Genomic DNA, 50,191 nt, shown 5'->3' with positions numbered 1-50,191 from the left:
ATACTTCCACCAGATATAAAATAAACACGAGTTGCAGTTTTTTCTCGCTTAGTGCTTGTAGGAACTGTTATAATTTTAGAATTACTTAAATCAAACTCACCATAGTAAGTTGTTTCATACATACTACCTTCTTCATAAACATAAGAGCAAGGGGAAAGAAAAACATCTCGTTCTGAATAATAACCTCTTCTTTTTTTAACAGTTCTATCACATATATACGTTGATGCTGGAGGCATTTAATCACCTTCCTTTCTACATTGGTATTAAATTATTATTTATCGTTGATATAATACTAGTTCTATTCCCTTTTACTTCTTGCATCACTTCTTTTAATGCTCCTTCAACATTATCACTTTCAAATAAGTTATCTGTATCTTTTATACTTGTTTTCTCTGCTGTTGTTTCTATACTATCTACACTAGTTTTTACCTCATTTAATGCACTAACTATATTTGTTTTCTCTGTTGTTTCAAGTAATGTTGTATCTCCTATTTTATTATTAATTTCTGTCTTAGCAGTTTCTAAGTTGTTTGTTAACTCTGTTTTAGTTGTATCTATTTTAGTGTCTAACTTATTGATATTTGTTAATATCTTTTCTTCATCTTTTTTAGTTAAAAATATTGCAGTTGGGTCAACAACTAAGGTTACTTTCTCTACATTAGATACCTCTATGATAAATTTTAAATACAAATCTTTCATAGCTTCATTGCCAACTTTTGGCTTATATGTTTCAGGACTTTTACAAATTGCAATCATATCTCCTTCATTATCTATGAGAGCCATTTCTCTAACTGTAAATCCACCTATTGAACCAGGTACACATGCTGTTGCAATAATCCAATTAGGATTATTTTCATCTTTGTCAAACGCATTTATATTACCTTCCCAAACTTTATTTTTTAATGCTGTTTGGTCTTCTGTTGGATTGTAATAGTTTCCTCCTCCATCACCTGCTTGAATCTTCTCTAGTACTACTGATTTACCTAGCATCCCTGCATTAGCAATCTTAGCTTTACCTATATTTGTAAGTATAGTGTAAAATTGTTCATCAGCCATTTATACCACCTCCTTTTGGATATACTGTCAATATTTCTGAACTCATGTTATGAGCTAATGCAAACTTAGCTTTAACATTAGCTTTTACTTCTTTACTTGAATAAGGATATACGGTTATTTCTTCACTCATAATTGTTGTTTGTGCAAAATAAGTTTTACTTTTTAATAAAGATACTAACTTATAACTTACAGATAAATGAGAAGGTTTTATAACATTTACTCTCTTATATAAATCTTCTAAATCTCGAGGAAAACCTTGAGTACTGGTTAATTCAACACCAAAAGTATATGGAGATATGTTTTCATTTATTTTTATATTTGCACCTGTATAAGATTGAAGTATCATAGACATTCTTTTAGGCGTCATAATATATTTGCTTTGGAGCTTAGCAATGACTTTTCTTCTTCTAGTTTCTATAGCTTCATCTAGATTAGTAGCTAAACCTACTCTATTTTCCCAAAAACTTAAACCCCATGTTGCACTTTGAGGAAATAATTGTAATTCTATTTCTTTATTTAATAACTCTAAATTATCAAATTCGCTTCCTATAGCTTCATATAAGCTTTGCATTATGATAGATTGTTCATATATTGGTGACAATGTAAGAAGCATTTCTCTACCTTTTTTAGAAGCTATCATCCAACCACCTCGTTAACTATTTCCCCTACTCCAACTACTTGGTCCTGCAATTTTATATTTTCTTTTACATCATTTATAGTAAGATTAGAAAAGTCCTGTATGCCTTCGTCTGTCAACATCATAGAGCCTACTATTGCTTGTATAGCATTGTATGAGACCGTTCCACCTAAATCAATCTTGTCTAAATATTTGTCTATCTTAGCTTTTAGATTGTTTAATACTGTTTCTTCACTAAAACTGTTACTAAATATAAAACTAGCTTTTACATTAATAAGTAGTGTTTCGGGTGTTACAACTGTAACCAAAGCCCCGATAGGAGCTTTCCCGTCTCTATTTTCTCCTTCTGATACATTTAATGGATATATATTCTTGAACTTTATCTATTAATTCTTGTGTTGCTGCTTTTCTATTTTTATCTAGTATTAATACTTTTACTGTCCCTGCTCCATTCCATTCGGAAACTACATAAGCATATCCAACTCCATCTACTTCTTTAGCCCATCTTATATAATCTGAACTAGCTCCACTAAGTTTGTCTTCTTGCTCTGCTACAAGAACTCTTTCTCTAAAATGTTCTTCGTCTTCTATATCTGTCCCACCTTTGAAATCTTCTTTATTAGTAACAGATTTAATCCTATTAATAGAACCTAATAAAACAGATATACTACCTTTAGATACATTTCCTATAGTTCCAGTTTCTCTGCATTCTGCTTTAATATCTACTGTTTCATTTTCTCCTATAGTTTTAGTTTCAAGAAGCTCAAACTCTATACTCTGCTTTTCATCAGTTGCAACAGTAGTTACTACAGTCCCTTTTGCAATGATAGTTCCTTGTACACCTGTAAATGTAACTATGCCAACCGATTTAGTTGGTTGATTTTTAAATACTCCTTTACATTCTCCCAACCATTCTAGGTATTCTCCATAGCTAGTTTGAGGAAATGCAATCTTTAGATTATTTTGTAGTCCTAATTGTTTTAACTGTGTGATTTCTTCTGCTATAGGTCTTGTTGCATCATAAATAAAGTCCCCTTCTAGTGTGCTCACATCTTGAAAGTTACTTAACATCCTTTCGTGTATTACTTCTTCATCTTCTGTCAAAAATACTGGTATAGGTAGTTCTCTTTCCATATAATCACCTACCTTTTTATGTTTCCATCTATAGTTATATTTTCATCATCTATTGTTAGTACATCAAATTCATAATTAACAAGCCTACTATTTTCAAGCCAATTGAATATAAAATTACTCACTTCTTTTGTATATGGATGAACTAAAATAGTTTCTTTTATTAACCTAGATATTTCAAGTTCTTTAGCACTTTGAGATAGATTACTAGCAATTAAGTCTTTTATTTCACTTCCATATACACTAGAATAAGCTGACCGTTTGTATCTAGGTGTTAATATAGCTTTTTGACACCATTGTTTATATGCCTCTACCTTGTTACATCTTTTTAATGTTCCATCTGCATTTTTGACAAATTCACCTTTTATAAAGTCAAATAAAAAAGACCCCTTTAGGTCCAGTTCATTTTCGTTATTATTTTTTAATTCTACAGTTTCAAAAGTTTCATTTTGTGGAAATAGGTTTGGCATTTACAATCCTCCCAATTACTACAAATTCAGACCCCATAACAGCTACTAACACATTGTCACCTATACTTATTGGCTTTAATTCTTTTGGAGTTTCTATTTTATGCTTATGTCTATATTCTCCACTTAAAACCTCATCTGAAAAAGTAAAATAATCTTCTTTTAATGTTAAATTCTCTAATACTAAATAGTCCTGTATTTCATCTTTATAACCATTCACCTTAAGACCATTTGTTGTTATTTCTGCAAGTGAACAACCCATTCCAAAGACTCCATCATTAACACTTTTATTCATTTTTTCTTTTAATATTCTAGCAACTCCATTGAATCTAGCATCAGTCATTGTTATAAAATTTCCTCCTTATATAATCCAAAGTTCCTATATTGAGCTTCATTTTTGGTGTAGAGTCTAATGTATGAGTGACATCTATAACATAGTATTCTCTTCCTTTTAGAGATACCTTGTCACCTGCTCTTATTCTGTTTATGTCTACTGCACAATCTACACTTATTGTTTCTTCGCCCGAATTAAACATTGCTTCTGCTGCTTTCTTTGCTTCTTTTGCATTAGTTATCTTTTCATCTTGTTTAATCTTTTGTAGTGTTCCATACTTATCTGAGTCCTTCTTATATGTGCCAATGATAGGTGCTTTTGTATTTTCATCTTTACTCTTACCTAGCACTTTTACACTCGTTACTGCATCATTAAAACTACTTGTAAAGTTTGCATCTTCTAATATACTATCTAATTTATATACATTTACGTTGGTACCAAGCTTAAATAATTTCAATTTATTATCCATTCTTACTCTAAATAAATCTCCACCTTTTGTTGCTGTTTCCTTTAAATCTTTTTTAATCATATCTAGTATGTTAGTCTTATGTATTACTTTAGCAAGTTTCTTTCCTGTGTTAGCTAGATTGTAGTAAGGTATATTCCATTGTTTACAGTAGTATTCAATTCTCTGTGTAGCTGTATTTTCTTTAAACTGATATTGTTCTTCTGATTCTTCCATATATATTGTTCTTTCTCTACAAGACAATGTTAGTTTCTTGCTCTTTTCACTTCTTCTAGTTTCCCATATGACTCCATTGAAGATTGTTTCTTCTTTTTTACTCTCATACGCAATGTCAATTAGAACTATTTTATCACCTTTTTTAATATTTATATCTTGCAAAGTTTTAGTTTCTATTAAGGATACATCCATTTTATATGCAACTCCATCTATAGCTTCACTTAATGTTATTCCTTCATTAAAATTTGCAATGTCATATTTTCCATTTAGTATTATTTTCATTTGCTAGGTATCACCAACTTTTGTCCTTTTTTTATTACATTTGGATTTTTACCAATAACTTTTTTATTTTCTGGTATATTGTAAATCTCTTTCCACCTTGAACCTTTGCCTAAAAATTTCTTTGCAATACTCCATAATGTGTCTGTAGATGTAACTGTATATATTTTAGATTTAGTTTGAGTATTAGGTCTATTATCTTTTAAATCTGTTTTAGTATTACTTTTAGTTTCTTTTTTTAATGTCTCTATCTTCAGTTCTCTGTAAGTTCTAAATGTTATCTCAATATCTCTATCTTCTTCTCTCCCTGCTGTTTGAGTATTGCTAAAACTAGATATTGTAACTAACCCATTGTAACCAAAACCAGTTACTATTAAGCGTAATGGTTCGGCTTGGTCTACCCATTTTTCAAGCATTGCAACTATTTCAATTGGATTTTTTAACTCGCTATATCTGCAATAAGAAGCATCATATAAATTTGGTAAGAATGTCTTGAATGATATTTCTCTTATCTTCTCTCCTTCTTTTTTAATGTCAAATTCACCTAGATTTAATATATCAACAGTTTCAAATCTTTTTTCTTTCTTTATAGATAAACTATCAAGTGGATTAACCGGAAAATGGAAATCTATTTTTTCTTTTTCATTTTTTAGGTATGTGTCTATTACCAAGTTATCACTTCCTTTCTAAAATGTTTTTAAATACTACACCGCAGTTTTCTTACCATAAATTCACTTCCTTTGATTTTTTGTATAAAAAAACACCTACATTTTAAGTAAGTGCTTACTGTATTTACAGTTTTACAATTAAATTTATTCATTAATTTAGATTCATTATTATTTTGTATAAAAAATTTCATCTTTTTATTGACTATAAAAAATATTATAGGTAATATTTTTTATAATTTGTGGTATAATAAAAGCAAGAAGAACTACAATCTATTTAGTCGTAGAGTGGAGTTCATTAAAACTCAATCATTTTTTGGATTTAAACATAAATTTAAATTCAACTATTAGGTCACTCTTTGCACGAGAGTGGCTTTTTGCTTTTTTGATTAATTTACCAATTACGTAAGCTATTAGAGTAGCTGTTAAGCTAGCTAATACGCCAATCAAAAAATTATCCATACATACACACCTCCCTTCTATACGTTGGGAGGATAATCTTTTGTATGAACTCCACTCTATAAATTGTAGATTACATCTTCTTGCTTACAACTATTATAGCACATAATTCTTACATATTTTTCCTATTTATTACTTTTTTCATTATCATCACATCCTTTCAATTAAAAAAACACCTACTATTTAAGTAAGTGTTCTTTGATATTTTTAATTTTAAGTCCACATAGTTAGTATAAATTATTTACTATTACTTTACTGTTTATCTCAAAAGAAGACTTTACATACCACTTAGTTAATATAAAATTAAGATAGAAATACCAATAATTTTAATGGTTACACTCTTTACATACCACTTAGTTAATATAAAACATACAGACCCACAAGGTATTCAAAGAGAATTAAAATTATTTACATACCACATAATTAATATAAAACTCATATTTTTATATTTTGATTTACTTTGTTTAAACTTCTTTACATACCACATAGTTAATATAAAACTAATGTCAAAGTTACTTCACTACCTGCACTACCAGCCTTTACATACCACATAGTTAATATAAAACATGATAATAGTTTATTGGGGGCAGGAGCAAATCATTACTTTACATACCACATAGTTAATATAAAACGCTGTAAAATTTACAGATGAATACGCAAAGGCTATGAACTTTACATACCACATAGTTAATATAAAACTATAATTACTATATGCATCACTGTACATCAAAACAATCTTTACATACCACATAGTTAATATAAAACATTAATACTAATGAAGATTCTCTCGATTATATTTTCTTTACATACCACATAGTTAATATAAAACCCCAAAATAAGTTGAGTATTTTCAATACTTACACACATAAAACTCTCTCAAATTTGCAGTGAGCGGCTAGCAGTGCAATTGATAACACTTATCAGACCTTCTCGATGCCTTATATTTCAACTGTTAAAGCATACTTAAACAGAAAAATCGCACGCTGCAAAACTCTTATATTTTTATTATATCATAAATAGATTATTTTTGAATATTTGTAACAATTTATAATTTAATAAAAATAAATACTTTTTAATAAACTCTGAAAATTTTTTTCACTTGTTATAAAATATAATTAAGTAATTAATTCAAATTAACTCAAAGGGTGGTGCTCTTATGAATATTAAATCAGCCTTCATAAGAAAAAGAAATGAAAAATTTCATGTATATGTGGAGTATGTGGAAGAAACCGGTAAAATAAAACAGAAAAGTTATGGAAGTTATGAAAGGAAAAAAGATGCTGAAAAACATTTAATTGAAATAAAATCTACTATAAACAATAATAGGTTTGTTGCTCCAAGTGATGCAACACTTGTAGAAAGATGTTACAAATATATAAAAGATAGAGAATGTAGTTTTTCTCCTAATACTGTTAGAAATAGAAAAAACATGATTAAAAATCAAATTGAAGTTTTCTTTAAAGATATGAAATTAATAGATATAACTCCTTCTATTTTACAGTCTTATATAAATAGCATATATAATGAACACATGTTAAATTCAGCAAAAAACCAAGTCGGTTTTATAAAATCGGTATTGAAAGAATCTTATAGATTAAAAGAAATATCAGAAAATATTTGTGATTTTGTTACAACTCCAAGCAAAAAAAATAATTCAACTTCTAATTTTTATACAAAACAGGAAGCTCAATTATTATTAGAAAAATCAAAAAACACTCCTATAGGGATACCAATTTTTTTGATGCTAACTCTTGGATTACGTTTTGGTGAAGCCGTATCACTTAGATGGTCAGATGTAGACCTTGATAAAAAAATCATACATATAAATCAAACATTAGTTTATGTAGACAATAAAATAATCTTCAAAGACCCTAAAACCCCTAAATCAAAAAGAAAATTATTTGCTCCTGATGAACTTATAAGTTTACTTAAAGAGGAAAAATTACAGGGTATATTGAAAAATGAATTCGATTTGATATGCTTAAATAAAAGATTCAACCCATGGGTTCAACCAACTTTTGTTACTCCTTTTAAAAAACTATTAAGAGATAATAATCTTAGAGATATAAAAGTACATGAATTAAGACATACAAATGCAACTTTAATGTTACTCTCAGGTACTAACATAAAAGCTATTTCTGAAAGATTAGGACATGCAGATATAAAAATAACTATGAATAGATATTCTCACCTATTAGATGAAATGGACAAAGAAGCATCTGAAAATATAAGCAAAATACTATTCAAATAATGGTCAGTTTTATGTCAGTTAAATGTCAGTTAAAGTACTTTTTTTCCTATTTGTCAGTTAAATGTCAGTAATATATATAATAGGATATACTTATAAAACGCTTAAAATCACTATCATTTAATAAAATCTATAATTATTTACTATTTGCTGTTGACATTAGTACTATACCATAGTTTATCATTTATACTAGAAATAAAATTATTAATTAATAGTTTAATATTTTTATAATAGATTTACAAGGAGTGGTAATAAATGGATACTAAAATATCTATAGACGAAAACATGAGCCTAGGTAAGAGGTTTTTTAAATACCTAGCACCATCTGTAGTTGCAATGTGGGTTTTCTCATTATATACAATGGTTGATGGAATATTTGTAAGTAAAGGAGTTGGTGAATTAGCTTTAGCCGCTGTAAACATATCAATGCCATTTATTAATTTTATATTTGCAGTTTCTCTGTTATTTTCAACTGGTGCATCTACTATAATTGCAATTTATCTTGGCAAAAAAGATATTAAGTCTGCAAATGAAGTCTTTTCATTCAACTTAGTATCAATAATTATATTATCTATAATTATTTTAGCTATAACTTTTTTTAATTTAGACAGATTAGCATTATTTTTAGGAGCCACAGAATCTACAATTGGTATGGTTAAAGATTATCTAGGAATAATAATATTTTTTAATGGCTTCTTTATAGTATCTTACTCTCTAGAAGTTATAATAAAAACTGATGGATTCCCAATATTAGCTACTGTTGGTGTAATAATATCTGCTCTTACAAACATCGTACTTGATTACTTATTTGTAATTGAATTTGGATGGGGTGTAAAAGGTGCTGGCATCGCGACAGGTCTATCTCAAGTCTTTTCTACTGTTTTTTTCTTGATACATTTTTTAAGAAAAAACTCAACTTTGAATTTTTCAAAATTTAAAGTCGATTTCAAAACACTTAGAAAAATTATATTTATAGGCTTCCCAGATTCGACTACTGAATTAAGTTGTGGTATAGTTGTCTTACTTTTTAACTTGAGTCTTACTAAATATATTGGTGAAAGTGCTCTTATCTATTACAGTGTTATAAATTATATAAATACATTGGTACTTATGACTATGATGGGTATAACTCAGGGTATGCAACCTCTTACTAGTTTTTATTACGGTGCAGGGAATATAGATAACGTAAAAAAATTATTAAAGATGGGGATAAAAGCCACAATAATAGCATCAATTGCTGTATTTGCAACTTGTATGGCTTTTTCAGGGCCAATAGTTTCTTTATTCATACACCCAGAGGAAACCGTACTATTCAATGAAGGAATTCGTGTATTTAAAATATTCTCTATATCTTTCTTACTTGTAGGAATTAACGTAATAATTTCTGGATTCTTTGTTTCAGTAGAAAAACCATCAATTTCTACTGTTATATCCCTTGGTAGAGGACTTGTAATAGTTGTTCTAAGTCTAATTTCAATGATACTAATATTTGGCGGTCAAGGAATATGGATGACTACTATTGTTTCAGAATTTATATGCCTTATTTTATCAATAGTTTTCCTAAAAAAGAATTATTCTACATTAGACTCTAATCTAAATAAGGTTGCTTAAAGAATATTATGTAAAATATATAAAATAAAAAATACCTATTATACAATCTTGCAAAAACTAGACCTTTGCAAAAACTAGGATTATATAATAGGTATTTTATTTATGTAATTATTTTATTTCTAAATATCCATAACCATCTTTTGTTGAAGTTCCTTTCACTTCATACTCTACAGGCTTTTTAAATATTGGACCATCCACTACAAATGTATGGTATTCACCATGTTCTCCACATGGATCAGCACCTGCATCTTTTATCTTTTTCACAAGCTCTCTAGTCAATTTTTCTCCTAAGAATTCCTCTCCTAGATACTTTAAGTTTACTTTTGTTACAACACTGCAAAATCCACTTTCTATAAATTCATATACTAAATTTTCTCTACTCTCTTGCCACAATGGTAAACTTACTTTCATACCAACTGCATCACATCTATCAGAATCCCATTTTCTATGACTTTCTATGTCTATATCTCCATATGCACATATTGTTGCTCCCATATTTTTAGCTTTTATTAAAGCTCTCTCAAAACTCTCTTCATATCCTTCTACTCCACACTCAGCAACTAATAAAGGTAATCCTATATTGCTACTTACCTGTTTAAGCATATTATATTCTAAATTATGTGTCCATGATTTCCCATGTTCTTCACTTATAGTTGTCAAGAGTGCTACAGGCTTATATCCTTTTTTCAACATTCGATTTAATGCTAATATACTATCTTTACCACCACTAAATGACATTACAAATTTTTCATCAGCCAATTCTAACACCTCTTTCATCTAACTTTGTTTTGTTACCATAATTATACCAAATATCTGAGTTGTATAGCAAATTATATAGTACTTTAAATTACTAATTTACTATAAAAAATGTTCCCAATATTAAAAGTATAACACCTATGTACTTGTATAAATGCATTGTTTCTTGTCCTAAAATCACGCTATCAATAAAAAAACCAACTAGAACTTGAGATACAAGAGTTAATATAAGTGTATTTGATACGCCTAAATTTGGAATTGCTTTTACTGTAAAATATATTATTAGCCCACCAAATACTCCCCCTAGTAATAACTTATAGTTAAAACCATTTATAGACACCAAACACTTTAAATCACCTGTAACTATTATACTTGCCAAAAAAAATATTGCCCCTACAGTTAAGCTTATAAATGTTGCAACTAACGCTGTTGTACTTTTACCTAGTTCTCCATTTATAAAGGCTTCAAGAGCAGTAGACCCACCTGCTAATAATGCAAATATTATTGCCCATAATTTTGTCATGGACAAACCTCCTCCTATATAATTCTATTAATAAAAGTTTATGATACAACCTATCAATTAATTACTAAGTACAGTTTAATTTTTATACTTGGTGACTTTATTTGAATATAAATTTCTGTTATAATTGTTCTATTGATTTTGGAGGTGATTTTATGTACACAAATTTTAATATCGATTTTAATAACTTTAATAAAAAAGAAAATGCTACTAAGTTTATGTTAATGGGAGTATTACTCATCGTATTAGGAGTATTATGCCTTACATTTAAGACATTAGGGATAAAACTAATTTCTTGGACTTTTGGTATTGCTCTTTTATTCTTTGCATATTTAAATCTAAAAAATATCAATGAATTAAAAAGATATGCTACTAAAGAAGAAATTAAGCCATCTACTAATGTTCAATGGATTCTAATAATTGCATGTATATTACTTTTTATATTTCCGCAAAAAATACAAAGTATATTTTCATTATTTTTAGGATTTTATTTAATATTTAATCAATTAGTAGCACTTGTAAATAGTAAAAACAATCCATATTCTAAATTTACAACTTGGAATATAATTAAGACTCTATTTGGCATATGTCTTATACTGTCTCCACTTTTTCTATCTAGATTTATAGTATCAATAATGTCCTTTTTCATAATATTATTTGGACTAATTCTATTCTTTTCTGGAAATAATGCAAGAAAATATTAAATATTTTCTTGCATTATTTTCATATAATTTAAAATAGAATTTGTTTAAGTTATATATTTATGGTAATATGTTTTTTGTACAAGTCCAGTGTACAATTTTATTAGAAATAGGTGATTACTTTGGATAAATTTAAATATGCTTTTGATAATAAAAGGTATCATACTTGGAATTATTATCTTAGAAATACTTTTGGTGAAAAAGTTTTTAAGGTATCAATAAATGCAGGATTTACTTGCCCAAACATTGATGGAAGTATTGGCTATGGTGGATGTACCTATTGTAGCAAGGAAGGTTCTGGTGACTTTGCTGGTAACCCTAAAGATAATCTTATTAGTCAATTTTATAATATAAGAGAAATGATGTTAAAAAAATGGCCTCATGCAAAATATATTGGTTACTTTCAAGCCTATACAAATACGTATGCTCCTCTTGAAATTTTAAAAGAAAAGTATGAAACCATATTAGAACTAGATGATGTCATAGGTCTTTCAATATCAACAAGACCTGACTGTTTGCCAGATGATGTTGTAGAATACTTATCTGAACTAAATAAAAGAACTAACTTATGGGTTGAGCTTGGCCTTCAAACGATTCATGATTCCACATCTAAAATTATAAATAGAGGTCATGATTATAAATCGTTTGTAGAAGGTGTTGAAAAACTAAAGGCTAAAAATATAAAGGTTGTTGTACACATTATAAACGGTCTTCCTGGCGAAGATTATAATATGATGATGGAAACTGCAAAAGCTGTTGGTAAAATGGGTGTAGATGGCATAAAAATCCATCTATTACATGTTATAAAAGACACTCCTATGGAAAAAATGCTACAAAATGGCATGCTAACTCTTATGGAACAAGATGAATATATAAATCTAGTATGTGACCAATTAGAAATACTTCCCGAAACTATGATAATCCATAGACTTACTGGTGATGGCAAAAGAGATGAACTAGTTGGCCCTTTATGGAGTCTAAAGAAATGGGAAATTTTAAATCAAATTGATGATACCTTGAAAGCTCGAAATTCTTATCAAGGTTGCAAGTTTTTTTAATTATGTATATGTATTGCACATAAAACAGTATCAAAATAATAATAACTATAGAAAGAGTTATATAAACATGATTCTCTCTATAGTTATTTAGTATTTATAAAACAAGATATTAATTTGTATATTTTATAGTATATAATAAAAAATTTAATTTATATTTCTAAATTAACTACAATTACCTATAATTTTATGTAACATTATTAATTTCAATGTTTTTAAATCTCAATACCTTTAAACCTCTAATTCTAAATACTTTCTGTTTTTTCAATCTGCTTTAACTTGTTGGATTTACAAAATATTTTTATTCCATCATAAGAAAGATTAAGTGCTACTACTGCTGATATTAGCATCAACATAACCCCAAATAACTTCCATAAAGAAAAATTTTCTCCTAATATAGTACAACCGATTATTACAGAACCAACTAGCTCTACTGATGCCACAACACCTGCAACAGATAACTCTACTCCCTTAGATATACCTGCTGCATAAAAAATATATGCCAGTGCAGCTGGCACAACACCTAACATTAACATACAAGATAAAATATTTAAATCTTTAGCATAATACAATATCTCCCAAGGTCTAGCAGATGGAATCATAAAGATAGCTCCAAATAAGAAACTGTATACTAATATTGTCGAACTTGAGAATTCTTTCAAGGCATTTTTACTAATAGTTGGCATAAGTGCATATGCTATTGCTGATAATATACCAAGTAAAAGTCCAAAAGCACTTAAATTTTGAAAATCCAAACTTCCACCAGTCACTGCCATAACTGCACCCATAAAGCAAAAAATAAGTGAAAGTACTTTACTTCTAGTAATGCTCTCTTTATAACAGATTTTTGAAAATACTGCTAAAAATAATGGTGAAGTATATAATAAAACTGCTGCTACTGATACACCTACAGTTTCAATTGCTTTAAAATAACATAAGTTAAACATAGCTTGACATATAATACCTATTATTATTGAATATATGATTCCCTTTTTACTTATTTTTAAAATATGTGGTGTTCTTATAGAAGAATATACTCCCAAAACTATAAACCCAAAAAACAACCTTGTAAATGCTACCTGTTCTGATGTCAATCCATTTCCCATTAAAAACTTTCCAAATAAACCAAGTGTAGCCCATAATATTCCTGCTATCGCTATAAATACATACCCTTTACTTTTTTCTCCCATTTTAAAATCCCCTCTAATTTTATTTAAGTCAATGCACATCGTTTTTGTTAAGCAAAAATTATGCCACTTTAATCCAATATGTATCGACACCAAAAACCTAGTATTTTCAATAATACTGATAAATTTTCAATTTTTTCATATTTGTTTCATATACATTTTAAGTTGATTTAGACTTGTTTTAATTGTAAAATAAGTTATATATAACTTATTTAAAGTTAAAATAGACTGAAACTTATATATTATATAAATATTAAATTTTAATTATATTTAACAAATTAAACCTATTTTAATATATCATTAAAATTTTAGGAGGACAACGGAAAAATGAATTTTGAATTAGATTTGGAATTTTACCAAAAGATATTGGAGGCTTCTCATGACGAAATATGTGCCTCTGATAATAAAGGAATAATAATATATTGTAATAAAGCATTTGAGGAAAATTACGGTCTAAAAAAAGAAGATATTTTAGGAAAAAACGTTTCTTTTTTAGAAGAATCTGGATATTCAACAAAAAGCCCCATACCAGTTGTATTAAAAACAAAGTCTAAATTTTCACTAGAACAAGATACTCAAACAGGAAAAAAACTCATTATAACTGCTACCCCTGTATTTGATGAAAATGGAAACTTAGAATTTACTGTTGAGAATTGTAGAGACATAACTGAACTTAATAATATAAAGAATAAACTTGAAGATACAAGAAAACAAGTAAAAAAATATAAGTCTGAAGTAGAAACATTATATAGAACTGCTCTTAGAATTGAAGATACTGTAATTATGGATGGTCTAGTTATGAGACCTATCATAAATACAGTAAATCATGTTTCTAAAACAGACGTAAGTGTTCTTCTCTTGGGAGAGTCAGGAACAGGAAAAAGTTCACTTGCTAGATATATACATCACAATAGCAATAGAGCTAATGGTCCATTTATAACCATAAATTGTGCTACTATATCTCCACAACTCCTTGAATCTGAACTTTTTGGATATACTTCAGGTGCTTTTACAGGTGCAAGTACCAGGGGTAAGGTTGGACTTGTAGAATTAGCTGATGGAGGTACTCTTTTCCTAGATGAAATAGGAGATATACCACAAAATTTACAAGCAAAATTTTTACAATTAATACAAGATAAAACTTTTACCCCAGTTGGAAGTTTAAAAAACAAAAAAGTTGATATAAGGATTATATCTGCTACAAATGCTGATTTAATTTCAAAAGTAAAGGAAAAAAAGTTTAGAGAAGATTTGTATTATAGATTAAACGTTATAGAAATAAAATTACCCCCTCTTAGAGAAAGAAAAGATAATCTCGTAGAAATTATAAAATATTATTTTAATAGGTATTCAAGTGACTTCAATTTAAATAAAACTATTTCTAAAGAGGCTATAAATATTATTGCAAACTATAGATTCCCAGGTAATATAAGAGAATTACAAAATATAATTCAAAAAATCTTACTTACCTGCACAAATAATCATATAACAGTAAATGATTTACCAAATATACTTACAAAAAATGTAACTATTGACAATAATGAAAATAAATTGAATATATCTCAAATTAACGAAGATATAGTATCTGATTTAACATCCATTAATTGTAAGAATAAAAATCTTGACACACTAATTATGGAATATGAAAAAAATATAATTTTGGATAGTTATGAAAAATTTGGCAGCTCTTATAAAGTAGCCAAACACCTTGAAATTTCTCAATCTAAAGCTAGTAGGTTAATTAGAAAGTATACTAATACTTAATTTTAAATTTGATAAACAAAAACTTAACACTATTTACATATTGTAAATTTGGCCATTTACTGGTATTATGAATATGGTTGAAATTATTTAAATAAATATGATTGACTTAGTTTCATATATTTACCATTAAACTTTTATCATAAATATCATATCATAATAATATATTTAATAAGTCTAACAAACTATACGAGGTGTAAATATGTTAATGAATACTCATTTTATTATGGCAAAATCAATACTTGATAATATAGATGAAAATAAAACATTCTTTATAAGTGAAAAAAACTTTATATATGGTAATATAAAGCCAGATGCTTTTTCTAAATATAAATTAAAAAAACATTATTTAGATGAATCATTTAATATGGTTGTTTCCAAAATAAACTATTTGTGTAGTCTTACTATAGATAGTCTTTCTAAATATTTCTCAGTAAGCAGACTTAGCCAAGAGCTAGGAGTTATATGTCACTTTCTATGCGATTTTTTCTGTGTAGCTCATAGTGAACGTTGGGAATTTAAACATAGTCTAAATAAACATGTTACTTATGAAAGAGAACTTGGAGCATTTGCAAAAGATGTTGATTTGTCTAAAATTAAAGGTACTAGTATAAATAACGGTTTTGAAAAATTTTTTACTAAGCTTTACAATGAATATAAAAAGAAAACTGATTATATGAATGATTTAAAGTTTTCAGCTTATACTTGTAATAGTGTTATAAATTATATATTGGATGCTATTTTATCTAATACAATAAAATCATATCATATAGCAAATTGTGGTTAATTTAAGAACTTTTGAACTTATAATTAAGTATAATCAAAATGACTGCTCTATAGAATATAAAAGATAATTTTATAATTCTTTAGAACAGTCATTTTTTATATTAAGTAAACAAAATCTCTAAAATTAATTACTTAATATATTTGTAGGAAAATATATTCCATTAAATTTTTATTAACTATATAAATCTTGTATCTAACTATTTATCGCCATTATAACATCAATAGCATTTTTCACACTATCCACTATATAATTTGCACTTTGTTTTACTTCTTCCCTCGCTTTGGACATTGCAAAACTGTATTTAAATCCTTCCAACATGCAAATATCATTTGGAGAATCTCCAATAGTAGCAACCTCATCTGGACTTACATTTAAAGTTTTTATTACATGTTCTATACTTCCTCTTTTTGATACACTTTTAGGTACTATATTTAAAGTATAAGTTCCAGAAAAATATATTTCTAATACATCACTGAACTCACTTTTTAGATACAATTCTATTCTAGATAACTCTTCTAAATTTTCAGAGCATACCCCTATATTTCCTATAAGGTTATCAAAACTACTTCTTTTCTCAAAGTCAGGGTCAACTATGAAATCACTAGAATAGTGTCTAAAAGCAGTTGTATCACTACCCACGATTACATCATCCTTATACTTAAAGTACAATTGTGCATCACTTGACTCAAATCTATCAATAACTTTTCTCACTAAATTATCGTCTATAGTTCTTTTAAAAATTACATTATAATCTTTATCATATATAAATGAGCCATTTTCACATATATAATATCCATTCATATCTAAATTGTCTTTAATAATATTACGAGCCTGTTTAAATATTCTACCTGTAGCAACATTAAACTGCACACCCTTTTTTTCTACTTCTTCAATTGCTGATATATCCTCTTCTGTTATAGTTCCATTTTCGTATAGAGTTCCATCTAAATCACAAAATATATGTTTTATCATAAATTAAAAGCCTCCAAAAATGATTTTATATTATACCAATGCTTTAAATATATCCAATATAATAATAATTTAAAGCTTTTCTAATTGTATTCTCAATTCATTAAGCAAATCTCTAGTAGCTCTTAATCTTATCTTTCTTCTATCTCCATTAAATATATTTTTTTTCACTACTGTTTTCCCATTTATATATATTGCAGTATAAACTAATCCTACAGGCTTCTCTTCAGTTCCTCCGCCAGGTCCAGCTACTCCAGTTGTAGATATGCCTATATTAGCTCCTAGCCCTTTAGCAACGCCCTCAGCCATTTCTATTGCTGTTTGCTCACTTACTGCTCCAAAGTCTTCTAAAGTTTCTCTTTTTACTCCTAATCTTTTCATTTTAGCCTCATTAGAATATGTTACACAACCTTCAAGAAACACAGAAGATATTCCTGAATAATTTATAAGAGATGAAGAAACTAAACCTCCAGTACAAGATTCAGCTACTGCTATTGTTAAGTTTTTTTCTACAAGAAGTTTAGCAACAGCATCTTCTAATGCAGTCTCTCCTTCAGACACTGAAATATCACCTTCAGTATATACATATTTACCAACTCTATTTTTTATTTCTTCTTCCACTGGTTTTATTAATTCAAAAGCATCTTTTTCATTTTTAGCTTTTGCAGTTATTCTTATTGTAACTTCTAACTCCTTTGCATACAAAGCAACTGTTGGATTGGTTTGTTCATTGATTATATCGAGAATTTCTAGTTCCAGATTTGACTCCCCTATTCCATATAGTCTTAAAGTCTTAGATACTAGCATTTCATTTGTAAATTGTTGTAAGTAAGGTTTGACACTCTCATTAAACATAGCTTTCATTTCTCTTGGTGGTCCAGGTAATACTATTATACTTTTATCATTTTTCTTTAGAATTGCTCCTGGAGCTGTACCATTATTATTTTTTAATACTATAGCATCTTTTGGAAAGTATACTTGTTTCATATTGTTTTCAGCCATTTTTCTTCCTGTTTTAACGAAGAAAGATTCCAAAACTTCTAATGATGGTTTATGTAATTCTAGTTCCTGACCAAAGTATTCTGCTGCAGTTTCTTTTGTCATATCATCACCAGTTGGTCCAAGACCACCTGTAGTAATTACTAAATCACTTCTCTTTAAACTTTCATCAAAACACTCTAAAAGCCTTTGCTTATTGTCTCCAACTGTACTCTGATGGTATACTTCTATTCCCAATGATGCAAGTTCTTTAGCCAAAAATTGAGAATTTGTATTTACTATATCACCTAATAATATTTCTGTTCCTACACTTATTATTTCAGCTTTCAAAATTTATCACTCCTTGATTTTATAGCCATTAAGACTAGTCTTAAGTTCATAACAATAATTTTAGCAAAAATAATAACATAAATAAAGTTAAAAAATCATTTAAATATATCTTTAAATTAGATTATTACTCCAAAACCACACATGATACAAACTTCATATATAGTGGTACTTTCATCATCAACTCTTAATTCATATAATTAAGTAAGTAAATAAAAAATTTAATTTAAAATAATAAAAATCAAAATAGGAGTGTATAATATGAAAATAGCAGTTATAATGGGTGGAATATCATCAGAGAGAGAAGTTTCTTTAAACTCAGGAAAAGAGATATATAATAATCTTGATAAAAATAAATATGATGTTGTAAAAGTAATAATAGATGATAAAAAAGATATATTTACAAAAATACCAGAAGATGTAGATTTTGCAATACTTGCCCTACATGGTAAGTTTGGAGAAGATGGATGTATTCAATCAATACTTGAAACTATGGATATACCATATTCTGGATGTGGACCTCTTTGCAGTGGAATGTGTATGGATAAAAATATAACTAAAAAAATGCTTAGAGATTCAAATCTTCCTACTGCTCCATGGGCTTTAGTAAAATCAGTTGATGAAATAGACTATGATGAAATAGATAAGATAGGTTATCCAGTATTTATAAAACCAAATTCAGGAGGTTCAAGTGTAGCCACATTCTTTATTCATTCTAAAGATGAAGTTGAGGATGCAGTTCGCAAAGGACTAGAAGTTGATGAATTTGTAATGATTGAAAAATATATACCAGGTGGAGAATATACTTCATTTATACTAAATGGAGAAGTATTCCCTACAATATCTATAAAATCCGATTCAGGTTTCTTTGATTATGAAGCTAAATATTCAGTTGAAAAAGGAGCAAAAGAAGAAGTTGTTTATTTAGAAGATGAACTTCAAAAAAGAGTAAATGAAATTTCTGAGACTTGTTGGAAAATTTTTAATTGCAAAGCATATGTAAGAGTTGATATGATTATAAGTGAAGGTATTCCATATGTTCTTGAGCTAAATACTCTTCCTGGCATGACTCAAACTAGTTTAATTCCTAGAAGTGCATCTGCTAGAGGTATTAAGTATAGTGAGCTATTAGATAAACTTATAGAATACTCTTTAAATTAGATAAAATAATTTGAGGTGGTAATTTGATATTTTCAAATCTAAAATTAAATGATAATGAACCAATTTATATACAAATTAAAAATTATATAAGTGATATGATATCAAAAGGATTAATTCCAGACAATAGTAAGCTCCCTTCTACAAGGGAGCTTAGTCAGCTTTTACAAGTTAGTCGAAATTCTATAGTCTTAACCTATGAAGAATTAAAATCTGAAGGACTAATCTACTCTATTTCTGGAAAAGGTACATTTGTTAAATCAAAGAATAAATCTTCAAATACTACATGGTCTTTGAACTGGGACTGTTTAGAGAATACATACTCCAAAAAAGCTAATGAATTGGATATTATAAAAAGTGAGATTCCTTGGAGCTCTGACTTAATCTCATTTAAAAGTATCTCTCCAGATGGAGATTTATTTGATATGGAAGAATTCAAAAAATCTTTTCTAAATAGAATATCGTTAGAAGGTCACAAATTGCTCAATTATGGATATGCACAGGGTTACAAACCCCTTATTGATTATTTACTAAAATACATGACAAATAAGGGTGTTGATATTAATAACAAAGATATACTAATAACAAATGGATTTACAGAAGGCTTTGACATTATTATGTCATCTTTTACTCAAGAAAAAGATTACATAATATGTGAGAATCCTACTCATAATACTGCTATAAAAATTATGAAATCGCATAATCTTAATATCTTAGGTGTAGACATACATGAAGATGGTTTGGATTTTAATATGCTAGAGAAACGCTTAATTGAGTACAAAAATAAAATAAAATTTGCATATATTACACCTTCTTATCACAATCCTACAGGGATTGTAATGACTCCTGAAAATAGATACAAATTCTATAATCTTATGAAAAAGTATAACATAGCAATTATAGAAGATGGTTTTAATGAAGAATTGCTCTACAATAGCTCTCATATATTTCCTATCTGCTCTCTTGACAATATGAATAATGGAGTTGTATATATTGGCAGTTTCTCAAAAATTTTATTTCCTGGAATGAGAATTGGATGGATATTTGCAGATAAAAAAGTAATTGATAAGTTAGAAAGTGTTAAAAGATGCAGAAATATACATGTATCATTTTTGGACCAAGGAATTTTATTTGATTATTTGAGCAATGGTGCTTTTGAAAAATATGTTAAAAAAATACGTAAATTCTATGGAGATAAATTTAACTTTGCATATGAATGTATAAAAAAATATATAAACACAGAATACATCTTAGGTGATGGTGGTTTGCATATATTTATAAAATTAAAAAACATAGATACTAGAAAACTATTGGAAAAATGTTATGAAAAAAATGTTATATTTATGCCTGGAGATTTATTCTTTACAGACGATTCTGGTTATGACACTCTAAGACTTGGATTTTCTAGGTTATCTTTCAAAGACATTGAAATTGGAATAAAAATAATTGGAGAAACTATAGATGAAATGTCCTAGGTTAACTAAATATTGTTAGCCTAGTTTATTTTTATGATGTATAATATATATAGTTTATATGAATCTAACACTGGGGGATAATATGAGTAAAAAGTCAAAACGAAAAAAGATTAATAAATTAAAACTAACAATTGTAATAACTGTATTATTTCTTGCCTTATTATCTATATATGAGATACTTTTCTCTAATCCTAACAAAAAAGATAACATAAACAGCCAAGAAACTATGCAAAATAAAAACAATACAACAGATGATTCTAAAAATAATCAAAGCTCTAGTAAAAAGCAGGAAGACAACAATATCAAACCTACTTTTTCATATTCTTCAATACCAGATAATATAAAAAACAAGATGATTGGTAAATCTATGCCTTCTGATGAACCTATAAGCTTTGATAGCCTATCTTATTTAAAGCTTACATACTATGGATTTGATGAAAAGACTCATCAAGGAGAAATGATAGTAAATAGTGAACTAGCTCCAGAAATTGTGGATATTTTTAAGGAATTATACGAAAAAAAATATCCAATTGAAAAAATCAAACTAATAGATGATTATGATGCTGTAGATGAAAAATCTATGTCTGATAATAATACCTCATCATTTTGTTATAGAACTGTAGCTGGTACAAGTGTCGTTTCAAACCATGGTAAAGGACGTGCTATAGATATAAATCCATTACAGAATCCTCAAGTTTCTGGAGATAATGTTAGTCCTAAAGTAAGCACAGTCTATGCTGATAGGTCTACTTCGAAATTTGGAATGATAAAAAAAGGTGATGATTGTTATAATGCTTTTGTAAGCAGAGGTTGGAGTTGGGGTGGATATTGGAAAAGCCCAGACTATCAACATTTTGAAAAATAATAGATTAGAAATAAAGGTGAATTATATGAATTTAATGACATTGGAAAACATAAGTAAAAGTTATTCCGAAAAAAAATTACTTGAAAGTATATCTCTTGGAATCAATGATGGTGAAAAAATAGGACTCATTGGTGTAAATGGAACTGGTAAATCTACTTTACTTAAGATTATTGCAGGAGTTGAAGAAAGCGAAACTGGTAATATAACAAAAACTAATGGTATTAGAATAGAGTATCTACCTCAAAACCCAACTTATAATGAAAATTCAACTGTACTTGAACAAGTATTTAATGGGACTTCAGAGGAATTAAAACTACTTGGTGAATATCAAGAAATTTTGGAAAGACTTAATTCGAACTTTACAGATGAATTGAATAAAAAATTATTATCAATACACGAAAAAATAGATGCTTTAAATCTTTGGGATTTGGAAAGTGAAGCCAAGTCAGTACTTACGAAACTTGGTATAAATGATTTTAATCAAAAAATAGCAGAACTTTCTGGAGGTCAAAGAAAGAGAGTTTCTTTAGCATCAGCCCTTATTACTCCTTGTGAGCTTTTGATACTGGATGAGCCTACCAATCATCTAGATAATGATACTATAGATTGGCTTGAAGAATATCTCAATTCAAGAAAAGGTTCACTACTTATGATAACTCATGATAGATACTTTTTGGACCGTGTTACGAATAGAATCATTGAACTAGATAAAGGTAGATTATTTAGTTATGATGGTAATTATTCAATATTTCTAGAAAAGAAAATGGAAAGACTTGCACTAGAAGCAAGTATTGAAGATAAAAGACAAAATTTAATTAGAACAGAACTTGCTTGGGTTAGACGAGGAGCTCAAGCTCGTAGTACAAAACAAAAAGCTCGTTTACAAAGATTCGATGAACTTACAAACAGGGAAACTTTCAAGTCTGATGAAAATCTTGATATATCAGTTGCATCAAGTAGGCTTGGAAATAAAATAATAGAAATACACAATATATCCAAAGCTTTTGAAGGTAATACAGTTATAGATAACTTAGAATATACTTTAGCTCGTACTGATAGAATTGGTATAATAGGAAAAAATGGTATGGGTAAATCAACCCTTATAAACATACTTAATGGAGAAATAGAACCTGATAGTGGATATATTTCAATTGGAGAGACAGTTAAAATAGGTTGTTTTTCTCAAGATGACTCTCATATGAACATTGATATGAGAGCTATAGACTATGTAAAAGAAGCTAGTGATTATATAGAGACTTCAGATGGTACTAGAATTACAGCTTCTCAGATGTGTGAAAGATTCCTTTTTAATGGTACCATGCAATATACTTTGATAGGTAAATTATCTGGTGGTGAAAGAAGAAGACTCCACCTTCTTAGAATCCTTATGACGGCTCCTAATGTCCTTCTGTTGGATGAGCCTACAAATGACTTAGATATTGAGACACTTAAAATCTTAGAAGAATATCTTGATGAATTTAGAGGTGTAGTAATTACAGTATCACATGATAGATATTTCTTAGATAGAATTTGTAATAAAATATTTGCATATGAAGGAAATGGAAAAATCCATGTATATACAGGTAATTACAGTGATTATCTTATCTATAGAGAGATTCAAGGAATTGAGTTTGAAGAGTCTAAAAAGGAGTCAATAAAAAAAGACGATTCTACTACTTCAAAAAAAGAAAAACCTAAAAATGATAAAAAACTCAAATTCTCATATAATGAACAAAGAGAATTTGAAAATATTGAATCTGATATAGAAAAACTTGAATCTAAAATTTCAACACTTGATGAAAGTACTTCAAAATTTTCAACTGACTTTACTAAGCTTCAAGAAATTTTAGATGAAAAGTCAAGACTAGAAAAGGAACTTGAACATAAATATGAGAGATGGGAATATTTAAATAATCTAGCTGATGAAATAGCTAATAATAAATAATTATATGTTAATATTAAGTTTAATAATTTCTAATTTAAATTTACAGGTTTTAAATATATTTTCATAATTTTAACACTAAAAAAGAGGCTTATCTCCACTTTGAGATAGCCTCTTTTATAATTATCTTCTAACTTTTACATTCCGATATATCCTATAATAAGCTTCCTTATATTTATATATCCAGTCTTTCAACATAGTGACAATTAACTTCAATATGATTTAAAAAAACTAACAATCTTTCATAAAGTGGATAAGATTCTTCTCCATATTTAGCTTCTAGGTTCTCGCCTATCGCTCTAACAGTCCTTTGACCATCAATCTGTAAAAATACGAAACTAGAATATTCATCTAGTTCTATTTTTTTATATTTAGGTATCCTAGCTTTTAACTTTCTAAAAAACTTTTGGATTTTATGGTCCTGTTTTTCAAGTATCGTTACAATACTATTTTCATCTACTTCATATTCAAGTCCACTAGTAATTTTAAATACAATATCTAAAACATCATTACTCTTGCTCATTATTTTTTACTTTAGATAAAACAATAGGTAATGTTGTAAGTACAACTAAAACTACCAATAAAGCAATTGCCATTGAATTTGTTGCGGCAAATCCACTTGGTACTTTTGGAGTTATAACTCCAGTTACTTGTAATATTATACCTATTAAACCAATGATAGAACCACCAGCAACAAGACCAGAAGATAAACTTATACCATTAGAAACTTTAACTTCTTTTTCTTTTTCAGTTTTAGATACCAATTCAACAAATAAACGGATTAATGCTCCAACTAATATTATAGAAGTAGTTGCTATTGGTAAATAGAATCCTATAGCTATAGTCATTATTGGTAAATTTAATGCATATAAAACAATTGCCATAAATACTCCAACAATAATCATAACCCAAGGTAAACTACCTGACATAATACCAGAAGTTAATGTTGACATTAAGTTAGCTTGTGGTAATGCAAATTGAACATTATCACCAGTTGCTTTAAGTTGGTCAGAAAGTAATAAAATTACTCCAACAACAACTATAACACCAACTATACTTGCAATTGTAAAGTAACGTTGCATTTCATTTTTGCTACCACCAATGATATAAGTTACTTTTTGAGATTGAGTATAACCTCCAGCTATAGCAATAGCAACAACTATAAATGAACCAAATAAAAGTAATGATTTATTAGCTTCTAAATCAGTCCAGCCCATTACAACAAATACTAATGTTACAATAACTAGAGAAGCAATAGTCATACCAGAAACTGGAAGGTTTGATGTTCCTATTGTTCCTGTTAAACGTCCTGCTACTATAACAAATAATAAAGATAATAAAAGAGATATGATAGCTCCAATAATTGCCATAGCAATATTACCAGAAATTAAGAACGCTGCTAGGAATCCAACAACTACTCCACCTAATAAAAGTATCATTTGTATAGATGAACCTTCTTCTCCTTCTCCAGTACTTGATTTAGCTTTAAGTGTTTCTTTTATAGAAGCGATTATAGTTGGTATAAGTTTTATTGCACCAATAATACCACCACAAAGCATCATACCAGCACCTATATATTTTACATAACTACTAGATATAGCTCCAACATCCATTTGGTTAAGAGGCATTGCAGGATTATTCCATACCATAGCTCCATCTCTAGCCATATCTGTAAAATATCCTATTAAAGGTGCGATACCAAAGTTTGATAATATACTTCCTGCAAACATTGTTAAAGAAACTTCAAGTCCTACTATAAATCCAATTCCTAAAAGTAGAGGATTTACTTCGATATCAAATTTCCATTTGTAGAACTTACTTCCTACAAGACTCATTACATTGTTTGCTACATTTAGGAATGAACCAGTTAATACAGTAATAAATCCACTTATTACAAATCCTATTCCCATGTACTTAATTGAATCTCCACCAGCTTCTGAAGCAACAAGTGTCTCAGATATAGCCATTGATTCTGGGTACATAAGTTTACCATGTTCTTCAACTATTAGATAGTTGTGAACTATAGCAGCAACTCCTATACCAAATAAAACTCCACCAACTCCAACAGCTAAGCCTTCTAAAAATGTAATTTGGCTTCCAATTAATATAACTGCTGGTAATACGAAAATGAATCCACTTGCAACAGATTCTCCACCACTTGACATACCTTGGATTAAGTTCTTACCAAGAATACCCTTTTGACGAGCAAATGCTCCAACAAAAGCAGAACCTATTATAGCTCCTGGAATACCAGCTGCAACAGTAAGACCAGCCTTCATTCCAGAATAAGTTGTAGATGCGGCAAAAATGGCAGCTAAAATGATACCGATAATCAGTACAGCTACATTTCCACCGGTTCTGGACTTATCTGTGATGTAAGGAACGTAATCTTTTCCACTAACCTCACCATAAGCACCCTTAGGTAATTTTTTGTTCATAAAATTTTCACCCCTTTTCAGTTTGTATATATTATAACATATATACATATAAAACTTAACTTTTTATTATTTTACAAATAGCGAGTTAAAGTTACTAAAATTTAACCCCATATTATTATTTTCTATTTTTAGATATTTTTATGCTAATATTCTTTTTATTTTTCAATTATACTAAAAAGCATTAAGATAAAAAATAAAAAAAATTTTTAATATAAAATTAAATTTGTTAAAAAAACACTTTAAAACACGCAAAAGTATAAAAAATACAATAATCATTCCCATAAACAAATTTTCATCACAGTAAAAATGTACAGAAAATTCTTTCTTTTGTGTAAATTGATTCATTCTAAAAAACAGGTGTCATAAAGAAATTTCTGCAATAACTTTACGACACCTGTCATAATAAAAAATCACTCTGGTAGTGCTTTTTTATTTACTTTTCCGATTGGTGTAACTGGTATTTTATCTATCCTCATTATTATTGTTGGAATCATATATGGAGGTAGATGCTCGTTTAAATATTCTCTAACTGCTCTTTCATTTACCTTATCACTATCTTTATCATCAATAACATAATAGGCACATATATACATATCTCCATCATCATTTGTCCTTGATATACAAACAACACTTTTAATTTCTGCAATATTGTTTATTATATTTTCAATCTCATATAGCTCTATCCTAAACTCATCAATTTTTACTTGATTATCCATTCTTCCAATATAATCTAAATTTCCATCATCTAGCCATCTTACTAAGTCACCAGTCCTATACATTAACTTATTATATTCACAAGTTTTATAAGGATTTTCTACAAATACTTGCTCTGTTAACCCTTTTTTATTTAAATAACCTCTTGATATTTGAATCCCTGATAGACATAATTCTCCTGGAACTCCAATTGGACATAGTTTATTCTTTTTATCCAATACATACGCATAAGTATTAAATATAGGTTTACCTATTGGTATTTTTCCGTATTCCTTATCTACATGGAAAGAAGTTGATACAACAGTAAATTCTGTTGGCCCATATTCATTATACAACTCATAGTTACGTTTTCTATACCCTTTTAGTCTTTCTCCCCCAGTCTGTACAACTCTAAGTGAACTATTATTACAATTTTGTATAAACAATTTTGCAAATGCTGTTGGTAATGCTAAAATAGTTATATCATTTTCCTCACAATATTCATTTACTGTATATTCATCAAATTTAGCTTCTTCAGGCATAATATTTATTGACGCACCTATAAGCAAATATGGAAATAACTGTTTCATTACAGCATCAAAGCTAAAGCTTAAGTATATGCCACATATATCATCTTCTGTAGCATTTATTACTTTTACACTATAATAGCACATATTTACTAGACTTTTATGCTCTATGGCTATAGTCTTTGGTCTACCAGTTGAACCTGATGTAGATATCGTATATGCACAGTTTGATGGTGTTATTTCTGCAGTCAATTCATATCCTATTTTGAATATATTTTCATTATTTATATCAAGTACTATAGTATTTTCATTTACAACTTTGCATCTAAGTTCATCTGTAGTTATCACTACTTTTGCATTACTATCTTCAAGAAGATAATTTAATCTTTCCTCTGGATTGCTTGTATCTATTGGAAAAAAAGCTCCACCTGATTTCATAATCCCTATTGCTGTAATAATTATATTAATATCTCTTGGTAACATTACAGCTACTATATCTTCACTTTTTACTCCGATATGATTTAAATAACCTGCAAGTTTATCAGTTAACTCATCTAATTCTCTATATGTTAAATTTCTATTTTCATCTCTAGCTGCTACATTATCAGGTGTTATTTTAGCTTGTTCTCTAAATAAATCAATGTAGTTTTTATCATATGGAACTTTATATTGATTATTATTGAAGTCTTCTAATAATACTTTTTCTTCTTTCTTACAGACAAATTCTAAATCCTCTATTAAAATATCGTTATCTTTTATTATTTGTTCTATTATATAATCAAATTGATTCAGTATTCTTCTAATAGTTTCTCTTTTGTATATAGATGGCTTATATTTTATTTTTATTTTAAGTGCCCTCTTTGTATATACTATTACAGATAAATCATATCCTTTTTTTTCTATGTCATAGTCATATGATAAGTCAAAACTTTTAGCTACAAATATGGTATTTATAAGTTTAGTATTTAGATGATTTTTATTCTCTATATCTGATAATAAATAATATCCATATTCTAAAGACCTACTCCATTGTCTTTTTAACTTTCGTACAACATCTATAAATTTCTCACTTTGTCTTACCTTAACTCTTATTGGAATTATATTTATTGTTTTTCCAAAGACTACATCATCTTCATATATATATTTTTGAAGTATAAGACCATATATAGTTTCTATGATAGAACTTATGCTGATATTATTATTTTTAGAATACCGAATTAATCTTTCATGTTTCTCAATATTCATCTTAAAAACTTCATCTACTACTTCATCAGAACAGTCTTTATAAAAAAAATCATTTGGAATTTTTGCTATATTTGTATAATCATCTAACAAATCCATCCAATAATTCATAGCTCGTTCTAAATTAACTTCATACATATCAAAATTCCCCCTTACTACTAAATCTATAGAAAAATTCTTTTGGAATTTTATTTTCGCGATACAGAAATATATCAATAATACATATGCAAGCTCTAAACACATGAGCTTGCATAAAATTATACTTATTATAACTGCTAAATTCTTAATATTTTCAATGTTTAAAATATATTATAACACATATATGATTTTATTTTTCTACATTTATATAATATATAAATTATAAATAGTTATTTAATTAATATATAACAATACCTTTTAGAATATGATATATTATATTAATTAAAATTTTTTAAGATAAGTTATATTTATTGGAAGGAGCTATATAAATGAATATTTACGCTCATAGAGGTTTTAGTGGAAAATATCCAGAAAATACTATTTTAGCTTTTAAAAAATGTTTGGATATGGACATATATGGAATAGAACTTGATGTTCATAAGACTAAAGATGGAAAAATTGTAGTTATTCATGATGAAAAAGTTGATAGAACTTTTAATGGACATGGATTTGTAAAAGACCTTACTTTAAAAAAACTAAAGACTCTAAATTCATCTTTTGAAGGATATCAATACAACAAAGAATGTAAAATTCCAACTTTAGAAGAAGTATTAATTTTAATTTCACCTACAGACCTTATTTTAAATATAGAACTAAAAACTGACAAGGTGAACTATCCTAATATAGAAAAAGATGTTTTGGGACTTATTTTAAAATACAATATGAAAAATCGAGTTCTTATATCTAGTTTTAATGGCAATAGCTTGAAAAACTTTCATAAATTAGACCCTAGTGTAAAAACGGCATTATTGTGTTATTTACCTATAAACAATGTAGTCAATTTTGCTAAATTTCTAGGTAATAGTTACCTTCATGCACCTTTAATTTTAGTAAATGAATCTCTTGTTGAACTTTGCCATACAAACTTACTTGGTATCAATGTATATACTGTAAATGAAGAGGATGATATGCTACATTGTCTAAAGCTCAATGTAGATGGCATTTTTACTAACTATCCAAATATAGCTTCAAATCTTTTAAGTTCAAAACAATATAGTTAACCTTACAATGTTTGTACTCCTTGACTTTTATATAATTAATATGTACAATTTTATTAAATTTATCTCGGAGGTATAGCTATGGATAACTTATTAAATGAACTTGAAGCTTTAAAAAGTAATTTAGATAATCTAACAATAGAAAAAATAGAAAATTATGATTTGAGTAAAACTGCTTTATTTATAATTGATGTCAATAATGGTTTTGCAAAACAAGGAGCTTTATACTCTCCTAGAGTAGAGTCTTTAATAAAACCAATTGAAGCATTTACAAAAAAAATAGCAAATAAATTAAATCGAATAATAGCATTTACTGACTCCCATACTTCTAAGTCTATAGAGCTTTTGAGTTATCCTGTTCACTGTTTGGAAAATGATATAGAAAGTGAATTGGTTGATGAGCTTAAATCAATAAATAATCTACTAATTCTTCCTAAAAATTCTACTAATGGATTTTTTGCATTAGAACGTTTAGATTTTGATGATATAGACAACATAATTATAGTTGGTGATTGTACAGATATATGTATATATCAATTTGCAATAACTCTAAAAGCCTATTTTAATCAATATAATATTGAAAAAAATATAGTTGTACCTATGAATTTGGTAGATACTTATGATATCCCAAATGTTCACTCTGCAGAACTTTTAAACTTAGTATTCTTTAATAGTATGATTCAAAATGGTATCAAAGTATTAAAAGAAATACATTAATAACCCAATTATTTTATACAGTATATTATGTAATTAATAAATGAGATATTTTCAATAAAAACTTTAATATAAGAATACAGTTTTAACAAAGACATCATTACTTATAAATATTATTTGCTACGACTAGCTTATACAATATAAAAAAATCGCAATTTACATATTCCTTACATGTTTTTGTAAAAAATATAAATTGCGATTTTTATTTTTAAGTTATATAACTAAATAATATTGCTTCAATAGTTAAATTTACTTTTTAATAATCATACTTGTTTGTAGTCTCACACATAACTACTTTTATCTTTTTGTTGAACATATTCTTATATTCTAATAAAAACTCATTTAATTCTGAGTCCATAAGATTTATTTTTTTATCACTACAAAGCATTATTTTTTCTTGGTCTATTATTACATTAATATCATTCAAGTCATTTTTTATGAATGTTGTTATACAACTTTTTGGCTGAATTTTTTCACCATATTTCTCATAAAAACCTGCACTCTTCTTAAACGATTCTAAATCTTCTGTAGATACTTTGCTGGAAGTATTATCACTCATAAAACCTGCTGTAGAAGGGTCGATTCCAAAGTTTCTAAGTTGTTTTTCTACTTCTTCAGTGTCCATACCATATCTCTCCATAAATTGCTTTTGTATCTTCATAAACTTTTCTTGAGATATGTTGTTATCTCTCATATAATCAAATATTTTTCTTGAAAACTCAGCCATAGACATTTTTCCATCCATAACAGAAAAATATAAGTTATATATATATTGCTCAAATTTATCTACATCAGAATCTTTAACTTTGTTCTTCAGTTCGTTAAAGTCTATTATTCTATCATCAGACATTCTTCATCCTCCTAGCTAAATTTTTACTTGTATAAGATTATACCATATTTCCATTATATTTATATACACACTATTTTTTTAATTTAATCATTTTTTCTGTAGCATTTAATTCACACATTCTACCTAAAGGAATAGTTACCATTGGGATGCAATGTCCAGACTGAAGATTATATATAGCTGGCTTATTTACCTTCCTTGCAAATTCTTCTAATAATTCTATCAAATCCTTTTCTTCAATACAATCTTTGAAATCTCCAAAAATTATACCATTACATTCCTCAAGTTTTCCTGAAGAATATAGTTGGGTTAACATTCTATCTAGTTTATATTGAGATTCTCCAATCTCCTCAATAAATAAAATTTTATCCTTTGCATCTATTTCATACTTAGTTCCCATTGTAGCAATTATTAAGGATAAATTTCCTCCCATTATTATTCCCTCTGCTTTACCTTCACATACCGTGTAAATCTTTTCTTCTTTTGGGTTTTCTAAATAGAGTTCATCTTTAAATTCTAAAGCATTTATTAGAGATTTATAGGTAAACTCATCCCATTTGGCTACATTTGCTGCCATTATGCCATGATATGGTAAGAGACCACAATTTTTATAGAAAGCTAAGCTTAAACCTGTTATATCAGAAAAACCTATAAATGGTTTTGGATTTTGCTTTATTATATCATAATTTATTTTGTCTAATATCCTTGTTGTTCCATAACCTCCTCTTAAACACATAATCACATCTACATTTTTGTCTAAAAACATATCTTCTATATCTCTTGCTCTGACATCATCATTACCAGCTAAATACCCTTTATAATTTAAGCTACAACTTTCTGAAAATTTAACTTCATAACCATATTTCTCTAAATTAGACTTTATTTCTTCTAAACTTGTATTTCTCAATGGCCCAGATGGCGCAATTATTCCTAACATTTAAACACCTCTTATTCTAAAATGATATATTTTTCCTCATGCTAAATCTAGCTACTATAATTATAAGATATTTTATTTGTACTTGATACAGAATAATGATTTACATTAAATAATATAATTAATGAAGAAAAATAAATTTTTAATATAGTTAGGATGTGTTTTATGCTTAATATAAAAGCTCTTTGTAATGAAATAAATGATTGGGTTATAAATATCAGGAGAGATTTACATAAAACTCCAGAACTTGGATTAGAAGAGTTTCAAACTAAGAAAAAAATCATTAAATATTTAAATGAAATAGGTATAAATTACATTGAGTATAAAAATCATACAGGAATAACTGCATATATAAATGTAAATCCAAATTTTGAAACAGTTGCAATAAGGGCCGATATAGATGCATTACCTATAATAGAAGAACTCAATTATTCTTATAAATCCATCAATCTTGGTAAAATGCATGCATGTGGTCATGATGCACATACTGCTATTTTACTTGGCACTTGTAATATACTATTTAAATTAAAGGATTATCTAAATGTAAATGTAAAATTCTTTTTTCAACCTGCTGAAGAAACCATTGGTGGTGCTAAACTTATGATAGAAGATGGTTGTCTGAAAAATCCAGATGTTAAATATATATTTGGCCTTCATGTAAATCCCAATATCGATAAAAATTTAATTGAATTAAAATATAACACTTTGAATGCCTCCACTGATACACTTCGATTGACTGTACATGGTTCAAAGTGCCATGGGGCTTATCCACACCAGGGTATTGATGCTATAGTTATATCTGCTCATATCATAACTGCTCTACAAACAATAGTCAGTCGAAATACAAATCCTACCGATTCTGTGGTTATTTCTCTAGGAAAAATTGAAGGCGGAATCAAAGAAAATATAGTTTGTGATAAAGTTATTATAAAAGGAACTTTAAGAACTTTAACTCAAGAAACTAGAAACTTTTCGAAAAAACGAATTAAAGAAATTTGCGATTTTACTTGTAAAACATTTGGAGGAAGTATTTCTGTTGAAATTGAGGAGGGTTATCCAGCACTTATAAATTCAAATCCTCTTGTAGATTATATTAAACAAAATGCTATAGATTTGTTTGGAAAAGAAAATATTATCATTAAAGATACACCCACTCTTGGAGCTGAAGACTTTTCATATTTTTTAAGGCACTGTGAAGGAGCTTTTTACCATCTTGGTTGTGCAAATAGCAAAAAAAATATTACCTCTCCTCTACATACATCTACCTTTGACATTGATGAAGATTGCCTTGTTACTGGTGTCATGCTTCATGTAAAAAATATATTAGCTTTTTAATTATTAATATTTATATCTAATAATTTTTTATATTGACTCTCACATGGTGTTAGGTACTATTCTAAAATTACAAATGACAAACCAAATAATTGGAGGTAATATTATGAAACAAATATCAGTAAATCCTATAGGAAAAATACGTGTTCAAGGTGAAGAAATCTTTATTGAATTGGATAAAAAATATATACCCGCACTAAAAGAACTTGATGACTTTGCTCACTTAAATGTACTTTGGTGGGCAGATGGATTTGATAATACCGAATTAAGAAATATTTTAGAAACTCCAAAACCATATAAAAATGCGCCAGATATTATGGGAATATTTGCAACAAGGTCACCTATTAGACCTAATCCAATAGCATTAACTACTGTACAAATTATTAATATAGACCATGAAAATGGTATAATAAAAATCCCATATATTGATGCTAATGACAATAGCCCTGTTATTGACTTAAAACCATATACTCCAAGTGTTGATAGAATTGAAAATCCATCAGTTCCTAAATGGTGCAATCATTGGCCTAAAAGTGTAGAAAAGTCAGGAGAATTTGATTGGGAAAATGAATTTGAATTTTAAAACTATATAATTCTTCCTTTTATTTGCTTTAATATTAGTAAATTATCTTGTATACTTAAATATAAATAAATATAAAGGAGAAAATACATGACAATATTTAGTCTACAAGCAGCAAATTTATTTGGATGGATAGCTATGGTTCTTGGTGTTATCATGTCAATTAATGATAACAAAAAACAACTTCCAAAATTCAAAAATTTAAACTACTTTTTCTTTGCTTTCATAGGCTTATTTTACGCATTTACTTTATTTGCACTTGCTCAAAATTTTATACCACATATATTTAGAATATTAAATTGTATCATTTATATAATAATCCTAATAGCATGTAATAAAATTTCTACAAAGAAAAACCTTAATAGTAGTTTCTGGACATTATTTGGATTTTCAATAAATCCTATTTTATCAATAATTATTGTTTTCTTTATTAAAAATAAAAAATACAATTAAAATAATACATTTCTTTTTGAGAGTTATTTAGCAACTATAAAGTACACTTTTGTACATTAATTATCAGCTTATTTCTTATAACTCTCTATTTTTTTACTTTTATTTCTTATAACTTTCTACTTTTTGCCTTCTCTAACTAATTAATTACAAATCTATATAATAGTTTCTATAAACAATTTAACTTAAAAATGATACTTAACTATGTTAAACTAGTAAATGTAACCACTTATATGTTACAATCTTATATAAATATTATACATAAAAAAATTATACAAATAGATGTACTTAGTATTATATTTTTAATACTAGTTCAGTAATTTTCCAGTTACAGATTTAATAATAATTAATAGTAAGACATAATATTTTTATGACCTTTATTGATTATATTTTTCTGTTATCTGTTATTATCATTAATAATAAATATAAGGGGGTCTATATTATGAAATTATATTTAAGTGCTGATATAGAAGGTACTTGTGGTATTGTAAATTGGGATGAGACAAAACTTGAATGCGAATTTTCACATCACTACAGAACACAAATGAGCAAAGAAATAGCAGCTGCATGTAATGGAGCTACTCAATCTGGCATGTATGAAATACTTGTTAAAGATGCACATGATAGTGGTAGAAATATTAATCCAGACATTTTACCTGAAAATGTAAAAATACTTAGAGGATGGACTAAAGACCCACTAGTTATGATGGCTGGAATTGATGAAAGCTTTGATGCATGTATATTTACTGGTTATCATTCTGGAGCTACTTGTAATGGTAATCCACTTTCTCATACCATGGATATTGATTACGACTATTTTAAAATAAATGATGAAATAGCGTCTGAATTTACTATAAATGCTTATATTGCTGCATATTATAATGTTCCTGTAGCATTTTTAAGTGGAGATGAAATGCTTTGTGAGAGTGCAAAAAAACTAAACCCAAATATAGTTACTATACCTGTATCAAAAGGAATTGGAAATGGTTCAATTTCAATACATCCAAATCTAGCACTAAAAGAAATAGAAAAAGGTGTTAAAAAAGCTTTATCTGGAGATTTATCTAGACACTTAATAAAATTACCTGATAAATTCAAGATAGAAATAAAGTTTAGAGAACATTACAAGGCTTTTAAAGCTTCTTTTTATCCAAATATGAAAAAAATAGATTCTCAAACAATATTATTTGAAACAGAAGACTATTATGAATTTTTAAGAATGTTATTATTTATATAAATTAAGGAGTTGATTAAGATAAGTAATAAAAGAAGAATTCCTTTAGGCGAATTTATTTCTGTATTTTTATTTTTTGCTGTTTTTTTTGGTATAACTTTTTGTATTTTCACGGTTATAGGAATTGGCTTCTTATCATTCTTAGGTTTTGAATATAAATCTCTTGGGTCTGTACTAATTTTCTTTTTAATATATTTTTGTATAACTACCCCAATTGATTTTTTATGCACTACTATTTTAGATATATTTAGATATGTAAACAAATTACCTTACTCATTATATAAATTTTGCGAATTTATAATTGATTTTATACTAACTTTTCTAGCTATGAACATAATTGATACATTTATGGATTCAATAACGATTCCTTTAAGTACAGAAATCTTATTCGCTTTACTCTCTTATCTTTTATCCGAATGTATGGATTTTTTTGATAGAGATAAGAAAAAGTCCTAATAAAAAAGATAGATTTTTTGATAGAACACATACATTAGTGTATCTATTATATAATCTATCTTTATTTTATTTAACAAGTTTTCTTAATTAAAATATAGTTTCTTCTATCTCTCTAGTCATTTGTTTTGCATTATCAAAAAAATCTTCTATATATACTACTTCATCACTCACTCTTGAATATTCAGCTGCAAATGCCATTACATGACTTTGTATAGCCTCTTTCGCTGCTACTCTACTCTTTTCTAATTCTTTATTTAAAACTAATTTAACAAACTCAGAAATAAGATTTCTGTCATATTCCTCTACCATATTCTGTTTATTTGATGGTTTTATAACTATTTCTTCATTTTTTCCAAATTCTTTAATTCTTATCTCATTTTTATTTAAGTCTCCGCCAACTTCACCATGGCTAAACATTAGCTTTATAGTTCTTCCGCTTTCTTTAGTAAATGCACATAAATTAAAAGTAGCTGTCACTCCATTTTCAAACTGCAATATATTTACCATATTATCTACAACATTATTATCACATCTATAGACACATCTTCCATATGGGCTAGTCTCAAGTATTTTTAAAATATTTTCTTCTGTCGGATTTATGTGAACAGCCCTGTTTATGCTTCTATCTTTTTCTAGATAAATTTTCTTGGCTGAATATGGACATTTTTTTTCAACTAAACATTGAAGACAGTTCTGTGCCATTTCTCCACTAGCATGTTGGTTGTTAAGATGCTTCAAACTTCCAAATGCAGATATTTTTTTACATCTACTACCTACTAAATATAATAAGATATCCATATCATGACAACTCTTAGCTAAAATTAAAGGACTTGTTTCATTACTATTTCTCCAATTTCCTCTAGTAAAACTATGTGCAAAATGCCAATATCCTATATTTTCATTGTACTGTATACTAACCAGTTCTCCTAATTTCTTACTTTCTGCAATTTCTTTTAATTTATTATAAAATGGAGAATATCTAAGTACATGACAAATCATAAAAATCTTATCTTTGTACTTATCACATAAATCATTTATATGCACCAAACCATCTAGACTGTTAGACATTGGCTTTTCTAATAATATGTGATAGCCCTTTTCAAAAGCTAGTTTTGCTACATCATAATGTCTATCATCATTTGTAGCTATTATGACTGCATCTGCCATTTTATCTTGTTCAAAAAAATCTTCTAAAGTTTCAAATACGTTTTTGCTATCTAAATTATATTTTTGTGTAAATAATTCTCTTCTTCCTTTTTTAGGTTCAGCTACAGCAACTATTTCACATACATCAGAATTTTCATAAATATATGGAGCATATGCATATGTTCCTCTATTACCTGCTCCAATTACAGCAATTTTCACCTTTTCCATACTTTAATTTATCCCCTTTATATTATTTATACTACTCTATTATAGTCTATTTTTACATACATTTGGATATTTTTAATAAAAGAAACAGCAGTTATAACTTTTCAATTTTAACTGCTGTTTTATACCAGTATATTAAATATTTTCAATCTATATATTATTTAACGTCAATACAAAATCTTAAGTATTAAATACAGACTCTAAACACAATTTTTATTTATCTTATTGCTTTATTATCTTCTATTTTCTTTGTCTAATTTATCTAACTTCTTATTATATAAAAACATATAAAATGCTGCTGAAAATACTATTAAATATCCAACAACACTTAGCATATCTGGATAAACATTGAACAAGAAGATACTTAAAATTGCTGAAAAAATTATATTACTATAGTCAAATATAGAAATTTCCTTAGCAGGTGCATACTTATATGCTAGAGTTATCCCAAATTGACCTAAACTTGCAAATACGCCTCCTAGTAACAAATATATAAGTTGCATAGGAGTCATTGGTTCATATACTGCAAAAGCAATTGGCCCTACAGTAATCAACGAAAATACTGAAAAGAAAAATACAATTGTATAATAATCTTCTCTATCTCCAAGAACCCTTAAACATGTATATGCCATTGCTGCAAATATAGCTCCAGCAATTCCTCCTAGATATGGAATCACTTCTACACTAAATGTTGGTTTTATTATGAATAAAGCCCCTATAAATGCAATTATAATAGCTCCTATCTGTTTTACATTTATTTTCTCTTTTAGAGCAATTGCACAAAATATAACTACAAGAAAGGGACTCATTTTATTTAACATGTTAGCATCTGAAAGCATCAATCTGTCAATTGCATAGTAATTAAATATAACTCCTAAAGTTCCAAATATTGACCTATATAAAAGCACTTTTAAATTTTCCTTTTTACCAGTTAGACTACCTCTATGTTTTATGATAAGCCAAAATGCTATTATGGCTGATACCAAGTTTCTAAAGAACACTTTTTGAAAACTTGGTAAATCTCCTGCTAGTTTTACAAATGCAGACATCATTGCAAAACCAAGAGCTGATAATATTATGAACATTATGCCCTTTATTCGATTTGATTTGATTGTACTACTCATACTTACCTCTTTTCTATATAAATATATAAAGTCATATTAATTAAAGACTTCTACTAATAGATTAAATAATAATTATCTAAATATTCCAATTTATACTATAATTAAAAGTATAAATTATGTCAAGCAACTAATAAAGCTTTTCAATTAATAACAATAATAATTATAATTAAAAAGTTGTATGTTTTTATAGATTATTATTACAATATATAATATAATTTTATATAGTATAGACTTTTTTTAATTTATTATTTAGATTTTTAATAGATTTTTTAATTATGGAGGTATTTAAAACATGGAAATAAAAAGATATGAAGGAACTGGAAGAATGAGTAGAGCTGTAGTTCATAACAACACAGTTTACTTATGTGGACAAACTCATGCTGAAGGTGGGATAATTGAACAAACTACTGAAGTTTTAGCTAAAATAGAAGATTTATTAAACAAATATGACTCAGATAAACAACATTTATTATCTGTTACTATTTATTTAAGAGATATGAAAGACTTTGAAGCTATGAACTCTGTTTGGGATGCTTGGGTTGAAAAAGGATTTGAACCTGCTAGAGCTTGTGTTGAAGCTAGACTTGCTAGAGAGCATTTATTAGTTGAAATGAGCGTTGTAGCAGCTACAAAATAATTAATTTAACTAACAAGGAGATATAATATTGATATTATATCTCCTTACTATTTTATCCATATCAATTTAATTATTTTCTACAGGCAATATCAATCTGGATGGATATTTACCTCCATGATAAATGATATTTTTTGCTTCTATATACTCAATACTATTATAACCTTCTACAGTGTTGCTATTTTGAAAAATAAAGTTTTTAGCACTAGATGTTATATCTAGTCTAATTTTATGACCAACTTTAAATGTGTTTGATATTTTTGAAGTTATAATTGAGAACTTGTAAATCTCTCCTTCTTCCATAAACTCCGACTTATAAAAACCATTTCTAAATCTAGCACTAAGTATACCATCAGCTAATTTAATTGAATTCCCATCTAAATCTACATCCATGATTTTTATAACCCAGTCAGTATCTTTGGCAGAACTTGATGCAAAGAACTCTAACTTTATATCACCTGTTATAGTAAATTCTTCACTAAAAGCATCTGATGTATAACACAACATGTCACTTCTTTTTTCTAAATCCCTATAGTTATTTGGAACACCAACTTCATTTTCTGACATATCAATTAGTTGTATTGATGGGTCTTTAGGATTATATATATACTTATCACACTTTTCTTCTAAAGCACTATCAAATACTAATCTTCCATTTCCCAAAGATGTGTTAGCATTCCCATCACTTATTAGATATAAAGGCTTATCTATTTTGTTTCTTATTGGCCAATTTGTTTCTGTCTTCCACCTATTAGAACCAACAGAATAATACTCTACTGGAGCAGTCTTATCTATATTGTTTTCTATACCTTTTAAGTATTTATCGAACCATAGCAGATAATTATAATCCAAATCATATCTCAATGAATTATTTCCTAAAGAAATACCATTTATATCTCTTAAAGTATTTGAGTTATGCATCCATGGACCTAAGATAGCCTTTCTCTTCCCTTTTTCATAACCTTTTATTACATCTAAAGCTTCTGTAGTCCCCATACCATTATCATCATACCATCCAGATACAACCAATGCTGGTACATTTATTTTACCTTTTTGTGAATGCCAATCCATCATATCCCAATACTCATCTTTTTCTACTCTTTTTAGCCATTCTTCTAGGAACTTAATCCTATACCCAAGAGCTTCAACAGGTATATTCTGTATTGGTCGTATGTTTAAAACATCATCCCAATCATCTCTTACCATTTTACTTCTATCAACTTTATTTCTTGATACCATAAATGCCCATGCAAGCATACCAGATACGAAGGCTCCTCCTTTTCTTGGTATGTCAATAAAAGGACTTCCTGATGTTACTATACTAACTAAAGCTTTAAGATGTTTATTACTTGAAGATGCAGCTGCCCACTGAACATAACCAAGATAAGATGCCCCTAACATGCCAACCATGCCATTTGACCATTTCTGTGATACTATCCAGTTTATAGTACTATCTCCATCTTCCCTTTCATGAATCATCGGCTCCCAATCACCTTCTGATTCATTTCTTCCTCTAACATCTTGTATGACAACAACATATCCTCTTTGTACATATTTATAATATATTTCTTTATCATTTTCTTTTCCATATGGAGTTCTCATAAGAATTGTTGGTGCTTTTTTAGTAGAATCTATAAAGTTAGGAAGATACACATCTGTAGAAAGTTTTATTCCATCTTTCATATCAACCATATAATTTCCACCAAATTTTATAGAATATATCTTTTCATTTTTATGAGTTTTATTCCATTCTTTTAATACAGTATAATCTTCATATCCATCCATAACTAATATAGTACAAGTTTCCCTAGATAAGCATATGAAACCAACTATTTTATTATCCACAATAATTATATCTAATGGAAATTTTTTATTTCTTTGAACCCATATGTATTCATTAAGCCTAGAATATGTCTCTCCTAACTTATTTATAATGACGCTTTTATTTGTATTTAATAAACTACTAGTGTATACATCAAAGTTATAAAATAAAGAGTTTAAATCCATTTTTGTAAGATTTAAATAGTATGCATTTTCTTCTTTACTTATTATTTTTAAACTTTCGATTTTATTTGTAAAAGGATTTAACTTTTCAATTAATAACTCATTATCAAAAACTACATTTCCACTATATAATCCAGATATATATAGCCTAAATTTTAGCAATTAAATCACCTCCTATAATCCCAAAGACATTTTTATAGCATATGCCACTGATATACCTGCATAATTTCCTAATACTCCACCAATTACTCCCATGACCACTGCCACACTTACAAGTGAATTCCATTTTGCAGATGCAGCTACTAAAGCTGAAGTTGGTCCATCAGCAATTGCTCCTACTATAGAAAGTATTACATATTGATACTTTATTTTTAAAAGTCTAGTTATACATAGATGGAAAACAAATGAAGCAAAAATTATGCTAAAACAGTAAAGTGTTATGGTGAAAGTTGAACCTAAAAACTCTTTTATATCTACTGAAAAACCTATAGTACATAAAAAGAATAATGCAACAAATAATCCTAAATCTAAATTCCCTTTTAGCTTTTTTACTGGCTTTAACTGAGCAATTATAATTGAAATAGTTGTAACTAAAAGAATTCTTGCTGCACTACTAAAACTTGAATTGAAATATCCAGAAAGAATTGTTGCAACCTCTGTAACCACAAAACCTATGGCTAACATCCAAGCAATATCTTTAATACTCCACTCTTTTGACTCCATAAATTCTTCATTCTGCTCATCCTCTAATTCTGATTCTTCTACATGATATGGCCAAAGTTTTTTAAACTTCTTTGAATTCTTTAGTATAGCTGGTAGAGCAAACATGAATATTAATGTTGGTACTCCAATTACATAATCTGCTGCATTTGCTGCTGCAAGAGTTTGTCGACTTACATTAAGACCTGTACCAATGGCTGTAAGATTAGCACTTCCTCCAGTATATGTACCTACAAACATTCCAGCAACTTTCCAACCTTCTGATATTTTTTCTGCAAATACAAGTCCAAATAAAAATGCCATTATGCTTACAGTTAATACAGCTACAAAGATTGCAATCAAAGGCTCTTTTGATAACTTTGTCATTTCTTTTAAATCAACACTCATCAACATTATAGTCATAGAGACTGGAATGGCATATGTAGAAATAGTTCCATATAACTCAGTACTTACTGGAACTACTTTTAAGTTTGAAAGTATTATTCCCATTATGATTATTGTAAGTGCTGGTCCTAAACTCTTAATAGCTTTATATCTTTGTAAGTAAAAACCCAATGCAATCATTGATGTCATTATAGCAAGTATACTTCCTGTACTTGAAAAAAGTGTATTCATATTTAACCTCCAATTTTATCATAAGTTTACTTCTATTCCTAAGCCTGGTTTATTGACAAGATTCATAATATCTCCATCCATCACAAATCCTCCAGAGATACCATTTAATTCTTCACAAAACATAAAACTATCAAGGTCAGCTTCTGTTATATTTTTTTTAGATGCAATTAAATTTGCTGCTGCTGTTATACCAATTCTCGTTTCAAGCATGCATCCTAACATACAATTTACCCCACTTGACTCGGCTATGTTATTAATTTTTATAGCAGGGTATATTCCTCCTGATTTCATCAACTTAATATTAAAGGTATCAACTGCATCCTTTTTTATAGCTTTAATAGCATCTATTGGTGAATGTAGTGATTCATCCATCATAATTTTTATATTACTCTTACTTCTTATGTAAGCAGTTCCATCCAAATCCCAATATGGAAGTGCTTGTTCAATTGCATCAACACCAAATTCTTCTAATTTTTTGATAGTATTTATACTACTATTTACGTTCCACCCCTGATTTGCATCAATTCTAATTCTTATGCTTTCTCCAACAGCTTCTCTAATTAATCTCACAGCTTCAATATCATCTTCAGGGTTTATCCCTGCTTTAAGCTTCAATATCCTAAAGCCTTCTTTAACTTTTTCTAAAGCTTCTTTTGCCATTTTTTCTGGTTTATCTATACTTATAGTAATATCTGTTTGAACTTTATTATCAAACCCTCCAAGAACTTTATGAAGAGGTGCATTCATGAGTTTTCCTTTGATATCATATAAAGCTATATCAATAGCTGCTTTTGCAGAAGTGTTACCTATTATAATTCCATCCATGATTGTATGTATCATTTCAATATCCAGTGGGTCTTTTCCTATCAGCTCTTTTTTAAACATAAGTAATATTGAAAGTACATTATCCAAAACTTCACCTGTTACTGCTGCAAGAGGAGCTGCTTCACCAAATCCATAATATCCTTCATCAGTTTCAATTTTTAAAATTATACTTTCCCCATATTCAATTACTCCAAATGAAACTACCACAGGTTTTTTTAATCTAATTCTCAGTTTTTCAAATTTTATATCTGTTATCTTCATATTACCCTCCTTTTTGAAGTTATAATTTAATTTTTTAAATTTTATACTTCAAATTATATTATTACTTCAATGTATATGTCAAGATAATTTACTGAAAATTTACTATTTTCTAAAATATTCTTCAATAATCTTCTTTTAATTAATCTTTCTATGCTAAATTCTTTTTTATTATATTAATTCAACAATAATTGATTTTTATAAATTTTTATTTATATTTAATTGAATTCTAATTATCAAAATATTCTATTTATTCTTATTGCCACTAATTCTATGTTATGCTATAATTACTTTGTTTTTATCGAATATTTATATTAATTTTATTAATTGGAGGTTCTTATGTTAGGTGAAAAGATGAGAAATATAAGAAAAAGCAAGAAAAAAACATTAAGTGATGTTTCCAAATTGACAGATTTATCTATAAGTTATATCTCTCAGATAGAAAGAGATGCTATTGAACCATCCTTGTCTTCATTGAGAAAAATTGCTGAAGTTTTAGATACTCCTTTATATATGTTTATGGATGATAATAATACTGATGATTTAGTCATTAGAAAAGAAGATAGAGTTATGATGAAATTTCCAAGAAGTGAAATGTTTTATGAGATAGTATCTCCAATGCCAACATCTGAATTTACTCCTTCAAGTTTACTTGTAGAATTTGAACTTAAACCAGAAAGTGAAGATGCTAAAGATTGTATATATCACGCATCAGAAGAAATCATGGTAGTAACAAGTGGTATGGTTGATATTTGTATGGGGGAAAAAATAATAAGATTGAATACAGGGGATTCAACATTTATAAAAGCCAACATACCTCATAAAATCATCAATCCTAGTAAAGATACAATAGCTCGTGGATATGGTGTTATTTCTCCTCCAATTTGGCCAATAAAATCTAAATAAACACTATATAAAATACATACTTTTTATATATGCTACAAAATAAAAATATTTAAATACTACTTTTATTTTCAAATTGAAGTATTTATTTAAATCTATAATATTTATTTAAACTAAAAAATAGCTATTTGACTAACTAAACCATCTTGATTATGGTAAATAGTAAATAGCTATTTGTAAATTACGTTTTAATTTATAATAAGAGTTATGTTTATTAAGGTTAAATTAAACTGCTATATCATTTAACACTTTTGCTTTTACAACTCTTATATTTTTCATACTCTTGTAAATATCTTGAATCTTTTCTTCTTGTTCCCTCAGCAATCTATGTGCTTCATATATATCTACAAATTCAAATTTTACTACATCATTTGGCTTTGCTTGTGCCAACTTATACAAATCTACACTTATGACATTTCCTATTTTAGTATATCCACCACTAGTCTGTCTATCAGATAGCATTATAATAGGTTTTCCATGTCCAGGTACTTGTATGGCTCCATAAGAAATACCATCAGATATAATATCTGCTCCATTAAGGTGTTTTATACTCTCTCCATCCAGTCTACAACCCATTCTATCTATTTCATTTGTAACTTTGTATTCATTTGATAAAAACTTTTCTACTTCATCTTTAGAAAAAGCATCAAATTGAGGTCCTTTTACAATTCTTAAGACTATTTCTGAACTATAGTTTGGAATATATTTTGAATTTAATTTTTTATTTATTGTAAAATCTTTTTCCTGAATGAAAGTATTTATATAATCACCTTTTTTAAGTGCCCTACCTTCAAAACCACCAATCTTAGCTCTTGTATAAGTCGATTTACTACCCATTGCAAGTGGGACATCTATTCCACCAGCTATTGATACATATGCTCTAGCTCCTGATTTTACACCTCTAAATGATAATACATCGCCAGGGTTTATTTGATATGACCTCCAGTTTTGAATTTCTTTTCCATTTATTCTAGCGCCTAAATCTCCCCCAGTTACTGCTATTTGTGTATATTCATCAAATGTAATTGTAGGGCCCAACATTAAAACTTCTAAAGAAGCTTCATCTTCAGAATTTCCAACTAATATATTTCCCACTCTATGTGCATACTCATCCATTGCCCCACAACCAGATACACCATATTGTCCATATCCAACTCTACCTCTGTCTTGTATTAATGTTTGGAAACCTCCTAATTCAACTTTGAATCCCATATATACCACTCCCTGTACTATAACGATATTTAAATACTCAAATTATTTTTTTCAATTTCTATAAATTCATCTAATGTTATTGGAACAAATTTTATAAAATCTCCAGCTCTAAGTAAAATTTGTTCTTCTCTATTTTCATCATATAATTTTAAAGGTGTCCTACCAATTATTTGCCATCCTCCAGGACTATCGATAGGATATACACCTGTCTGAGAACCTGCTATACCAACACTTCCACCATAAATTTTAGTTCTTGGCACCTCTAGTCTAGGTGTAGCTATTCTTTCATCCATACCTCCTAGATACGGAAAACCAGGAGTAAATCCCAACATATATATCAAGTAATCTCTACTTGTGTGTATTTTTATAACATCATCCACAGTAAGATTATTATGACTTGCAACATTTTCAATATCTATACCAAAAACCTTATCATAACATACTGGAATCTCATGTATTTTAGGTTTTGGTAATTCTATACTTTCTAAATTATTTTCTATTTTTTTTAAACGCTCAATTAAACTATCAAAATCTATTTTTAGAGGATTATAACTTATCATAAGTGACCTATATGTTGGCACCATTTCTGTGACAATCCCTTTAAGATTTGATATCTCTATTGCCCTCATAAATGAAATTACTTTTTTATTTATATCTTCTGATATCTCATTTCCAAACTCAGCAACTACTGCTTTATCTCCTGATAGCAAGTATCTAGTTTTCATAAATGTCACCTCTTCTAAATTAAGCAAATAAAGTACCTAGACTACTAAGAGAAGTTATTCCTGTATAGGCAGATATTAATACTACTATTACTCCAAATATTAAAAGCCATGTAGGATGTTTGTAATCTCCAACAATATCTTTTCTTTTAGATGCTATAAGCATTATTCCTAATGTGATTGGAAGTATTAATCCGTTTAAAGAACCTGCTAAAATTAATAAAGTTGCTGGCTTTCCTATAAATGCCATTATAAGTGTTGATATTGCTATAAAGGCTATTATAAAATACTTTTCATACTTATCTATAAAAGGATTTAATGTTTTTAAGAAAGAAACTGATGTATAAGCAGCGCCTATAACTGATGTAATTGCAGCAGACCATAATACAAGTCCAAAGAATTTGTATCCTATTGCCCCTGCACTAAATTTAAAAGCTGAAGCAGCTGGATTTTCTGGGTCAAGTTGAAGACCTTTTGAAACTACTGCTAATATTGCTAAAAATAGAAGAACCCTCATCATTGTTGCAACTAGTATTCCTAAAAGAGAAGACTTAGTTATTTCTTTTATATTTTCTTCTCCTGTTATTCCACCATCTATCAGTCTATGTCCTCCAGCAAAAGTTATATAACCTCCAACACTTCCTCCAAGTAGAGTTATTATTGGGAATATAAGCCCTTTTGGATTCTCTGGTTTTACCATTTTAAAAACTGCCTCTCCAACAGGAGGATGGTTTGATATTGCTACATATCCAACTATAATTATCATACCTAATGCTAAAAACTTAGTTATCTTATCTACTAGAGAATTTGAGTTTTTTGACATAAATACAAATATTGCTATCAATCCACTTAATACAGTTCCAAGTGTCATATTCATATTAAACATTACATTCATACCAAGTGCAGCTCCACCAACATTTCCTATGTTAAAAGCTAATCCTCCAAGCGCTACTAAAAAAGCAACTAGATAACCTAATCCAGGCACTATTTTATTTGCTATATCTTGACCTCTAAGACCTGATACACCAATTACTCTCCATACATTTACTTGAGCTCCTATAAAAAGAATTGTTGTAATTAAGATTACAAATGAAAAACTCGGCCCAAAATCTTGAGTAAATTGTGCTGTCTGAGTTAAAAAACCAGGTCCAATTGCTGATGTTGCCATTATAAAAGCAGCTCCTATAAGTGCCCCAACATCTTTTTTATTTTTCGTTTTATCAGTAATATTTTTTGTACTCATATTTTATCTCCCCCTCATATTATCAGTCTTAAACCATGTTCTCTAATGAACAAGCTTCCATATCTTCTAATGGACAAACTTCTATATTTTCTAATTCAAAGCGTTTTCTTATCTCTTTAACAAACTCTATTGCCTTTGGATTATCCCCATGAACACATATAGAGTCGGCTTTGATATGTATAACTTCACCTGTTAACGTTTCTACAGTTCCTTCTTTTACCATCTTAACAACTCTATCTATTGCACATTTTGTATCATGTATAACTGCGCCCTCTACACTTCTTGGAACTAAAAATCCATTATTATCATAAGCTCTATCTGCAAATACTTCATTTGCATACCTAAGCCCAATCTCTTTAGCAGAATTTATCATTTCACTATTGTATAATCCTAAAAGTATGATATCTTTGTTTACTTCATATATAGCCTCACAAATACCCATAGCTAAATCTTTATCTTTAGCTGCCATATTGTATAAGGCTCCATGTGGTTTTACATGTTGTATGTTACATCCATTTGAGCTTGCAAATGCCATTAAAGCTCCTAATTGGTATTTTGTATAATCTTTAGCTTCTTGTCTAGTTATTTTCATCTCACGTCTTCCAAATCCCATTAAATCTAGAAAACCTGGGTGCGCCCCTATTTTCACGCCATTTTCTTTAGCTAACTTTACTGTTTTGTCCATATGATTAGGGTCACCTGCATGAAACCCACAAGCTATATTAGCTGATGAAATATATTTTAAAACTTCTTCATCTAAACCAACCTTATATGCTCCAAAACTTTCACCTAAATCACTATTTAAATCTACTTTATACAATTTATGACCCCCCTCACTAGCATTTTGATAGAATAAGTAGTTTTATTTTTTAAATTTTGTTTATTTTATATATTGCATGAAATATTTTATTACTTTTATTCAATTTTAGTTTTGCAACTATTTCGTTGCATTTCATAATATAATTTTACCATTTGAGGAATATTTTTGCAATTATTTTAATTTCACATTCATTTGTATTTCTTTTTCAAAAAATGTTTTTTCCATTTTTTAGTTAATAATTAATCATTTCTACCTAAAAAAAGGCATTTGACTTTCATTTTTAAAGTATTTTTCAATTTTAATCACTTTGTATGCAAGACAGAAGTATTTTTCTTCATTCATTTGTTTATTTCATCCATATAATTATCGTTTTTTGTAAATAAAATATCTTTATATTCTCTTAAGTAAATCTTTATAGAGTTTTACGTATAATAAAATCATGTATACTAAATACATGTTAAAATATTATTTTAAAACAAAGACAATATTTGTACATATTGTAGACATACAAACCTATAAATTATACAATAGTATTATTAAGATTATATATTTTTTAACATAAATTTTGTATTGGGGGAAAAACAATGGATAAAAATTATACGATGCCAATATACCAAAAAATAGCTTTGGATATTGCAAATAAAATATATACAGGTGAAATACAAGAGGATTCAGTATTATTTGGACGTTCTGTTTTGGCTGGTAAATACAATGTATCTCCAGAAACTATAAGAAGAGCTGTTAAAATTTTAGAAGATATTGGTGTTGTTAAAAGCATAAAGGGTAAAGGTGTTATTGTATTATCTCCAGACAAAGCTTCTTCTTTTATAAAAAAATACAGGGATATTACAAATATATCATCATATAAATCAACTCTTTATAATTTAATAGATACTAAATCTAATTTAGAGAATGAAATATTGGATACTATAAATAAAATTTTAGATTATTCTAACAGACTTGAAATAATAAATCCTTTAGTGCCCGTTCAGTTCACAATAAATTCTAAATGTAAGTATGTTGGAC

48 protein-coding genes, 1 pseudogene and 1 CRISPR repeat array (1 of these 50 running past the window's edge) are annotated in these 50,191 nt (G+C 28.0%); of the genes and pseudogenes, 20 read left to right on the top strand and 29 right to left on the bottom strand.

The genetic code is table 11. The features are described from left to right. From KGF38_RS10265 to KGF38_RS10225, 10 genes and pseudogenes are all read right to left on the bottom strand, one after another. Positions 1–236, bottom strand: a pseudogene (locus tag KGF38_RS10265) (hypothetical protein); the annotation flags it as partial. A gap of 16 nt (positions 237–252) precedes the next feature. Beyond that, on the bottom strand, positions 253–1,056 hold the full coding sequence (locus KGF38_RS10260) for a phage tail protein (protein ID WP_074178947.1): 804 nt from the start codon (positions 1,054–1,056) through the stop codon (positions 253–255). Further along, positions 1,049–1,696: a YmfQ family protein gene (locus tag KGF38_RS10255; RefSeq protein WP_079770257.1), complete on the bottom strand. Its 648-nt coding sequence runs from the start codon at positions 1,694–1,696 to the stop codon at positions 1,049–1,051. Before KGF38_RS10255 ends, KGF38_RS10260 begins: the two co-directional genes overlap by 8 nt. Then, positions 1,693–2,001 (bottom strand): baseplate J/gp47 family protein, encoded by a 309-nt coding sequence (locus KGF38_RS20580; RefSeq protein WP_413926752.1) that lies wholly within the window; start codon positions 1,999–2,001, stop codon positions 1,693–1,695. Before KGF38_RS20580 ends, KGF38_RS10255 begins: the two co-directional genes overlap by 4 nt. Positions 2,002–2,026: 25 nt before the next feature. Continuing rightward, positions 2,027–2,827 (bottom strand): baseplate J/gp47 family protein, encoded by an 801-nt coding sequence (locus KGF38_RS10250; protein WP_413926751.1) that lies wholly within the window; start codon positions 2,825–2,827, stop codon positions 2,027–2,029. 8 nt (positions 2,828–2,835) lie between these two features. Continuing rightward, on the bottom strand, positions 2,836–3,294 hold the full coding sequence (locus tag KGF38_RS10245) for a DUF2634 domain-containing protein (protein ID WP_074178946.1): 459 nt from the start codon (positions 3,292–3,294) through the stop codon (positions 2,836–2,838). Beyond that, complete coding sequence (locus KGF38_RS10240; RefSeq protein WP_074178945.1) at positions 3,269–3,634, bottom strand: hypothetical protein; 366 nt, start codon at positions 3,632–3,634, stop codon at positions 3,269–3,271. Before KGF38_RS10240 ends, KGF38_RS10245 begins: the two co-directional genes overlap by 26 nt. Beyond that, the gene (locus tag KGF38_RS10235; RefSeq protein ID WP_074178944.1) at positions 3,627–4,589 is read right to left on the bottom strand and encodes an XkdQ; all 963 of its coding nucleotides are present in this window, start codon (positions 4,587–4,589) and stop codon (positions 3,627–3,629) included. The genes KGF38_RS10240 and KGF38_RS10235 overlap by 8 nt, the downstream gene beginning before the upstream one ends. Further along, positions 4,586–5,257 (bottom strand): LysM peptidoglycan-binding domain-containing protein, encoded by a 672-nt coding sequence (locus KGF38_RS10230; protein WP_079770256.1) that lies wholly within the window; start codon positions 5,255–5,257, stop codon positions 4,586–4,588. Before KGF38_RS10230 ends, KGF38_RS10235 begins: the two co-directional genes overlap by 4 nt. Before the next feature lie 303 nt (positions 5,258–5,560). Then, entirely contained in the window at positions 5,561–5,713 is a 153-nt protein-coding gene (locus KGF38_RS10225) for a type I toxin-antitoxin system toxin (RefSeq protein WP_021362740.1), read from the bottom strand. A gap of 272 nt (positions 5,714–5,985) precedes the next feature. Next, positions 5,986–6,539: direct repeats of the CRISPR family, unit length 29 nt; unit sequence CTTTACATACCACATAGTTAATATAAAAC. Between the two features lie 327 nt (positions 6,540–6,866). Between KGF38_RS10225 and KGF38_RS10220 the strand changes: the two genes are divergently transcribed. Continuing rightward, complete coding sequence (locus KGF38_RS10220; RefSeq protein WP_074178943.1) at positions 6,867–7,961, top strand: site-specific integrase; 1,095 nt, start codon at positions 6,867–6,869, stop codon at positions 7,959–7,961. Positions 7,962–8,213: 252 nt separating this feature from the next. After that, a complete protein-coding gene (locus tag KGF38_RS10215) occupies positions 8,214–9,569 on the top strand; it encodes an MATE family efflux transporter (protein ID WP_054269898.1) in 1,356 nt (451 codons plus the stop codon). A 108-nt stretch (positions 9,570–9,677) separates the two neighbouring features. Here the strand turns inward: KGF38_RS10215 and KGF38_RS10210 are convergent, their stop codons facing one another. Then, positions 9,678–10,346: a diphthine--ammonia ligase gene (locus tag KGF38_RS10210; protein ID WP_054269897.1), complete on the bottom strand. Its 669-nt coding sequence runs from the start codon at positions 10,344–10,346 to the stop codon at positions 9,678–9,680. Positions 10,347–10,419: 73 nt separating this feature from the next. Continuing rightward, entirely contained in the window at positions 10,420–10,848 is a 429-nt protein-coding gene (locus tag KGF38_RS10205) for a DMT family transporter (protein ID WP_003429356.1), read from the bottom strand. 152 nt (positions 10,849–11,000) lie between these two features. Between KGF38_RS10205 and KGF38_RS10200 the strand changes: the two genes are divergently transcribed. Then, positions 11,001–11,549 carry a DUF308 domain-containing protein gene (locus KGF38_RS10200; RefSeq protein WP_054269896.1) on the top strand — a complete coding sequence of 183 codons (549 nt, stop codon included), beginning with the start codon at positions 11,001–11,003 and terminating at the stop codon, positions 11,547–11,549. 119 nt (positions 11,550–11,668) lie between these two features. Beyond that, positions 11,669–12,604 carry a TIGR01212 family radical SAM protein gene (locus KGF38_RS10195; protein WP_054269895.1) on the top strand — a complete coding sequence of 312 codons (936 nt, stop codon included), beginning with the start codon at positions 11,669–11,671 and terminating at the stop codon, positions 12,602–12,604. Positions 12,605–12,846: 242 nt separating this feature from the next. Here KGF38_RS10195 and KGF38_RS10190 read toward each other — a convergent pair whose 3' ends face one another. Further along, positions 12,847–13,791, bottom strand: a complete 945-nt coding sequence (locus KGF38_RS10190) for a DMT family transporter (RefSeq protein WP_223152508.1) — start codon at positions 13,789–13,791, stop codon at positions 12,847–12,849. Positions 13,792–14,115: 324 nt separating this feature from the next. Between KGF38_RS10190 and KGF38_RS10185 the strand changes: the two genes are divergently transcribed. Beyond that, a complete protein-coding gene (locus tag KGF38_RS10185) occupies positions 14,116–15,552 on the top strand; it encodes a sigma-54 interaction domain-containing protein (RefSeq protein WP_054269893.1) in 1,437 nt (478 codons plus the stop codon). Between the two features lie 199 nt (positions 15,553–15,751). Next, positions 15,752–16,336: a zinc dependent phospholipase C family protein gene (locus KGF38_RS10180; protein ID WP_054269892.1), complete on the top strand. Its 585-nt coding sequence runs from the start codon at positions 15,752–15,754 to the stop codon at positions 16,334–16,336. Positions 16,337–16,528: 192 nt separating this feature from the next. On the opposite strand, the gene KGF38_RS10175 is transcribed toward KGF38_RS10180, so the two are convergent. Continuing rightward, positions 16,529–17,308 carry a Cof-type HAD-IIB family hydrolase gene (locus KGF38_RS10175; RefSeq protein ID WP_074178939.1) on the bottom strand — a complete coding sequence of 260 codons (780 nt, stop codon included), beginning with the start codon at positions 17,306–17,308 and terminating at the stop codon, positions 16,529–16,531. 69 nt (positions 17,309–17,377) lie between these two features. Continuing rightward, positions 17,378–18,634 carry a competence/damage-inducible protein A gene (locus KGF38_RS10170; protein WP_074178938.1) on the bottom strand — a complete coding sequence of 419 codons (1,257 nt, stop codon included), beginning with the start codon at positions 18,632–18,634 and terminating at the stop codon, positions 17,378–17,380. Positions 18,635–18,892: 258 nt separating this feature from the next. Here KGF38_RS10170 and KGF38_RS10165 point away from each other — a divergent pair, with 258 nt between their 5' ends. The 4 genes from KGF38_RS10165 to KGF38_RS10150 all read left to right on the top strand — a co-directional run bounded on the left by KGF38_RS10165 (position 18,893) and on the right by KGF38_RS10150 (position 24,074). Continuing rightward, positions 18,893–19,792, top strand: a complete 900-nt coding sequence (locus KGF38_RS10165; RefSeq protein ID WP_054269889.1) for a D-alanine--D-alanine ligase — start codon at positions 18,893–18,895, stop codon at positions 19,790–19,792. A 23-nt stretch (positions 19,793–19,815) separates the two neighbouring features. Beyond that, positions 19,816–21,264 carry a transcriptional regulator DdlR gene (gene ddlR / locus KGF38_RS10160; protein ID WP_054269888.1) on the top strand — a complete coding sequence of 483 codons (1,449 nt, stop codon included), beginning with the start codon at positions 19,816–19,818 and terminating at the stop codon, positions 21,262–21,264. Positions 21,265–21,346: 82 nt separating this feature from the next. Further along, positions 21,347–22,129 (top strand): M15 family metallopeptidase, encoded by a 783-nt coding sequence (locus KGF38_RS10155; RefSeq protein WP_227832328.1) that lies wholly within the window; start codon positions 21,347–21,349, stop codon positions 22,127–22,129. Between the two features lie 25 nt (positions 22,130–22,154). Next, positions 22,155–24,074 (top strand): ATP-binding cassette domain-containing protein, encoded by a 1,920-nt coding sequence (locus KGF38_RS10150; RefSeq protein WP_074179050.1) that lies wholly within the window; start codon positions 22,155–22,157, stop codon positions 24,072–24,074. Between the two features lie 172 nt (positions 24,075–24,246). Here KGF38_RS10150 and KGF38_RS10145 read toward each other — a convergent pair whose 3' ends face one another. The 3 genes from KGF38_RS10145 to KGF38_RS10135 form a co-directional block, all read right to left on the bottom strand. Continuing rightward, positions 24,247–24,594: a PqqD family protein gene (locus KGF38_RS10145; protein WP_054269886.1), complete on the bottom strand. Its 348-nt coding sequence runs from the start codon at positions 24,592–24,594 to the stop codon at positions 24,247–24,249. Next, entirely contained in the window at positions 24,581–26,509 is a 1,929-nt protein-coding gene (locus KGF38_RS10140; RefSeq protein ID WP_074178936.1) for an OPT family oligopeptide transporter, read from the bottom strand. The genes KGF38_RS10145 and KGF38_RS10140 overlap by 14 nt, the downstream gene beginning before the upstream one ends. A 410-nt stretch (positions 26,510–26,919) precedes the next feature. Continuing rightward, positions 26,920–29,109 (bottom strand): amino acid adenylation domain-containing protein, encoded by a 2,190-nt coding sequence (locus KGF38_RS10135; protein WP_074178935.1) that lies wholly within the window; start codon positions 29,107–29,109, stop codon positions 26,920–26,922. Between the two features lie 329 nt (positions 29,110–29,438). Between KGF38_RS10135 and KGF38_RS10130 the strand changes: the two genes are divergently transcribed. Beyond that, positions 29,439–30,170, top strand: a complete 732-nt coding sequence (locus KGF38_RS10130) for a glycerophosphodiester phosphodiesterase (RefSeq protein ID WP_074178934.1) — start codon at positions 29,439–29,441, stop codon at positions 30,168–30,170. 78 nt (positions 30,171–30,248) lie between these two features. Then, positions 30,249–30,884, top strand: a complete 636-nt coding sequence (locus KGF38_RS10125) for an isochorismatase family protein (protein ID WP_074178933.1) — start codon at positions 30,249–30,251, stop codon at positions 30,882–30,884. 253 nt (positions 30,885–31,137) lie between these two features. Here the strand turns inward: KGF38_RS10125 and KGF38_RS10120 are convergent, their stop codons facing one another. Together KGF38_RS10120 and KGF38_RS10115 are read right to left on the bottom strand one after the other, a co-directional pair. Next, positions 31,138–31,731 (bottom strand): DUF3867 domain-containing protein, encoded by a 594-nt coding sequence (locus KGF38_RS10120; protein WP_054269881.1) that lies wholly within the window; start codon positions 31,729–31,731, stop codon positions 31,138–31,140. A 70-nt stretch (positions 31,732–31,801) separates the two neighbouring features. Continuing rightward, on the bottom strand, positions 31,802–32,665 hold the full coding sequence (locus tag KGF38_RS10115; RefSeq protein WP_074178932.1) for a S66 peptidase family protein: 864 nt from the start codon (positions 32,663–32,665) through the stop codon (positions 31,802–31,804). Between the two features lie 162 nt (positions 32,666–32,827). Here KGF38_RS10115 and KGF38_RS10110 point away from each other — a divergent pair, with 162 nt between their 5' ends. The 5 genes from KGF38_RS10110 to KGF38_RS10090 all read left to right on the top strand — a co-directional run bounded on the left by KGF38_RS10110 (position 32,828) and on the right by KGF38_RS10090 (position 36,714). Next, positions 32,828–33,997 (top strand): M20 metallopeptidase family protein, encoded by a 1,170-nt coding sequence (locus KGF38_RS10110; RefSeq protein ID WP_176702476.1) that lies wholly within the window; start codon positions 32,828–32,830, stop codon positions 33,995–33,997. A gap of 103 nt (positions 33,998–34,100) precedes the next feature. After that, on the top strand, positions 34,101–34,577 hold the full coding sequence (locus KGF38_RS10105; RefSeq protein WP_054276363.1) for an SAM-dependent methyltransferase: 477 nt from the start codon (positions 34,101–34,103) through the stop codon (positions 34,575–34,577). An 87-nt stretch (positions 34,578–34,664) separates the two neighbouring features. Further along, positions 34,665–35,027, top strand: coding sequence for a hypothetical protein (locus KGF38_RS10100; protein WP_054276362.1), 363 nt, complete (start codon positions 34,665–34,667; stop codon positions 35,025–35,027). A gap of 439 nt (positions 35,028–35,466) precedes the next feature. Then, the gene (locus KGF38_RS10095) at positions 35,467–36,261 is read left to right on the top strand and encodes a M55 family metallopeptidase (RefSeq protein WP_054269876.1); all 795 of its coding nucleotides are present in this window, start codon (positions 35,467–35,469) and stop codon (positions 36,259–36,261) included. A gap of 9 nt (positions 36,262–36,270) precedes the next feature. Next, positions 36,271–36,714, top strand: a complete 444-nt coding sequence (locus KGF38_RS10090) for a regulatory YrvL family protein (protein WP_074178930.1) — start codon at positions 36,271–36,273, stop codon at positions 36,712–36,714. 87 nt (positions 36,715–36,801) lie between these two features. Here the strand turns inward: KGF38_RS10090 and KGF38_RS10085 are convergent, their stop codons facing one another. After that, the gene (locus tag KGF38_RS10085; RefSeq protein ID WP_074178929.1) at positions 36,802–38,088 is read right to left on the bottom strand and encodes a Gfo/Idh/MocA family protein; all 1,287 of its coding nucleotides are present in this window, start codon (positions 38,086–38,088) and stop codon (positions 36,802–36,804) included. Between the two features lie 230 nt (positions 38,089–38,318). Beyond that, on the bottom strand, positions 38,319–39,209 hold the full coding sequence (locus tag KGF38_RS10080; protein WP_054269874.1) for a DMT family transporter: 891 nt from the start codon (positions 39,207–39,209) through the stop codon (positions 38,319–38,321). A 292-nt stretch (positions 39,210–39,501) separates the two neighbouring features. Between KGF38_RS10080 and KGF38_RS10075 the strand changes: the two genes are divergently transcribed. Then, positions 39,502–39,846 carry a RidA family protein gene (locus KGF38_RS10075; RefSeq protein ID WP_021384144.1) on the top strand — a complete coding sequence of 115 codons (345 nt, stop codon included), beginning with the start codon at positions 39,502–39,504 and terminating at the stop codon, positions 39,844–39,846. 66 nt (positions 39,847–39,912) lie between these two features. On the opposite strand, the gene KGF38_RS10070 is transcribed toward KGF38_RS10075, so the two are convergent. The 3 genes from KGF38_RS10070 to KGF38_RS10060 are packed head-to-tail and all read right to left on the bottom strand — an operon-like array spanning position 39,913 to position 44,268. Next, positions 39,913–42,009 (bottom strand): CocE/NonD family hydrolase, encoded by a 2,097-nt coding sequence (locus KGF38_RS10070; protein WP_141668742.1) that lies wholly within the window; start codon positions 42,007–42,009, stop codon positions 39,913–39,915. A gap of 12 nt (positions 42,010–42,021) precedes the next feature. Continuing rightward, a complete protein-coding gene (locus KGF38_RS10065) occupies positions 42,022–43,182 on the bottom strand; it encodes a DUF819 domain-containing protein (protein ID WP_054269871.1) in 1,161 nt (386 codons plus the stop codon). An 18-nt stretch (positions 43,183–43,200) separates the two neighbouring features. Then, positions 43,201–44,268, bottom strand: coding sequence for a mandelate racemase/muconate lactonizing enzyme family protein (locus tag KGF38_RS10060; protein ID WP_054269870.1), 1,068 nt, complete (start codon positions 44,266–44,268; stop codon positions 43,201–43,203). A 336-nt stretch (positions 44,269–44,604) separates the two neighbouring features. On the opposite strand from KGF38_RS10060, the gene KGF38_RS10055 reads away from it, so the two are divergent. After that, the gene (locus KGF38_RS10055) at positions 44,605–45,171 is read left to right on the top strand and encodes a helix-turn-helix domain-containing protein (protein ID WP_054269869.1); all 567 of its coding nucleotides are present in this window, start codon (positions 44,605–44,607) and stop codon (positions 45,169–45,171) included. A 222-nt stretch (positions 45,172–45,393) separates the two neighbouring features. Here KGF38_RS10055 and KGF38_RS10050 read toward each other — a convergent pair whose 3' ends face one another. From KGF38_RS10050 to KGF38_RS10035, 4 genes are read right to left on the bottom strand one after another with little or no spacing between them, the layout of a single operon-like run. Further along, positions 45,394–46,380, bottom strand: a complete 987-nt coding sequence (locus KGF38_RS10050; RefSeq protein ID WP_054269868.1) for a biotin-dependent carboxyltransferase family protein — start codon at positions 46,378–46,380, stop codon at positions 45,394–45,396. Between the two features lie 29 nt (positions 46,381–46,409). Continuing rightward, complete coding sequence (gene pxpB, locus KGF38_RS10045) at positions 46,410–47,105, bottom strand: 5-oxoprolinase subunit PxpB (RefSeq protein WP_054269867.1); 696 nt, start codon at positions 47,103–47,105, stop codon at positions 46,410–46,412. 19 nt (positions 47,106–47,124) lie between these two features. After that, entirely contained in the window at positions 47,125–48,345 is a 1,221-nt protein-coding gene (locus KGF38_RS10040; protein WP_054276357.1) for an NRAMP family divalent metal transporter, read from the bottom strand. Between the two features lie 28 nt (positions 48,346–48,373). After that, positions 48,374–49,165: a LamB/YcsF family protein gene (locus KGF38_RS10035; RefSeq protein WP_074178928.1), complete on the bottom strand. Its 792-nt coding sequence runs from the start codon at positions 49,163–49,165 to the stop codon at positions 48,374–48,376. 584 nt (positions 49,166–49,749) lie between these two features. Here KGF38_RS10035 and KGF38_RS10030 point away from each other — a divergent pair. After that, on the top strand, positions 49,750–50,191 hold the 5' portion of the coding sequence (locus KGF38_RS10030; protein WP_021384134.1) for a TrkA C-terminal domain-containing protein. It continues 188 nt past the right edge of the window; 442 of the gene's 630 nt are visible here — the first part of the coding sequence; it begins with the start codon at positions 49,750–49,752; its stop codon lies off the right edge, out of view.

This window comes from Clostridioides sp. ZZV14-6387 (genome assembly GCF_020657835.1).
In the GTDB taxonomy this organism is placed as follows: domain Bacteria; phylum Bacillota; class Clostridia; order Peptostreptococcales; family Peptostreptococcaceae; genus Clostridioides; species Clostridioides difficile_A.
Note: the sequence above shows the minus strand (reverse complement) of the source record. Positions and strands in the feature narration are given on the sequence as shown.

Coding starts and splice junctions, on each gene's coding strand:
- KGF38_RS10260 (WP_074178947.1), bottom strand. CDS start 1,056: ATGGCTGATGAACAATTTTACACTATACTTACAAATATAGGTAAAGCT.
- KGF38_RS10255 (WP_079770257.1), bottom strand. CDS start 1,696: ATGATAGCTTCTAAAAAAGGTAGAGAAATGCTTCTTACATTGTCACCA.
- KGF38_RS10250 (WP_413926751.1), bottom strand. CDS start 2,827: ATGGAAAGAGAACTACCTATACCAGTATTTTTGACAGAAGATGAAGAA.
- KGF38_RS10245 (WP_074178946.1), bottom strand. CDS start 3,294: ATGCCAAACCTATTTCCACAAAATGAAACTTTTGAAACTGTAGAATTA.
- KGF38_RS10240 (WP_074178945.1), bottom strand. CDS start 3,634: ATGACTGATGCTAGATTCAATGGAGTTGCTAGAATATTAAAAGAAAAA.
- KGF38_RS10235 (WP_074178944.1), bottom strand. CDS start 4,589: ATGAAAATAATACTAAATGGAAAATATGACATTGCAAATTTTAATGAA.
- KGF38_RS10225 (WP_021362740.1), bottom strand. CDS start 5,713: ATGGATAATTTTTTGATTGGCGTATTAGCTAGCTTAACAGCTACTCTA.
- KGF38_RS10220 (WP_074178943.1), top strand. CDS start 6,867: ATGAATATTAAATCAGCCTTCATAAGAAAAAGAAATGAAAAATTTCAT.
- KGF38_RS10215 (WP_054269898.1), top strand. CDS start 8,214: ATGGATACTAAAATATCTATAGACGAAAACATGAGCCTAGGTAAGAGG.
- KGF38_RS10210 (WP_054269897.1), bottom strand. CDS start 10,346: ATGAAAGAGGTGTTAGAATTGGCTGATGAAAAATTTGTAATGTCATTT.
- KGF38_RS10205 (WP_003429356.1), bottom strand. CDS start 10,848: ATGACAAAATTATGGGCAATAATATTTGCATTATTAGCAGGTGGGTCT.
- KGF38_RS10200 (WP_054269896.1), top strand. CDS start 11,001: ATGTACACAAATTTTAATATCGATTTTAATAACTTTAATAAAAAAGAA.
- KGF38_RS10190 (WP_223152508.1), bottom strand. CDS start 13,791: ATGGGAGAAAAAAGTAAAGGGTATGTATTTATAGCGATAGCAGGAATA.
- KGF38_RS10185 (WP_054269893.1), top strand. CDS start 14,116: ATGAATTTTGAATTAGATTTGGAATTTTACCAAAAGATATTGGAGGCT.
- KGF38_RS10180 (WP_054269892.1), top strand. CDS start 15,752: ATGTTAATGAATACTCATTTTATTATGGCAAAATCAATACTTGATAAT.
- KGF38_RS10175 (WP_074178939.1), bottom strand. CDS start 17,308: ATGATAAAACATATATTTTGTGATTTAGATGGAACTCTATACGAAAAT.
- KGF38_RS10165 (WP_054269889.1), top strand. CDS start 18,893: ATGAAAATAGCAGTTATAATGGGTGGAATATCATCAGAGAGAGAAGTT.
- KGF38_RS10155 (WP_227832328.1), top strand. CDS start 21,347: ATGAGTAAAAAGTCAAAACGAAAAAAGATTAATAAATTAAAACTAACA.
- KGF38_RS10150 (WP_074179050.1), top strand. CDS start 22,155: ATGAATTTAATGACATTGGAAAACATAAGTAAAAGTTATTCCGAAAAA.
- KGF38_RS10145 (WP_054269886.1), bottom strand. CDS start 24,594: ATGAGCAAGAGTAATGATGTTTTAGATATTGTATTTAAAATTACTAGT.
- KGF38_RS10140 (WP_074178936.1), bottom strand. CDS start 26,509: ATGAACAAAAAATTACCTAAGGGTGCTTATGGTGAGGTTAGTGGAAAA.
- KGF38_RS10135 (WP_074178935.1), bottom strand. CDS start 29,109: ATGTATGAAGTTAATTTAGAACGAGCTATGAATTATTGGATGGATTTG.
- KGF38_RS10130 (WP_074178934.1), top strand. CDS start 29,439: ATGAATATTTACGCTCATAGAGGTTTTAGTGGAAAATATCCAGAAAAT.
- KGF38_RS10125 (WP_074178933.1), top strand. CDS start 30,249: ATGGATAACTTATTAAATGAACTTGAAGCTTTAAAAAGTAATTTAGAT.
- KGF38_RS10120 (WP_054269881.1), bottom strand. CDS start 31,731: ATGTCTGATGATAGAATAATAGACTTTAACGAACTGAAGAACAAAGTT.
- KGF38_RS10115 (WP_074178932.1), bottom strand. CDS start 32,665: ATGTTAGGAATAATTGCGCCATCTGGGCCATTGAGAAATACAAGTTTA.
- KGF38_RS10110 (WP_176702476.1), top strand. CDS start 32,828: ATGCTTAATATAAAAGCTCTTTGTAATGAAATAAATGATTGGGTTATA.
- KGF38_RS10105 (WP_054276363.1), top strand. CDS start 34,101: ATGAAACAAATATCAGTAAATCCTATAGGAAAAATACGTGTTCAAGGT.
- KGF38_RS10100 (WP_054276362.1), top strand. CDS start 34,665: ATGACAATATTTAGTCTACAAGCAGCAAATTTATTTGGATGGATAGCT.
- KGF38_RS10095 (WP_054269876.1), top strand. CDS start 35,467: ATGAAATTATATTTAAGTGCTGATATAGAAGGTACTTGTGGTATTGTA.
- KGF38_RS10085 (WP_074178929.1), bottom strand. CDS start 38,088: ATGGAAAAGGTGAAAATTGCTGTAATTGGAGCAGGTAATAGAGGAACA.
- KGF38_RS10080 (WP_054269874.1), bottom strand. CDS start 39,209: ATGAGTAGTACAATCAAATCAAATCGAATAAAGGGCATAATGTTCATA.
- KGF38_RS10075 (WP_021384144.1), top strand. CDS start 39,502: ATGGAAATAAAAAGATATGAAGGAACTGGAAGAATGAGTAGAGCTGTA.
- KGF38_RS10065 (WP_054269871.1), bottom strand. CDS start 43,182: ATGAATACACTTTTTTCAAGTACAGGAAGTATACTTGCTATAATGACA.
- KGF38_RS10060 (WP_054269870.1), bottom strand. CDS start 44,268: ATGAAGATAACAGATATAAAATTTGAAAAACTGAGAATTAGATTAAAA.
- KGF38_RS10055 (WP_054269869.1), top strand. CDS start 44,605: ATGTTAGGTGAAAAGATGAGAAATATAAGAAAAAGCAAGAAAAAAACA.
- KGF38_RS10050 (WP_054269868.1), bottom strand. CDS start 46,380: ATGGGATTCAAAGTTGAATTAGGAGGTTTCCAAACATTAATACAAGAC.
- pxpB (WP_054269867.1), bottom strand. CDS start 47,105: ATGAAAACTAGATACTTGCTATCAGGAGATAAAGCAGTAGTTGCTGAG.
- KGF38_RS10040 (WP_054276357.1), bottom strand. CDS start 48,345: ATGAGTACAAAAAATATTACTGATAAAACGAAAAATAAAAAAGATGTT.